This is a genomic window from Rhizobium sp. AQ_MP, assembly GCF_014237835.1.
Classification (GTDB): Bacteria; Pseudomonadota; Alphaproteobacteria; order Rhizobiales; family Rhizobiaceae; genus Allorhizobium.
Genome location: NZ_JACJVI010000007.1, coordinates 56293 through 110603, shown reverse-complemented (window position 1 = coordinate 110603; position 54311 = coordinate 56293). Strand labels below are relative to the sequence as shown.

The window sequence follows — 54311 nt, the reverse complement described above, 5'->3', positions numbered from 1 at the left end:
TTCAGGAAGACAACGATCGCGGGAACGCCAACCTGACGGGCGAGCAGGATGTGCTCGCGGGTCTGCGGCATCGGGCCGTCAGCAGCCGAGCAAACCAGGATCGCGCCGTCCATCTGGGCAGCACCGGTGATCATGTTCTTGACGTAGTCGGCGTGGCCGGGGCAGTCAACGTGCGCGTAGTGGCGGTTGGCGGTCTCGTACTCGACGTGTGCCGTCGAGATGGTGATGCCGCGGGCCTTTTCTTCCGGAGCTGCGTCGATCTGGTCGTAGGCCTTGAACTCACCGAAGTACTTGGTGATCGCTGCCGTCAGAGACGTCTTGCCGTGGTCGACGTGGCCGATCGTGCCGATGTTGACGTGCGGCTTGTTGCGCTCAAACTTACTCTTTGCCATTTGAATGCTTCCTGTGAACGAAACGGGGTTGCCCCGGCGAACCGGTTTGGTCCCGCCGTTTAAGGCTTTCGTGCGCAATGCGCAAGCCTTAATTGATTGGCCTTCCGGCGGCCGAAAAGCACGATTTACCGCACCCAAACCTCACGCAGGGGAAAGATCCTGCCGCCACGCGAGCTGAAGCTGGAAAATCGTTCGCATTCTTGGGCTTAGTGATTGTCTGGTCTGGAGCGGGTAACGGGAATCGAACCCGTGTATTCAGCTTGGAAGGCTGCTGCTCTACCATTGAGCTATACCCGCATTTTCAGATCCGAGGACGAATGGTGGAGAGAGTTGGATTTGAACCAACGTAGGCTGAGCCAACGGATTTACAGTCCGTCCCCTTTAACCACTCGGGCATCTCTCCATTCTTTCGTCTGGATCTGGCGACCAAGCTTCGTAGTCCCGACCAGAGTGCGTCGCCCCCTGATCTGCGGCGGGTATATGACGGCCCAACCGGCTCCTGTCAACACGAAGTTTGACGAAAAATTCCGAAAAGTTTCATGGGGTCGACACGAAGCCGAAATTGCAGGCGGGTCTATGCCCGCCCCCTGCCCCTCGCTATAAGGGCGCATGGCAAAAGATCCGAAAACCGACAAAACCGCCCGCGACACCCATTATGCGACGCTGCGCCGACAGGTGCGGGACGCCAAGCGGGAACGCGGCGAAATCCCCACACCTGGGCCCCAGAAGCCGCGCAAGAGCAATGCCGACTGGACGCCGCCAAAGCTCGCACCCGAGCAGGTCCTGCTCTACGGGCTGCACACCGTTCGTGCCGCGCTGGAGAACCCTGAGCGCAAACTGATCAAGCTTTCGGCGACGCAGAATGCGCTGGCGAGGCTCGAAATCGGATCTGTGGAAAACCTCGGCATCCCCTTCGAGACGGTCACCCCTCAGGATCTCGACAAGATCCTTGGCCCCGAAGCGATCCACCAGGGCGTGATGCTCGAAACCCGCCCCCTGCCCGTTCGTCGGCTGGAGGCGCTGAAGGACAGCCCGCTGATCCTGGTGCTCGACCAAGTCACCGATCCGCATAATGTCGGCGCCATCATGCGCTCGGCGGTCGCCTTCGATGCCGGTGCCGTCATCACGACGCAGCGGCACAGCCCGACGGAATCGGGCGTGCTGGCGAAATCCGCCTCCGGCGCGCTCGAACTCATCCCCTATATCCAAGTGACCAATCTCGCCGATGCGCTGGGCGAGCTGCACAAGCTCGGCTTCTTCTCTGTCGGACTCGATTCGGAAGGGCCGGCACCGATGGAAGAGACGCTCACCGGCGACCGCATCGCGCTGGTGCTCGGATCCGAGGGCAAGGGGCTCAGGCAGAAGACGCGCGAGACCGTGTCGTCGCTCGCCCGTCTCGACATGCCGGGCGCGATCAAGTCGCTCAACGTCTCCAACGCCGCAGCGATTGCCCTTTACGCCTCGCGGCAGCATCTGGCGGCCCAGGGCTGATGAAGCTCGTCTTCACCGATCTCGACGGGACGCTGCTCGATCACGACAGCTATTCCTACGAGGCGGCGCGCCCAGCGCTTGATCTGCTCGCAGCACGCGGCATTCCCGTGATCCTGGCGAGCAGCAAGACGGAAGCCGAGATGCGACCGATCGCAGAAGGGATCGGGATATCGCATCCGATGATCGTCGAAAACGGTGCCGGTTTGGTCGGGCTGAACGCCGAAAGTTCCCCTGTTGATCGGGATTTGCCGAGTCCTTACAGCCGCTTGCGAAGCTTTCTTAGGGAAATACCTAAGGACCTCAGGGCCTGTTTCGAAGGCTTTGGCGACTGGGATGCCAGGCGCGTTGCAAGCGAGACCGGCCTGCCCCTGGCTTCAGCCGAGCTTGCCCGTCAGCGGCAGTTTTCGGAGCCGGGGCATTTCACCGGGACCGAGGCGCAGAAGGCGGCCTTCCTCGGCCTGCTGCACACGCAGGGTTTCACCGCCGTTCAGGGCGGGCGCTTCTTCACGCTGATGCCGAAGACTTCAAAAGCCGAGCGGATGGCCGAGGTCGTCGCGCATTACCGGCGCCTGACGGGAGAACCGATCCGGACGGTTGCGCTCGGTGATGCGCCGAACGATCTGGCCATGCTGGAAGCGGCCGACTGCGGTATCATCATCGCCAATCCCGCGCATCATCCGCTGCCCGTCACAAAACGCGAGCAGGAGGGTGCGATCCTGCGCTCTGAACAAGCTGGCCCCTGGGGCTGGAACACAATGATCCAACAACTCGTTGCCACGGGGTTTCTCTGAGCCGGCCGCAACCGGCTTCATCACGAAAGGAATAGACATGGCGGATTTTCACCAGAACGGCGTGGTTGCGACCCTGCACAATCTCAGGGAGCGCTCGCTGGAGCGGATGGAGAAGGAGCTCTCGGTCTTTTCCGCTTCGCGGCCGATCACGCTGATCCTGCCATCGCTTTATTCCGAGCTCGAAGCACCGGCGCTTGAGCATATCGTTTCGGAACTCTCGCAGGCTCCCTATATCGCCGAAATCGTCATTGGACTCGACCAGGCCGACGAGGCGCAATTTCGCCATGCAAAGCAGTATTTCTCCCGGCTGCCGCAGAAGCATACGATCCTCTGGCATGACGGCCCCCGTCTGCGGGCGGTCGACGAGAAGCTGAAGGCAGAGGATCTTTCGCCCGACCAGCCGGGCAAGGGTCGCAATGTCTGGTTCTGCATGGGCTATGTCCTTGCCGCACGCCAGGCCGGTGTCGTTGCCCTGCACGACTGCGATATCACCACCTATTCGCGCGACATGCTGGCACGGCTCGTCTATCCTGTGGCCAATCCGCGCTTCCCGTACGTCTTTTCCAAGGGCTATTACCCGCGCATCGCCGACCGCTCCCTCAACGGTCGCGTGACCCGCCTACTGGTGACGCCGCTGCTGCTCAGCCTCGAAAAGGTCATCGGACACCACCCCTATATCGATTATCTCAAGGCCTTCCGCTATCCGCTGGCCGGCGAATTCGCGATGCAGACGCAGATCCTCTCGGACATCCGCATCCCCTCCGACTGGGGCCTGGAAATCGGCGTGCTCTCGGAGCTCTGGCGCAACTACTCCAACCACGCGATCTGCCAGGTGGATATCGCCGACGCCTATGATCACAAGCATCAGCCGCTCTCGCCGGAAGACGCTGCCAAGGGCCTGTCGCGCATGTCGATCGACATTACCAAGGCCCTTTACCGCAAGCTTGCGACCGACGGTGTCGTCTTCGGGCAGGATGCCTTCCGGACGCTGAAGGCCACCTATTATCGGACAGCACTCGATCTGGTCGAAACCTATTATCACGACGCACGGATGAACGGGCTGACGACCGACCGGCATCGCGAGGAGCAGGCGGTGGAGCTGTTCGCAGCGAACCTGATCGAGGCGGGCCAGGTCTATCTCGACAATCCGAACGCGACGCCGTTCATGCCGAGCTGGAACCGTGTGCAAAGCGCCCTGCCCGACCTCTTGCGCGACATCCAGGAGGCCGTCCGGCTCGACGCCGAGGACTGATGTCGGCCTGTTTCTGCCGCCAGGTCACATCGCCGGGCGGCAGGTGAGATCGCCATCGGCAGCCACGAAGCTGGTTCCGGATGCGGAAAGCTTGCGCTCGACGGGATAGTCGATGACGCTTGGCCATGCCTCGATATCCCTGGCGGCATTCGGATCCGCGTCGATGGCCGGCTGATAGGCGGGGCGGCAGTCCGGCAGGGGGCGATCGGCGGCGAGGCCAAGTTCCTTGCGGATGGTTGCCGCACAGGCGTCCGGGGCGGCAAGCAGCGAGCAGGACGCAGCGAAGGTACGGCGGTAACGCAGGGTGAGTTCCTCGCCGGCGAGAGACAGGCCGGTAAACTCCCCGGCGATCACGTCATCCATGAGGCGCGTGCCGGTTCGGGCGTCATAGACAACGAATGGCATGCCGCCATTCCAGCCATCGGCGCCGCGGAAAAAAGCATAAGGACCGACGGCACCCCAAAGATAACCGGCGGTATCGTCCTTGATCTTGCGGTCGAGCGTCGAATTGAGCTGACAGGGTCCTGCCGACGAAGCGATAAAGAGACCTGCGGCGCCCTTCTCGCCAAGATCGAGTTCCTTCAGGGCGAAATTGGGGTAGCGCAGGCAGGTCAGCTTACCCTTCATGTCGAAGCCCGTGTCCTTTTCCGCGAGCTGGACTTCGGCACGGGTGGCGCGGTCGAACTGGCCGGTGACTTCTCCGGCATTGCGGCAGATGACGGGCGCCATGCGGCCGATCGCAAACTGCAACTCCTCGCCCTTGCCGCGAATCTCATAACGACCATCGGAGTACCAGAACCCGCTGGCCGCCTGCTGCTGCGGCAACGAGACCTTAGAGCCATCGGGGATGGTGATCTCGGCGGTGGCCTCACTGAACGAGACTGTCAGAGCCGTGCCGTTCTCGCAGGCATATTTGATGTCGGCAGCCCGGCTTTCGGCTGGAAGCAGAAAAAGAGCAGTCGCGGCCACAGCAAGGCCGGCATAAAACGTCTCGCGCATCAGGTCTCCCTCGGCTGTCGGCGCAGACCATGCCAAAGAAGTACCCGCGAGGACAATGGCAAAAACGATCATGTGATGAGAAGTGGTGCCCCCGGCAGGGTTCGAACCCGCGACCCCCTGATTACAAATCATGGATCACACCCTGCAAATCAAGGCCTATAGCATTCTTGTCGCGATCATGTCGCGCGACCTAAGACCATATCTGCGGCGTTCGCCAGCTCTGAACCGTCGTCATCCTTCGGGAACAAGTGCGAATAGAGGTCCATGGTGAGGGCAATGGTAGAATGCCCTAGCCGCTCCTGAACGATCTTCGGCGGGAGGCCCAAGCCGCCATCTTCGCGCCGGTTGATCATGAAGGAAGCGGCCCAATGCCGGAGGCAGTGAAGGCCGGAATATTTCGAGACCAGCACCGGCCGGCCTTTCTCGTCAGTCTCTCCGCTCTCGACCGTCACGCCGGCCTTAACCCATAGCGGATGCAGGCCGCGCTTCAGCATGTTGTTCAGGTTATCGACTTTGCCTGTCCCCGTAGGGAAAACCAGATCGAGCACCATCACCGGCTTTCCGTCCGCGTCCAGCTTGCCGCTGTCGCGCCGTGGGCAGGCCAGTTTCCATTCTCGGAGGGTGTTGATCACGATCGGCGGCACCGGCACAGTCCGTTCGCCTGATATGGATTTCGGATTGCCGATATCGTTGAACCTGTCGGCGCGCTGATGCACCCGGATTTCGCGCCGGTCAAAATCGATGTCCTGCCAGCGCAGGCCGCGAAGCTCGCTCGCCCGGAGCCCCGCAAAGGCAGCCGTGAGGATCAACGGACGCCACCGGCCTTCGGCAGCGGAGATCAGCGCCCTCACCTCTTCGCTTGTGGGAATGTCGATCCCGACTTTCAGCTTGCCCTTCTGGCGCTTCTGCTGGCGATCTGCCTTGCTGCCGCGCCGCGACTGCATTTCCCGCGCGGCGTTGCGGACGACAAGCCCCCGCTCCTGCGCATCGGCGAGCATCGTGCCGAGCGATGTCATCACGCGCTTGATCATCGAGGCCGAGCGCCCGGCTTCTCTCAGTTCGTCCTCATAGGCCCGGAGCCGAACCGTCGTCAGGGCGTTCAGGCGAAGGTTGCCAAGGAACGGGACGATATGGAGCCGCAACGTCCGTTCGTAGTCTTCGATCGACGATCGCTCCAGACCGGCGGCGCGCGTCGAGGCGATCCATAGTCTGCCCGCCGCTTCGACTGTGACCGTCTCACGGTCGGCAACATGGACCCCTTGCTTTACCTCGACCGAGGCCGTTGCCGCGAAGGCGTCCGCGTCCTTCTTCAGTTTGAAGCTCTTCAGTCTCCGCTTTCCGGCCGCATCGGTGTAGCGGACGACCCACGTTGATTTCGTCTCGCCCGTTGGCGAGGTCCAGTTTCGTTTGCGTACTGACATCAGCCCCCTCCGTTGCCGTTGTCTTCAGCGGCCGGGCGTTCGTACCACGCCAGCGGCGTAAGGATCTGTTGCGCCTTCTCGGCATCGCCGCGCGCCAGCGCGTTCAGCGCGTCTTTGAAGCAGTCTTTCATCCGGGCTTCGTTGTCGAGCAGCACCCTGATGCGCCGCTCATAGTCCCGGCGCTCGGCATCTTCCAGTTCAGCGTTCGCAAGGCTGGCCTCCAGGCGGCTGACGATCTCCACATTCATGGATCTGCCGCTGATGTCGGCAGCGGCCTTGATCGCGTCTCTCATGCCATCAGGCAGTCGCAGCGGGAATTGATCGGAGCCCCGGCCCGCTTTTTTGGTCTGCTTCATTTGCACTTGTCCCACATTATTGAAATCACCGTAATGTATTTGATCTTGACCGGCAATGAAATCACCGTAATTTATGCAACTGTAAACCATTCGAAGTCAGCAAAGGAAATCACATGACCGAAGCGAAGGAACTGGACCTGATTTGGGGTGTCGGCGCGATCGGCAAGGAGATCGGGCGTAGCTATCAAGCCACCTACCACATGATCCAGGCCGGGCATCTGCCCCCGGTGCGTCAGGTCGGGCAGCGCTATGTCGCCAGCCGGAAAGCCCTTATCGAGTTTTTCCACGGGCAGGAAACCGCAGCCTGATCGATCCGGCGCTATGGCGAGAATGCCAAAGCCGCCAATGACCTGCAGCCAAAAAACCGGATAAATGTCTTACATTTCAACATCTTGCTCGGCTTTTCGGAAGTAAATTCCGGTTGCGTAACTGCACAAGCCGCGCCATAGTATCCGACGACCAAGCCAACACCGGGAGAATGACCGAATGGGAACGGACTATCGTTAATGCAGGCCGTGGTGCCTGCGATTGAAAGGCATTACCATGCAGACGAAACCGCCCAATGACGTCAAGGCCTACGAAATCCCTTGGCAGGATCGCCCCTTCCTTCACATCAAGACAGCCGCTCAGTTGCTCGGGGTGTCTCGCACCTCGATTTACCGGATGAAAGAGGCCGGCCACCTTCGCCTTGCTGGCGTGGGGAGCCGAACCGTTGTCCGCACCGAAAGCCTGCTTGAATACATCAGGAGTGTCGAAGACCGGACGCCGGAGGCTCGGTCATGAAGCCCGCCGATACCGTATTCAAGCGCGCCTTGGACAAGCTCAACACCCGAACGCCAGACGAAGAAGCCTTTTGGGCCGAAGAGGAGGCCAAGGTTCTCCGCACCGTTGCGGCCAATCTCATGCAGGAAAATGGCGTCGTTCTGGTCGGCCACCCGTCGCTTGTCGAGTACGCGATTGACCGGGCCTGTGACGAGATCGCGCCCTACTGGACGCCGATGTTCCAAGGCGAGCCGCAGCGCAAGCGCGGGCGCCCGCCCGTCGATTACAACACACGCAGCATCTATGCGGCGGCGCTCGTGATGTTCGCGGGCAACGGTGTGTCGAACTCGGCAGCAGCAAAGCAGGCCGCTCAGTTTCTCGGCGAGCCGGCGACCAAGGATCGCTGCGAGAAGAATTTCAACGCCTGGAGGCGCATCACATCCCAGATCGTTAAGGCACGAGGCGGCTGCCAGAAGCTTCGGGATGCCTTCGCGTATTCGCTGTTCACGATCGCGGATGATTTGAAGTCGATCGCCGCGGAATTGGAGGCCGAACGGGCTGCCGAAGCGTTGCGCCGGAAGTCTGGTCGCCACGTGACCTTTATCGGCGCGACCCCCAACGCCAGTCTCCCGAAGTCCAAATGAAGGAGACACGAAGATGACCAAGACAGCCCAAACCTATGTGCCCTGGCGCGATAGAGCCTTTGTGAGTGTGGCCGAGACCGCTCAGATCATGGCGCGAAGCCCCGATTGGGTGCGCAACAGGATCGGCGAAGGCCGTCTAGTCGGCCGGCAGATCCAGGCCGGCGGCCCCGTCGTCGTCACTGTGGCGAGCCTTGTGAAGTTCATCGACGGGGTGGAGGCAACCGCTTCGCCCGTCCGCGTGAAGACGAGCACGATCTACCTCGCCGTCAACAACGATCCCTGAAACCTACGAAAAAGGCCCGTCCAGCGCGAACTGGAACGGGCCTCAATGCAGATGGATGACAGACATGACATTACCCCAAAATGCCGCCGCAGGCAATTCTTCGAACGATAGCGCATGGGCTAAGGCGAAGAGGAACGCAGCGGCAGCGGACGCCACCAATGCGCCCGGCCCGCGTCAGTCGGCCAAGGTGATCGAGCTAAAGCCAGCCGAGAAGAGCGCTTCGCAAACAGCGCTCGCGCAGGAAGTTATCCAGCGAGAGAAGGAGGCCTTTATCGCGGCCGGTCTCACCGCCGATGCTGCCAACGCCAAGATCCTATGGGCTCTTGAGGCGGGGCACTCGGAGGCAAGCGCAGTGCTCGCCGGCAAAGCCGCCGCCACTGGCAAGTTGGCTGACTTCCTCGCTGGACTGCCGTTCTTCGACACTCTTCCTGAGCCACCGGAAGGCGGGGAGGCAGAGATTGCTTTCACCTACGGGACGAGCGAGACGGACACCGAGTTTCCACCGGCAGTGCGGATGACATGGGCCGAGCTGTGCCGGGTAATGACGCGGCATGAAGTGGGCGCCAAGAAAGGGCGTTGCATCGTCCCTGCGTCTCTCAAGGGAAACAAGCGGGGGAACGACGAAGCCACCGAAATCCATGCCCTGGTGCTGGACTACGATCACGGCGCCGACCTGGACACGCTGGTGAGCGCAGTAGCGGCGAAGAAATGGACCGCAGCAATTGCGTCCACTCACTCCCACCTGACCACCGAAACGGCAGTGCGCAAGACCGTCTGGCAGAAGTACCTCAAGCAGAACCCGGAACTAGACCTGAGTGCCGCTGCGGCTGCCTATCTTGCCAAGGAAAAGCATTATCTTGCTGCTATCTATGAAGGCGCGAAGGTCGATCGCGAAAGCGAGGAATATGTTTTCCTGCGACACGCTCCTTGCCCGAAATTCCGCGTGGCGCTTCGGCTCGCTCGCCCTTGGCGCGCTTCGGATTATCCCTCGCAGAAAGAGGCCATCGCCGGATGGGCGGAAGCCTATAAGGCTGTTGCGACTTCGCTAGGCGCGCCGTTCGATACTTCTTGCACCGATACCAGCCGGCTCTTCTATCTGCCGCGCCACCCGGCGAACGTGCGGCCGGTTTCTCGCGTGCTGCACGGCGAGGCATGCGACGCCTTCGCTATGATCAGCACATCCGCTGCCGTCGAGACTGCACCGCCAGCCGCCAAGGCGCTTCGGCCGCGCGCAAAGAAGGTCGAGTATCTTGACGCCAGCACGGGCGAAGTCTTCGACCTGACGGCCTGGCTGAAGGGTTTTGGCCGGCGGTTCCTGATTGTCGATGCTTTGCGCAAACGCCGGCCGGATGTCTTCACGAACAAGGTTTCGGAGAACCGGCATCACATTCTTTGCCCTTACGAGGCCGAACACACCACTCCGGGCATGGACGGTGCGACGTTCATCACGAATGCCGGAGAAGGCAAATCCGAGGGCTTTGTGATCCATTGCAGGCACGCGCACTGCCACGAGCGCGACCGGGCGGATTACGTGCGGCAGATGCTGGAAGATGGCTGGCTTGAAATCGAGGATCTTACGAACCCGGCATATCTGCTGCCTGAGCCCGATCTCATTGAGGCCGCGATTGACCAGCTCAACACCCGTGAAGCCGTTGTGGTCATCAACGGTAGGACCCGTATCCTGGTCGAACCACCGGAAGGTGACAGCCGCAGCGAACCAGAGTTTGCCCAGGTGCAGGAACGTCGCTACTGGCACGCGCCAAAACGTGTGATGGTCGAAGGGAAGATGGTTCAGGCCTTCGATCTGTGGCTGAACTCGCCGAACCGGCGGGAGTATAAGGGCGTTGTCTTCGAACCGCAGGGCGCGCACCCCGACTACTATAACTACTGGCAGGGCTTCGCCGTCGAGCCGAACCCAAATGCAAGCTGCGCACGGTTCCTTGACCATCTGCGGCACAACATCTGCCGAGGCGAAGAAGGGCTGTTCAAGTGGTTCGTCGCTTGGCTGGCTCAGATGGTTCAGCAGCCGAGCGAGAAGCCGGGTGTTGCTGTCGTACTCCGAGGCGGCCGCGGCACCGGCAAGACGATCGTCGGCGAGTACATTGGCGCGATGCTGCACCGTCGAAACTATGTGCAGATCGCGCAGTCCAAGCAGTTGGTCGGAAACTTCAACGCCCACCTGGAGCAAGCACTACTCATCCAGGTCGAGGAAGGCTTTTTCGCGGGCAACCCTGCGATTGAGGGACCGTTGAAGAACCTGGTCACGAGTGAAATCAGGATGGTCGAGCGGAAGGGCTTTGACGCATTCCAGGTCCGCGACTGCGCTCGCCTGCTCATCACATCGAACGAAGCTTTGGTAGTGCCGGCCGGGAATGACGAACGGAGATGGGCGGTCTTTGACGTGGGGCCGGCCCGGCAACAGGATCACGCATACTTCGGCGCGATTGCCGCAGAGCGGGCGAACGGGGGCGCTGGAGCATTGCTGGCCTATCTCCAGGCTTTCGACCTGAGCAAGATCGATGTGCGCGCCGCGCCTGAGACGGCCGCCCTTCTAGATCAGAAACTGAACTCGCTGCCGTCAATGCAGAAATGGCTTCACGCCTGCCTCACGGAAGGAACGCTTGATGCGTCCGGTGAATGGCCTGAGCGCGTCGAGACGAAACGGCTCTACGACCACTACCGCAGCGCCGTCGCGAGGGAGCGTTACGCCCGCGAGATCGGTCAAGAGCAGTTCGGGAAGCTCCTGCGTGAGATCATTCCCGCTTGCGATATCGTCAGACCGCGCTGCGAAGGCCCGCGTTCGCGCTTCTATGTGTTGCCGAGCCTAGAGGCTTGCCGCGCCAGCTTCAGCAACTGGATCGGACAAAACGTCCATTGGGACGGGTGAGACCGGCGTGGAGCTTGGACCACTTGGACCAGTTCAGGACCGAAAAAGCCTTATTTCTCAGGGGCGGTCCAGGTGGTCCAAGTGGTCCAAGTAGAAAAAGAGTTATAGAGGCAGAGACAAAAATGCAGAGCAGAGCATGCCGATCGAGAGACCTGATCTCTCCCCCATACGCCCGTACTATAAGGATTTGGGTCGATTTTGCTTGGACCGCTTGGACCACGCGAAATTACGCAATTAAGTCAATCGGTTACGGCGGTCCAAGTGCCAAAATCCTGCTTGGACCAGCTTGGACCACCTGGCCCGACATAATGTCCGTCGCTTTGGCCGTGCGATCTCTCGCAACTCCCGCCGGCCGCGACACCCCATCAGGCCTTGTCGGAGGTGCGCTGTGAAGAGCAACCGATTGAACACCTGGCGCCAGTCCACGCAATGGCGAATGATCAGCCGCGAGGCCATCAAGCGATGGAACGCGAAGCGCGAGACGCTGCCAAAGTGCGGCGCCCGCAGGAAGAGAGATGGGCTCCCATGTTCGCAGCTCGCGAAGGAGAATGGCAGGTGCCACTACCATGGCGGGACTACACCAAAGGGCGACCAGTGGGGGCTAGTGCAATGGCCCAATGGGAAAGCCCCGGATGCAGAAGCCAAGCTGCAAGCGAAGTTGAAAAGGATCGAACGGATTCGCAAGGCGAAGGCGAAGAGGCTGGCAGCCATGAGCCCGGAAGAACGGCAGCGGTACGATCAGAGGGCCAAGACCCATGCACCAGGACCGGCAGCGGAGCGCGCGAGGCGTCGGGACGATCGCAAGCGAGCCGCAGAGATCCGCGCCAGCCTGGAGACACCTGACGAAAAGCCAGTCTCCGCCGAGCTTGCCGAACTGCAACGGCAGGCGGCGGCACTGGAGGAAGCGCGGGACCATTACCGCCGGCTCGCAGAACAAGAGCAGGCCAAACAAGATCGAGGAGTATTCGGGTGAGCGCAGCAAGCGAACGCAGAGAAGCCATGGAGCGGGCAAAGCACATGCTCCAGACCGAGGGCGTGATTGCGGCCGTTGAGGCCCTGGTGAGCGTCTGTAGAGATCCAAAGGCGCCGGCACCGGCCCGGAGCACGGCAGGAACAAGTATCCTTAGAGCGGGCGGCTTCTTCGATCAGAAGAACACCGAGCCTGAGAAGGATCTAAGCCAAATGTCGATGCAGGAACTCCGCGACTTCACCAATCGGCTCGAAACCGAAAAGCAGGCGGTTCTCCGAGCGGTCGAAGCGGGCACGCTGGAGCAGGAAGACGAGAAACCCGACGTTTTCGGCTGATTTCGTCGCTTCTGCCTTGTTCTGCAGAGGACACGCGAGACTAAAAAGACAAATAAAATCATTGACTTAGAGAGAATATCGGCTAGTCTTGGGCTATCGAGATCGAGCCCAAGGAAGGACCAAGCCAATGACACAAGCTACTGAAAACGAGATCCGCATGTTTCACCGCTCTGCGGATGTCCTGCGCGCCGCTATGGAAGCCGGCGACGTCGCGACCGTCCGGGAAATGATTGATGAGATCGAAGTGATCTCGCTGCACACAGACAGCGCCGAAGTTCGCCAGATGTGCCAGCCCTACATGCTGCCGAACTAATCCGACCGCTGCCGCCTATCAAAAGCCCCGGTGATGAGCCGGGGCTTTGTCGTTTATGCATCCCGCTCTTCACCTGATCGCACCATGCAGCCGCGCAAACAGTTCGCCCCGGTCACGAGCCGAGGCGTTGTCGTTTCGGACTATTTGGCTTTCAGGCGTCAGGCGGCGCGCTCGGCTACCCGCTTGACCTGAACCGCGCTCCACTCGCCGCCGCGAGGCGTCGGGATACCGCGAGCATTCAATTCCGCCGCCACGGTGCGCAGAGAAGCGCCGGAGGCCTGTAGCTCTTGAATGATCGGCGCAACCAGTGCCGCGCGGTCATCGGCCTTCTTGCTGCGGGCTGCAACACTTACGGCAGGACCGAGCGCCCGAACGTCGGCGAAGTTACCACGATCACCCCCTAGACGCTTGCCACGCGCCTTTGCGGCCTGAAGAGCCGCCTTCGTGCGCTGCGAGATCATTTCGCGCTCGTGCTCGGCCACAGCGGCGAGAATGTGGACTGTCAGGCGGTTCGCCTTCGGAAAGTCAACGGCGGTAAAGTCCACGCCGCTTTCCATCAGGTTCGAGATGAACGCGACGTTGCGGGCGAGACGGTCGAGCTTGGCAATGATCAGGGTCGCGCCATGCAGCTTGCAGAGCCGGAGCGCTTCGGCGAGCTTCGGGCGATCGTTGCGCTTGCCGCTCTCGACTTCTGTCACTTCAGCGACCAGCGACCAGTTGCCGCCATTGAGGTACGCGCGGACTGCTTCTTGCTGCGCTTCAAGGCCGAGGCCGCTGGCACCCTGGCGAGCGGTCGAGACCCTGTAATATGCGACGAACCTACCGTTTGCCATTGCCGTTCCTGCCCTTGTCTAAGTGTGTTACGTTTTCGTCTACGTTCGTTGCCATTAATGTAACACCATCTGCGGCCCTGTCAACGGCCGTTCTTTCAGGCGGCGCGTTCATCGAGCGCGGCGGGTCGAAGCGTCCGCGCCGTCGTCGCCCCGGCCCGGAGGGTGCCACCCGGCCACCCCCGACCACCCCTCCGGTATACCCCGAAACGCCGCCGGGAATAGGAACGCCCGGCCCGAAGAAATTTTCGCCCGGCCCGAACTTTTCACCCCGCCACCCGCTGCCGTCGCGCTGGTCTCCCAAGCCTCACCGTGCTATTCTCTCCGGGCTGGTAAATTCTTGCGAAGCGAGCGCGCAGGGTCCGAGCCCAAAACGGGCGAATGTCAATCAATCCGTCCCATCGGCGAGCCTTTCGCCGCTATCGGCCTTGATCCAGTGACCCTATGACCATCTGCCCGCTCCTCTCCAAATTCCTCGCCGAAAAGCGAGCTTTCCAGCCCTATATATCGGCTCGGCGATCCGGCCCACATTCAGACCATAACGACAACATCGTGATGGATACTGACGTGAACCCCATCGAAGCGAACCGAATAGCACGGCAAGCAGCAAAGCATCTCAGGGATGCCGTGGACATCTTCGGCAACCCGTCACATGAACTGCGGCAGGGTCTCGGCAGCCTCCTTTTGCTGGCGTCGAAGCATGAACACTATCAGCCCGACACAGGCCCGACGCATGACCTCCTAGCCGCAGTTTACGAAGGGCTTGGCGGGGCGATCTCTTCTCTCAGAGATGACGTGAGCATAGCGGACCTGGAAGCGGGCATGTTCGCAGCGGCGAGGCTCGCGCGGGACATCGACGCGGGAGACCTAGACGGCGATCGGCAAGCCGACGACAGGTGCAAGGTCCGTATCCTGACCCTTCAGCTTCGCGCCGCCGAATATCGAGGCGAAATCGAAACCCGGCGCATGAGGGCGCAATGGTCGGCCAAGGAGAAGCCGGCAGCCACTCAACCGGCCTTCTACGGGTGATCGCGCTATGACCGATGGAAACGCTCACCTCTCCGAGACAATCAAGCACCTCGACGCGGCAATGACCGGATCGGGGCTTATCCCTTGCGCCCATGCGCTGCATCACCTGGTCCACGCCGTGGGTAATGGCGCACTCGACGCCGGCTTGATTGCTGAAGCTTCGCAGCGGCTCTTTGCCGTGGCGGCGCGCGTGACCGAGTTGACGGCCGGCCGCCTGACGCCGCAAGAGGTGTATTTCTGTCTCGGCTGCGCAAACGCTGCCTTGACGACGGCCGACGCGCAGCGCCTCCCCTGGCTTCTCGCCGCCGTCGCGATGCTGGAGGCCGATCTGCGAGGCGTTTATCTGCGCAACGCGATTGCCACCGGCCCGCAAGCCGATCTCGCCTTCGTCATCGCCAAAACCACCCTGTCAGCGGTCTATGACGATCGCCCGGCCCTTCATTGAGGATTTCGCCATGATCAAGTCGAACCGCTATTTCAACAACGAGGCGTTCGGAGCTGCGGCCGCAAACCTCGCTGGCCTTTTCCAGCCACCGGAAGCCGCCGACGTGGCGAACTATGCTCTGGCAGATGAACGGCGCGCGAAGATGAACCAGCTCGCGTGGCTCTTCGACAATCCCGACGATCCGACCGCTTCCAAGCGCTCTTCTCTGACGGGCGTTCAGGGGTATGGCCAGACGCCGGAGGGCTTCACCTACAACGTCGATCGCGGCTATCAGGCCGCCACGGAAAACAACGTTCGCGATAATGCTAGGGTACTCTCTGAGCGTGAGATGATCGAGGCCGCAGCAACACAGCGGCTCGGCATTCCCGACGTAAACGCCCGCTATAAGGTGGACAGCGAAGCCGCAGTAAGCGGCGGCAACAATCTCCGCGACAATCAGACGAAGGCGATCACAACGCTACTCGGCCCGCTCGATCCTGGTCAGATCCGCCCGGAGGTCGCTGAAGACGTGATGGGGCTTCTGGAGATGCCCGGCATCGGTCCCGCCGCTGGTGCTCCAAAGTTGATGAGCGAGACTGAGCAAGCAGCAGCGGAGCGGCAGCGGCTGATTGAGGCCGGCGTGTTGACGGATGACATGTTGCTGGACGATTTCCTTGGTCAGCGCGCACCGGTTCAGGGCGTTGGCCCGGATGGCAAGACCGGCGCGTTTCTCTCGCCTGGTGCGGCTATCCGCACCGGAGCGCAGCCATTGCCGAAAGATAGCGGGCCGTCGATGTCGGTCACTCTGCCAGATGGCACCGTGGTTCAGCAGGGCGGCAAGGCGCTCACCGAAGGGCAGTCGAAGGACAGCGTTTATTTCACGCGCGCATCCGGTGCCATCCCGAAGCTCGACCAGTACGGCGAAGCCCTGACACAGATCACCGGCCGGATCGGCAGCGCGACGGAACAGGCCGGCGGCAACTTCATCAAGTCGAAAGAGTACCAGCTTGCCGAACAAGCCGGGCTAGAATTCCTCCAGGCCGTGCTCAGGAAGGATACGGGTGCCGCGATTACACGCGAGGAGCAATCCGAATATGGCCGCGTCTATCTCCCGCAACCGGGCGACAGCGCCGAATTGCTCGACCAGAAGAAAGCATCTCGCGCCCGCGCCCTGGCGGCTATCCGCCTTGGCCTGCCGCCTGACGCAATCATCAATGCCGAGCGCGCTGGCGTGGATCTGAGCGTATCGGCCATGCCGACCGAGCAGACCGCTCCGGCCGCATCCGCCGAGCCCACCGCGCCTGTTTATGCCACGAACCCGCAGACCGGCGAACGCCTGGTTCTGCGCAACGGAAATTGGGAACCCGCACAATGAGCAATCTGCCGCCTCTCCCCGCCGGCTTTCAGCTCGAAACGAAGCCGCCGCAGCAGCAACAGCCCCGGCAGCTCCCGCCGTTGCCGGAGGGCTTCACGCTGGAGACCGCGCCGCAGCCGCGAAGCGCTGAGAACGTGCAAGCCGAGTTCGATGCAATGCCCTGGTATCAGAAAGCGGCCGTTGCCGCCGATGATGTGGCGCGCTCGATCGCCAACGGCGCCACCTTCGGCTATGCGGACAAGCTCGCCGCCTATCTGAACGGCACCAGTACCGAGGAAGAGCGGCAGAGGACCGCAGAAGCTGAAATGCGCGGCGGCTCCGCAACGACCGTTGCCGAGATCGGCGGGGCGATTGCAACTCCGGTCATGGCCGCGAGTGCTGGCGCATCCCTACCCCGCATCGCTGCATCTGTTCCGGGCGTAACCGGCACCGTTGCCCGCTCCGGGCTCGCAGCCGTCGAGGGTGCTGGCTACGGCGCTCTGACTGCTTCCGGCTATGATCAGGACATTGGCGAAGGCGCTTTGATGGGTGCGATCTTCGGCGGCGCTGGCAACGCAGCCGGCGAAGCGGTCGCGACGGGCGCTCGCAAGGTCGCCGGGGCGTTCAACGCAAAGCCAAAAATCCCGACTATGGACGAGCTATCGACGGCAGCCCGGCAGGCTTACGACGCCGCCGACAATGCCGGCGTGATCTTCACGCCCCAAGCGACGGGAAGACTTCAGACCGAGATCATTCAGACGCTCACAGACAGCGGCTATGACCCGGCATTGCAGCCCGGCGCCGCTGCCGTCCTTCGCCGGCTCCAGGATCTACAAGGCCAGAACGTCACACTGAAGGGGCTCGATACTTTGCGCAAGGTCGCCAGTGGCGGTTTCATCCCCGGCAACAAGAGCAACAACGCGGCCGTCTCGGCAATCGTGAACCGCATCGATGACCTTGTGGGCAACACGCAGGCCGGTGAAGTCTTGAGCGGTGACGCGACGGCCGGAGCCGAAGCCCTGAAGACAGCACGCGATCTCTGGTCGCGCATGTCGAAAGCGAATGTCGTCACCGAGGCCGCAGCCCGCGGCGAATTGAACGCGGCCGCTGCCGGATCGGGCGCCAATCGCGAGAACGCTTCGCATCAGGCAATGAAGGCGCTCCGCAACAACAAGTCAGCCACGCGCGGCTTTACGCCTGATGAGCAAGCGGCGCTGATGCAGGCGATCACCGGAACGCCCGACCAGAACGCGCTCCGGCTTGTCGGCAAACTCTCCCCAACCGGGATCGTCAGCGGGGCGCTATCGAGCGGCGTCGGATACCAAGTCGGCGGGCCTGTCGGTGCGGTCGCTGCCCCGGCGGTTGGCTACGTCGCCCGCAAGGGAGCCGAGCGCATGCAGGAAGGCTTCGTTCAGGAATTGGTGGACATCATAATGGCGGGCGGAAGCAAAGCCGCCACGCAGGCCCGGCCGAATGCTGTTCAGGCTGCCATCGATGCGAACCGCAACGCCTTCGTCAAATCGGCTGCTGCTGGCTCTCAGTACGTCGGGAGCCGGTGACGCGAGCAGCGCAGCACTCACAACCTGTTGTCGATCGTCAGCGCTCAAGGCATCATGGCGAAATCGAAGGAAATCGCAGGGGCGGAGATGGCTACGACAACAGGCGAGAAGATCCAGAAGGTTTCGACCGTTTTTGCATTGAGCATGATTGCCGCAATCGCGCTACTGTTCGTATACGCGGCGGTCAGGGGCTATCTCGATAGCCGGGCCGAGAAAGAAGCCGCCGCGAAGACCCTGACCGATTTGGAGCGCATCGAAGCGTCAGATGCACCCCCATCGGTGAAGAGCAGGGAATGGCTCGAATTGGCCTATTCCAGCCCAGGCGCGATGAAAGCCTCCTTAAGCAGATACTCGGAGGGGCATTTGCTGGCGCTGGTGAACCTCCACCTCTCCCAAGGGTACAATCAGTCCGACCCGTTGCCGGCGGCCATCATCGAGAAAGTGGCCGAGGCGAAATGCTTGGTCTTCGTCCGTCAGGTTGATATGAAGAGCCCGACATTCAACACCGACAACTATTCTGCCTACCTGCAAGCGACAGCGGAAATCGGCAAGCTTCAGCCGCATCTTATGAATTATGAAGCCTCTCTGGCTTCTTGCACCCATCGCTTTCAGGTCATGCAGCAGCGGCACGAGAAGCGAATTGCCGAGGAAAGCGCTCGCAGCACCGCAGTCCGAGACGTGGGGGCAGCGTTGGGCAACGCAACGAAAGAAGCGGGCGAATGGTGGAGCAGCACGACAAAGCCCATCGCTAACGCTGTTGACGAGTTCAAAGCCGGATACGAAAGCGGAAAGTGACAGCGCCACAGGGGAGCCCGCTGCCGACATGGCCGACAGCGGGAACCAATTCAGGCTTGATCAGCAATCCAAGTTTCGACGGCCTCTAGCGTCATTTCATACTCGCGTGACAAGCAGCCATCCACGACGGTATTGCCCTTAAGGATCTGATAGCCGGGGCCGAAATGCTCCCGAAGCCACGACCGCGCCGGGGTCTTCTCAAGACGAAAGCCAAGGTGTGAGAGTTGGCGTCGAGCCGAGCGCTCGCGGCTCCGTACGGTTACGGTGGTCGACGAAATTCCGGTGCTAAGCTTGTTCGAATGCATCGCAATGCTCCAGTTTAGGAAGCGACCCGTTGCGATGCGCAGCGTTGAGCTGACAGAGTTGGCGGCAAGTTCGCGAGTTAGGTCGGTGGTGGCTCGCGGGTGTAAGCGCCTGATGATCTGAAGATGGCTTGTCGTGACCGATCCGTCAAGCCCAGGCTGCGGCGCAGCAAATAGACCAGTTGCGATTGCGCCCCTTATTGTGAGACGATCCCGTGTGGATGCTGAGGAAAGCACGCAAAGGCTGAGGGGTTTATCATGGCTATGATCATTGGCGGAGCATTTGGGGTCGCGTTGCTCGGAGCCCTGTTCGCATACCTGCTAAGACGGGCGCTTAAGATCGCGCTCCTCCACTCCTACGCGGCTGGCGTATTGATCGCCATGCCGATCGCTGCGGTGCTCTACAGCCATAATTCTGGCGTCCCTTTCCTTAACGCCATGGTGATCTACGGCGCGGCGGCTCCAATCGCCTTCGTCCTGCTCTGGATGACCCGGCGGCGGAAAGCGTCCTAAACAGGCGGTCTAGTCCTGCCGGCGACCCTATTCGAGCGGTCGCGCGTAGTGCATCCGACATCTGATGCCGTTGGGCGTCGGCGCGTCATTTAAGGTGCAGCCATTGCCCCTTGCGATCCGGTTGAGCAAATCCGGCATCACCACATCCCTGCCGACACGCGCAATCATCGCGTCACCGTCGTAACGGCGCCGGATCTCGCATTTCAGACATTGAACGTGGATCTTGCGGCCGGCGAACTCGGCTAGGGTCCGAGCTCCCTTGTAAGCATGCATGGGCGGTCACTCATGGGCCACCGCATATGGCCCGGTTATTCGTTGATATCGCCGCCGGGCTCTGTATCGCTCGAATGGCCGAGGCGCGCAAGCCTGGCAGTCGAGCGGCGACCTTCTGACGCTTCCCTTCTCTCTAGAAACTTTTTCGGCTGGCGAGGGCGCTTGTCGCGCTCATGTCGCGTCGATTCGCCGAGCATCAGTGAAAACCATTGGAAACCAACGATTCTCATTTGCAACATGGCGCGACATGGATTTGAGCGATTTCAGAGCTAAGTGCTTGAAAATTATGGTGCCCCCGGCAGGGTTCGAACCCGCGACCCCCTGATTACAAATCAGGTGCTCTACCAACTGAGCTACAAGGGCAGTGGCCGCTGTTTAGGCGGAAATCGGTTTGCGGTAAAGCAAAAAATCGGCGGACGGTTAGCGCAGATGGTGAATAAGTGTTCCGGCCGACACCGGCCTCAGGGGCCGCAAGCCGAACCGATTCCGGGGCGAAACCTCTTGTGGTTACAGGTAGATGTCATGTACCACTTGGCGACATTTCATCAGGGCTCGCCATGTCTCGCACGTTCCGGTCGCTCGCCTTCATCGCCTCCAACACGGACGAAGCCCAGGCTTCGCGTGCCGAGCTGATTCGTCTTTACGGCCATACCGAGCCTGCAGATGCCGATGTCATCGTGGCTCTGGGCGGCGATGGCTTCATGCTGCAGACGCTGCATGACACGATGAATACCGGCAAGCTGATCTATGGCATGAACCGTGGCTCTGTCGGCTTCCTGATGAACGACTATTCGACAGACAAGCTTCCCGAGCGGATTTCGGCGGCTGTCGAAAACGATTTTCACCCGTTGAAAATGACGACGAGCAATGCTGACGGGTCAATCTCCTTCGCGCTTGCCATCAATGAAGTGTCGGTGCTGCGCCAGTCCTATCAGGCGGCCAAACTGCGCGTGCTCGTGGACGGCCAGGTTCGCCTGGAGGAACTGATCTGCGACGGACTGATGGTGGCAACTCCCGTCGGATCGACCGCCTACAATCTCTCGGCCCATGGTCCGATCCTGCCGCTCGAGGCCCCGCTTCTGGCGCTGACGCCGGTGAGCCCCTTCCGTCCGAGGCGCTGGCGCGGAGCCCTGCTGCCGGACAAGGTGACCGTGGTCCTGGAAGTGCTCGAGCCGGAGAAGCGGCCGGTCAATGCCGTTGCCGACCATACCGAGGTCAAATCGGTGCTGAGGGTGGAGATTGCACAGTCAGAAGATACCACAGCACGGATCCTCTCAGACCCAGACCGCTCGTGGTCCGACCGGATCATTGCCGAACAGTTTTCCGATTGAGGTTCCCATGAAGGTTGTCACCTCGGCTGCCATGCTTGTTGCTCTGACCCTTTCGTCTCCCATGCGTGCAGACGAAATCGGCCAGTTGCCGGTCACGGCAACCTTCGTCATCAGCGGCGGCTATTGGGAATCGAGTGCCGAAGCGGTGACCGGAGCCGAGGCGACGGTGCAAGCCGGCGAGCGCGGCTATTACAAGCTCATCGCCATCCGCCAGCCTGACCGGACGGCGCGCATCTACCTGCAGATGGTCGCCTCCGGCGCAGACGGCCTCAGGCTGGTCGAGAGCGTCGAGCTTGAGGAATTCTCCGCGATCAAGCCCTATGTCACCGGCATCCGCCCGGAAAGCATGACGGGCGTTGCCGCGACACCCGGCTTCTTTGCCACGGTTTATCTGAAGACGTCACCTACCACCGATCGCGTCGAAGAATGGACGGTGCTGATCGACGAACTCGGTGACATCAGGGTCGAGCGGGCGAGCAACTGAGGCGTCCGCTCCTATCATCCAATCCATATCTGGCATCCACCGGTTTTCGATAGACTCACGCTTGGTTGTTGAAAAAACCGACAGCGTGTGCGGCGACCTCATCATGAAGATGCCTTCGATCGATACCAGGCGGATCGACACAGATCTCGGGCTCCAGGGACTGACCCAGCGCGGTACATTGATCAAGGAAAACATAGTGACCGACCTGCTCTCCAATCAGCTTCAGTTCCGAATTGGGGAGCCTCTTGGCAAGCCATGCGGCACATTCTTCTACCGGTGCCTCCCTATCTGCTTGACCGACCGTGATGGCAACAGACCGCTGAATCACTTGGAGGCTTTCCTCCTCAAACGCACGAACCGTGGGCGCTGGAGCGCAGAGAAAACCAGCGCGAATACGGTCGTCACGGAACGACGCTGATTGTCTCTCATAGGACAGCCGGAAAGCCCGGTTCCGCTCGAGAAGCGCGGCAATATGATTGACTAGGTCAGGGAATTCGCGCGGGCCCTTGCCAAACGGCATGTCTCTTGCCCAGTTATGGAAACGACTTAACTCGGTAATCGCGCCCAAACTGCAGACGACCGTGTATCCGCCCAAGGAGAAGCCGGCAGCATAGATCCTATCACCGTCCGCAATCCGGCTGAACGGTCCCTTTGAAAGGTGGAAATCCAGCGCGACCGAAAGATCACGCGATCTTTCCCACCAGCACAGAAAGCCCTCCGCGCAATATGGCTCCCTGGCAGTATTACCATGGTGATCGATCCCAATGGTGAGATACCCCGCCCTCGCCAAGCGATGCGCCAACCATGACATGCTTGCGACCGCTCCGCCTGTTCCGTGGGAGAAGACGACCACCGGCAGTCGGCGCGCCCCAGTCTCGGCGCTGACGTTGCAGACCGGTTCACTCACAAAGATCCCGGCAGGTGGCGAAATGCCGGCCCCAAGGCCTGCGGATTGCCTGGGCACTGGATACCAGGCACTCCACCAGATCGGGCGCGCATCCGTTTCATCCCAGTTCGAGCGCAAGGGATCGGAGATCAGGCCCGACGAAAACCCAACAGCCAACATGCCCCCGCTCCGATCCCGTGTGTCGATGACAGACTGAGAAAATTCTGCCTAAAAATCAAACGGAAAAGGCCGCCCGGAAACCGGACGGCCTTAGTGTTCATTTCGCCGAAAGCCCGGCCCTATCAATCGATATCCGAGACTTCCGAGGCCTTGCCGCTGATGCGGTGGGCGAGAGCCGCTTCCATGAACTCGTTCAGTTCGCCGTTCAAGACGCTATCCGGATCGGTGCTTTCGACGCCGGTGCGCAGGTCCTTGACCAGCTGGTAGGGCTGCAGCACGTAGGAGCGGATCTGGTGGCCCCAGCCGATATCCGTCTTCGAGGCGGCTTCGGCGTTGGCGGCTTCTTCCCGCTTCTTCAATTCGGCTTCGTAGAGACGCGCGCGCAGCATGTCCCAGGCCTTGGCGCGGTTCTTGTGCTGCGAGCGTTCCTGCTGGCAGGCAACCACGATGCCGGTCGGGATGTGGGTGATGCGAACGGCCGAGTCGGTCGTGTTGACGTGCTGCCCGCCCGCGCCCGAGGAGCGGTAGGTGTCGATGCGGCAGTCGCTTTCGTTGATCTCGATGTTGATCGAGTCGTCGACCACCGGATAGACCCATATCGACGAGAAGGAGGTGTGGCGACGGGCGTTCGAATCGTAGGGCGAGATGCGCACCAGGCGATGCACGCCCGATTCGGTCTTCATCCAGCCATAGGCATTGTGACCCTTGACCAGGATGGTCGCGGACTTGATGCCTGCTTCTTCGCCGTCATGGACTTCCAGCACCTCGACCTTGAAGCCGGAACGTTCGGCCCAGCGGGTGTACATGCGCAGAAGCATGTTGGCCCAGTCCTGGCTCTCGGTGCCACCGGCACCGGAATGGACTTCGACATAGGTGTCGTTGCCATCGGCTTCGCCCGACAGCATCGCCTCGACCTGGCGGCGGGCCGCTTCGGTCTTCAGGGCCTTCAGCTGGTCCTCGGCGTCCTTGACGACGGATTCGTCGCCCTCTTCCTCGCCCATCTCGATCAGCTCGATGTTGTCGTTCATCTGCTGTTCGAGGCGCTTCACGCCATTGATGCTGTCATCCAGCTGCTGGCGCTCGCGCATCAGCTTCTGGGCTTCCTGGGCATCGTTCCAGAGGTTCGGATCCTCTGCCTTGTTGTTCAACCAGTCCAGTCGTCTTATCGCCTGGTCCCAGTCAAAGATGCCTCCTCAGCAGGCTTATGGCCTGCTTGATTTCGTCGACGACATTCTCGATTTCATTGCGCATGCGTTGCGTTCTCAACCTCTGAAACTGGTGAAAATCTGGCCTCTCGCATAGTTGCGCCCGGCTCTGATGTAAAGAGCCGGGTGCCAGGAAGCGCGGGATGGATCAGAACAGGCCGCCGGAACCGGAGGTGACCGCCTGATTGGCCTGCGGCGAGTCGCGCAGGATTTCCTCCGGTGCGGCATAGCCGTCCATGCCGATAATCGACAATGAATCGGCCGGGCCGGTACCGGGCTTGAAGGCCTCGATGATCGTGTCGGGTTCGCCTTCCAGGGCAAACATGCCCGTCGTGCGGTTGACAGCGATGAAGCTCATGCCGGCCGGCACGAAGAACTGGCCGGGCGGGGTGTTGGCGGTCGCCGCCTGCATGAAGTCATTGAAGACAGGGGCGGCGAGCGAACCACCGGTCGAACCGCGGCCCATGGGTGCCGGTTGGTCGAAGCCGATATAGACGCCGGCGACGAGGTCGGGCGTATAGCCGACGAACCAGGCATCCCGTTCATCGTTGGAGGTCCCGGTCTTGCCAGCCACCGGGCGATCGAGCTTGATCTTGCCGGCAGCGGTCCCGCGGGTAACCACGCCTTCCATCATCGAGGTGATCTGGTAGGCGGTCATCGGATCGAGGACCTGTTGGCGATTGTCGACGACGACCGGCTCTTCCTGGCCATTGAAGCGCTCTGCGTTGCAGGCTTCACAGATGCGGTCCTCGTGGCGGAAAATCGTCTTGCCGTGGCGGTCCTGGATACGGTCGATCAGGGTCGGCTTGATCTGCTTGCCGCCGTTGGCAAAGACGGCATAGGCGGACACCATGCGCATGACCGTGGTTTCACCCGAACCGAGCGACATAGCCAGCACTGGGTTCATCTTGTCGTAGACGCCGAAACGTTCGGCATATTCGGCAACCAGGTTCATGCCCATGTCGTTGGCGAGGCGAACCGTCATCAGGTTACGCGACTTCTCGATACCGAGACGCAGGGTCTGGGGTCCGGCCGAGCCGCCGCCATAGTTCTGCGGACGCCAGACCTGGCCACCGGAGACGAATTCGACCGGCGCATCCATGATGACCGAGGCCGGTGTATAGCCGGTATCGAGGGCCGCAGCGTAGACAAAGGGCTTGAAGGACGAACCCGGCTGGCGCATGGCCTGGGTCGCACGGTTGAATTCGGACTGGGCGTAGGAGAAACCGCCGGCCAGCGCCAGAACACGGCCGGTATGCGGGTCCATGGCGACGAGACCGCCCTGTACCTTCGGCAACTGCCGCAGACGATAGGCGCTCGCCCCTTCGTCCAGGGCCTCGACATAGACGACGTCGCCGGGATTGAGGACGCCGACCGGCGACTTGGTCGACTTGCGATCGCCGGTGGCAGAGCGGAAGGCCCATTCCATCTTGTCGGGCGCGATGCGCCCGCGCACGCGCTCGGCGACGACCTTGCCGCCAGCCTCCTTCGCGGGCTGCAGGCCGATATCGACACCATCGGAAGCAACGTCGAGGACAACGGCAATCTTCCATTCCGGCACGTCACTCAAAGCCGGGATTTCGGCAAGCGGCACACCCCAGTCGCCCTCTACCGAGATCTGCTTGATCGGGCCGCGGAAGCCGCGACGCTGATCGTAGGTCAGGAGAGCCGACTGCAGCGCCTTGCGGGCCGCGATCTGCATCTGCGGATCCAGCGAGGTCCGCACCGAAAGACCGCCTTCATAAAGTGCCTTGTCGCCATACTTCTCGATGATCTGGCGACGGACTTCCTCGGCGAAATAGTCGGAGGCAAACAGCGAGGAACCGGAGCGGCGCAGATTGACGCCGAGCGGCTGCTGCTTGGCCTCTTCCCCTTCTTCCTTGGCCACGAAGCCGTTCTCGACCATGCGGTCGATGACCCAGTTGCGGCGCTCGAGCGCTGCTTCGGTCCGGCGGAACGGATGATAGTTGTTCGGCCCCTTGGGAAGCGCTGCCAGATAGGCGGTTTCGGCAATTGTGAGTTCAGTGACCGACTTGTCGAAATAGGTCAAAGCAGCACCGGCAATGCCATAGGCGTTCAAGCCGAAGAAGATCTCGTTGAGATAGAGTTCGAGGATCTTGTCCTTCGAATAGGCCTGCTCGATGCGGAACGACAGGATCGCTTCCTTGATCTTGCGGTCGATCGTCTGGTCGGACGAAAGAAGGAAGTTCTTGGCCACCTGCTGGGTGATCGTCGACGCGCCGACCGGACGCCGTCCGGAGCCGAAATTCTGCAGGTTGACCAGGATCGCGCGGCCAAGGCCGTAAATGTCCACGCCGGGATGATTGTAAAAGTTCTTGTCTTCAGCCGACAGGAAGGCGGCCTTTACCCGGTCCGGGATGGCCTGAATGGGGAGGAAAAGGCGTCGCTCGCGCGCATATTCGGCGACCAGTGCGCCGTTGCCGGCATGGATGCGAGTCGTCACCGGTGGCGAATAGCTCGCCAGAACCTCATAGTCCGGAAGGTCCTTGGTTACCCCGTTCAGATAGATGGCGACAGCCGCAGCGACGCCGAGCGCCAGCACGGATGCCAATCCGAAGAGATATCCAATCAGTCTGATCATGTTTCCGCTACCGGCTCTGCTTCGGGTTCCGCGCGCTGTACTCAAGCTTCGCATACCCCGTGGCGTTTTGCACGTCATGCGGTGGATGGCAAGACATGCGGACTTCACGTGTCAGGCAGCGCGATTCGACTTCGCGCTTCCTATCGTAATCTACACCGGAGTAACGGAGACAATGTGAGGAAAATAGGGCCGTTAGCGGCAGAATCTCAGCCGACCACAGGTTCCCTTGCCCGGCTCGGCCTAACCGCCATTGGCCATAAGCGGCTCGCGGTAACGCTTGATCGCCTCGACCAGAAGATCAGCCACCCTCCCCCGCCAGGCGGGATCGAGCAACAGCTTCTCGTCTTCCTTGTTCGACAGGAAACCCAGTTCGAGCAGGATCGAGGGAACATCGGGGGCCTGCAGCACCCGGAAGCCGGCGTGACGGTGGGGATTGTTGATGAGCGAGATCTGCCCCTCGAAGGAACCGACAACAGCCTCGGCCATGGCAATCGAGAAGGCCTGCGTCTCCCGACGGGTGAGATCGAGCAGGATGTCGCCGACTTCCGGTTCCGTCTCCTTGGGCAGCTCGACGCCGCCGATCGTGTCGGAAAAGTTCTCGCGCTCGGCAAGCTGGGCCGCCATGTGGTCGGACGCCTTGTCTGAAATCGTGTAGACGGTTGCGCCCCGGATATCGGCCTGCCGCAGAGTGTCGGCATGGAGCGAGATCAACAGATCGGCTCCCTTCTGCCGGGCTATCAGCACACGTTCGGACAGCGACAGGAACTTGTCTGCATCGCGTGTCATGACCGCCCGTATCCCGGTCTGGCCTTTCAACTTTTCATAAAGTGCCTTGGAGAAAGCGAGCGTTATGTCTTTTTCTGGCGTCTTCGTTGCAACACCGGTCGCACCGGCATCGATGCCGCCATGGCCTGCATCGATCGCAATGACGAATTCCTCGGTCGTGGCCGCTGCCACAGGACTGGTGCCTGCGGACGCTTGTTGCGGCTCACTCCAGGCTTGCCGCGAAACCAGGGCGGCAAAATCCTGCTCCGGCACGAGTTCGGCATCCAGCACCAATCGGTAGCCGCCATCGGCCTCGTTGGGCATGACTTTCGCGATGGCAAGCCGGGCGGGGCGAGCCGCCGTCAGCACAAGGCGCGCAGAGGTCGCATCCATCGAGCCGTAACGGATGTCGCTGAAGAGCCCCATCGCCTTCAGATCGTCCTCTGCGAACGCGAACGCGGTTGCCGGAAGATCGACGATGATGCGGTCCGGATTGGCGATGTAGCGGGTCTCGATCGTCGGAGGGCGGTCGAAGTCCAGAACGATCCGGGTACGGGCGTCGTCACCGGCAATGCGCGCGGAATAGGCAACCAGCCGGTCAACCGGTGCCTCGGCAGAGACCGCAAGGGCCCCGTTCGCAAAAATCGTCCCCAGAAACACAACGAGCGCTGCGAATGCGATTCGGGTCCAGAACGCAGGTTTTCGGCCCGCCGCCAGCGCCAAAACTCTTGTCAAATCCTGCCCCCGTCATGGCGGCGGACATATCTGTGACACAAATCACAGGTCGCACATCGCGCCATTTTGTTCGTCTATCCGCCGCATGCCACATCACCGGGAGCCGTTGAGCGTCAAAATTGCGGTTCCCAACCGCTTTGACCATCGGAATCACACGGAATGAAGCATCTCCCCTAATTGACTGCCATTATGGCATAAATCCGTTTGCTCTTGCTATTGTGACGTAGAAAACATACAAGGCAGGCGAGGGATAAAAGTGCAAACGGGATAGAATTTCCGCCATGGCTGCCAACCTCAGACATTGGAATTGGCGCCTGTTCAATCGGACATTCATCTGCCGTCTACCGCAGTTTTTTCCTGAAACTGGTTCAACACGCCGACACGGTCGGCACATCATCGGTGGCTCTCCACCAACGGCTCTGTAACGAGCATTCATCGGATCCCGAGGGGTCCATATCATTGTCGTTGACGTACGGTTTTTGATGTATTTGCAACAGGTTGACATGACCAGGAACGGACCGGGATCAGAAAGCTCCCCGCAGTCCGTCCGTATGTTGCAAACCCGGTCCCCCGTGCGTCCACATCTATATCCGGCGCACAGTCCGCTTGGTTCCAGCCGCTTTGAAGTTCAGCGCGCGGGTGGACCACCGACCGAGGGCGCCGAGGAGCACAGCTTAAATGGCAGACAAAATGCTTATCGACGCGTCTCACGAAGAAGAGACGCGCGTTGTCGTCGTTCGCGGTAACCGTATTGAAGAATTCGACTTCGAATCCCAACACAAGAAGCAGATCCGAGGGAATATCTATCTGGCGAAGGTAACGAGGGTCGAGCCCTCGCTGCAGGCCGCTTTCGTCGATTACGGCGGCAACCGCCACGGCTTCCTGGCCTTTGCCGAAATTCACCCCGACTACTACCAGATCCCGCTTGCCGACCGTCAGGCGCTGCTTCGTGCGGAAGCCGAAGAGCACCGCAAGGAAAACGACGTCGAGGGCGACGAGATCCTGAGCAACGATCCGGCTCAGCAGGACCAGCCCGACATCGGCATCAACACCACCTCCTCCGTTGCGTCGGCCATCGTCGATGAGGTTGCTGCGGAACTCGCAGCCGAAGCCGATGCCGATGTGGCAGCTGCCGCAGCCGTCGAGGCCGAGAGCGAAGCCGTTGCCGAAGAGCCCGCCGCCAAGGCCAAGCCGAAGCGGGTTCGCAAGCCGCGCGCCAAGAAGGCCGCCGCCGAGGAGGCCCCTGCCGAAGAGGGCAGCGAAGGCTCCGACGATGCCGAAGGCGGCACGATTGCCGCCATGGTCGACATGGACGAGATTTCCGAGGAAGCCGGCGGTCGCCGCGGTCGTCGCGACGATGACGACAACGATGATGATGACGACGACGATCACATCGAGGAAAAGGAAGAGATCGAATCCGTCGGCGCTGAAGACGCCATGGAAGAGGTTCCGGATCGGGTTGTGCGCAAGCCGCGCAAACAATATCGCATCCAGGAAGTGATCAAGCGCCGGCAAATCCTGCTGGTCCAGGTCGCCAAGGAGGAGCGCGGCAACAAGGGTGCGGCCCTGACCACCTATCTCTCGCTCGCCGGTCGCTATTCGGTCCTGATGCCGAACACGGCGCGTGGCGGCGGCATTTCCCGCAAAATCACCAATCCGGCCGACCGCAAGCGGCTGAAGGAAATCGCCCGCGGTCTCGAAGTGCCGCAGGGCATGGGCGTGATCCTGCGTACCGCCGGTGCCAACCGCACCAAGGTCGAGATCAAGCGCGACTTCGAATATCTGATGCGTCTGTGGGAGAACGTTCGCACGCTGACGCTCGCCTCGACTGCACCGTGCCTGGTCTATGAAGAGGGATCGCTGATCAAGCGTTCGATCCGCGACCTCTACAACAAGGACATTTCCGAGATCATCGTCTCCGGCGAAGAAGGCTATCGTGAAGCGAAAGACTTCATGAAGATGCTGATGCCGAGCCATGCCAAGGTGGTTCAGCCCTATCGCGACCTGCATCCGATCTTTGCGCGCTCGGGCATCGAAGCCCAGCTCGACAAGATGCTGCAGCCGCAGGTGACGCTGAAGTCGGGTGGCTACATCATCATCAACCAGACCGAAGCGCTGGTTTCGATCGACGTCAACTCCGGTCGCTCGACCCGCGAATACTCGATCGAGGACACGGCGCTCCAGACAAACCTGGAAGCGGCCGAAGAAGTGGCTCGCCAGCTTCGCCTGCGCGACCTGGCCGGCCTGATCGTCATCGACTTCATCGACATGGAAGAAAAGCGCAACAACCGCGCTGTCGAGAAGAAGCTCAAGGATTGCCTGAAGAACGACCGCGCCCGCATCCAGGTCGGCCGCATCTCGCATTTCGGCCTTCTGGAAATGTCGCGCCAGCGTATCCGCGCCTCGGTGCTGGAATCGACCACGCAGGTCTGCCCGCATTGCGCTGGCACCGGCCTCATCCGCTCGCAGTCTTCCGTTGCCCTGCACGTCCTGCGCGGCATTGAGGAATTCCTGCTGAAGAGCACCACGCATGACATCGTCGTGCACACGACGCCCGAAACGGCGCTCTACCTGCTCAACCAGAAGCGTGACACGATCGTCGACTACGAAGGCCGCTTCGGGGTTTCGATCGTCATCGACGGGGGCATGCCGGCGCAGCATGGTGGCTCGCAGCACTTCACCATCGAGCGCGGCGAAGCCGTTGCCAATCCGGTGAAGATCGAGAGCCTGATGTCGCTCCTGCCGGAAATCGAGGAAGAGGACGATTACGTTCCGGAGCCGGAAGAGGAGGACGAGGAAGAAACCGTCGTCGTCGCCGCCAAGGCCGAGAGCGCGCCGCAGCAGGCGCGCGCCGAAGGCGACGAGCAGGGCAACCGCAAGCGCAAGCGTCGCCGTCGCCGCCGTGGCAAGAACGGCCAGAACGGCAATGGCCCGCAGGCGGATATGCAGTCCGGCGACAACGGCATGGATGCCGATGACGAGGATGGCGACGAGGGCGAGGACGATACTGCCGAAGGCGCAGATGAAAGCCGTGCCAGCGAGAATGGCACCGATGCCAATGGTGACGAAGGCCAGAAGCGCAAGCGTCGCCGCCGTGGCAAGCGTGGCGGCCGTCGCAACCGTCCGGGCGAAGAAGGCTCGGTCGAGTCTTCCGGCGAAGCGACCGGTGACGATGACGGCGATGAGGCCGAGGATGCAGCGGATGACGCCGTAGCCGTCGAAGCTGTCGCACCGGTGGCCGAGGACGTGGCCGAAGAGGCTGTCGTCGCCGACAAGCCGAAGCCGCGCCGCACCCGCAAGGCCAAGGCGAGCGCCGAGCCTGATGTCGCAGCAGACGCAGCACCGGCAGCCGCCGCTCCGGTCGAGACGGTTGCGGAAACGGTCAAGGAAGAGCCTGCCGCTGAATCGGCTGCTCGTGCTCCTGATCCGGCCCCTGCCCCGGTCGTCGAAGAAGCCAAGCCCGTTCGGGCCAACCGCGAATCCAATGTCGCGTCGTCCGAGCCGGTCGTGACCTCGGTCAAGACGTCCGAGGATGGCGCCGATGCAGCCAAGCCCAAGAAGGGCGGCTGGTGGCAGAAGCGTGGCTTCTTCTGAGATCGAATGATCAGCAATGAAAAGCAGAAGGGCCCTCGACGGGGCCCTTTTTCTTGGCAGGTCAGATCGTGTTACATCTTCCGTGCTACCGGACGCCGCATGACGGCCGTTGTCTCGCCGTTCAGGGTCGTTTCGTAATCAAAGAGATATCCGCATTTGTCGGCGACGCGTCGCGAGGCGTGATGCATGGGGTCGAGAATGCAGGTCGTGCGTCCGTGGGGATTGCGCTCGTCCATCCAGGCATGGGCGGCTGTCATGACTTCCGTGGCAAGACCGCGTCCATGGGCGGGCGAAACGATCGCCCAACCGGCCTCCGGCGCCGGCCCCAGTGGCGGAGCCATGTCGCGATGGAAATCGGCAAATCCCGCTTCACCCAGATACAGCCCGGTCTCGCGGTCCTCGATCACCCAATAGCCGAAGCCCAGACCATGCCAGTGGCCGATGTAGCGCAGGAGGCGGGACCAGGTCTCGTTGCATGTGGAAGGGCGCCCGGTGATGTGACGGAAGATCGCTTCGTCCTGCCACATCGCCATCATCGGCTCGAAATCATCGAGGCGATGCGCCCTCAGCCGCGTGCGTTCGGTGTCAATGTCTGGGGCCGCCATCAGGGAGCTGATCCGTTCGGTTGGCATCTGACGCTTCCCCTTGGTTTCCGGCAGATTTGACGTTCGCAGATTGAATCATGTCACTGACATACTGATTCAGCTAGCCCGCCCAAGCCATTGATCAAGAATCCATTTCGCTCAATGCCTAAGCAATCTTCGGCAGCCAGTTCTCCAGCCGATCGGTTGCCTCGATCATCTCCGCCATGGTGCCGGCATAGGACAGGCGCAGCGCCAGATGCCCGTCGATCGGGTCGAAATCCCGGCCGGGGGTGACGGCGACATCGGTCTCCGCGAGTACGCGCCTTGCGAAACTCATGCTGTCATTGGTGAAGCTGTCAGCATCGACATAGGCGTAGAAAGCGCCGTCCATGGGCGAGAGCAGCGGCAGGCCGAGCGCCGGGAGGCGGGCCATCAGGAAATCTCTGTTGGCCTGACAGGCGGCCTTGTAGTGTTCCAGCTCGTCGGTGGCGCTCAAGGCGGCGAGTGCTGCGATCTGCGACAGTTCCGGGGCGGAGATGTAAAGGCTCTGGGCGACGCATTCGACCGGGCGGACCAGCTCTTGCGGCAAGACCATCCAGCCGATGCGCCAGCCGGTCATGCAATAGTATTTGGAGAAGGAATTGATGATGACGGCCTCGTCGCCGATCTCGAGCGCCGTCGTCTCCTCCGCGCCATAGGTGAGACCATGGTAGATCTCGTCGGAGATCAGCGTGATCCCCTGCCCCTGGCAATAATCGTAGACGGCTTTCAGCTGCGCCCTTGACGTCACCGTCCCGGTCGGGTTGGCGGGGCTGGCGAGCAGCACGCCCTTGAGGCGCACGCCCGCTTCGGACTGGGCGCGCTCCAGGCTTTCCGGCGTCAGGGTAAAGCCGGTTTCGGGGCCGACGGCGACTTCGATCACCTTGAGGCCAAGGGCGGCCAGAATGCTGCGATAGGCGGGATAGCCGGGGCGCGCGATGGCGACGGCATCTCCCACATCAAAGAGCGAGAGGAAGGCGAGATTGAAGCCGGCAGAAGAGCCGGTGGTGACGACGATGCGGTTCCAGTCCACCGAGACATTGTGCCGGCGGCGATATTCCTCCGCGAGCGCCTGGCGCAGAGCGGTCATGCCCAGCGCGTCGGTGTAGCCGATGCGGCCACCGTCGAGTGCCTTGCGGGCGGCTTCAAGCGCTGCCTGCGGTGCGGGATGGCCCGGCTGGCCGACGGCCATGGAAATGACCGGGCGACCTTCCTGCCGCCGGCGGGTGGCCTCCGCCAGGATGTCCATGGCGTGGAAGGGTTCGACGGCACTGCGCTTGGAAATCGAAATCAACGTATGCTCCTCGGCCAGACGCCCGACATTTGCCGCAAAGCGCGCGTCATCACAATGCACAGGCTGGACAAGGCGGCACAAAAAAGCCATTCCGCTTGTCGCGCTGAGCCTTTAGGCTCGACGTCGGCCGGCAGCATGAAACGAATATCGCCGGCGATGAATTCTGCAGACGGCAAGGATGAGGAAAACATGGCCCTGAATTTCAAGAGAATCGCCAGCGCCGGAGTTGCGCTCCTCCCTGCCCTGATGCCGCTCCCCGTGGCCGCTCTCGACGAGACGCAGAAGAAGGAATTTGGCGAATTCATCCGCGAATACCTGATCGCCAATCCCGAGATCATGCTGGAAGTGCAGGACGCGCTGCAGAAGAAGCAGGACGAGATCCGCCAGAAGCGTTCGGCGGAAGCGCTCTCGACCAATCAGGACGCGATCTTCAATTCTGCCTATGACCTCGCCATCGGCAATCCCAAGGGGGATGTGACCGTTGTCGAGTTCTTCGACTACAATTGCGGCTATTGCCGGCGTGCGCATGCCGATATGGAGGCCGTGCTGGAAGAGGACAAGAATGTCCGCTACGTGCTGAAGGAGTTCCCGATCCTCGGTCCCGACAGTGAAGCCGCTCACAAGGTTTCGGATGCCGTGCGCAAGCTGTCGCCGGAGAAATACGGCGACTTCTTCCGGGCGATGATGACCCAGGACGGCCGCGCCTCGGAAGACAGCGCGATCGCGATTGCCGGCGAGCTCGGTCTTTCGGAAGACAAGGTTCGTGCCAAGATGGCGGAAAGCCCGAACACCGAGCAGGTGCAGGAAGCCTATCAGCTGGCAACCAGCCTCGGGATCACCGGCACTCCCTCCTACGTGATTGGCAACGAGACCGTTCCCGGCGCTGTCGGCAAGGAAGCGCTCGTTGCGAAAGTCGGCAATGTGCGCGCCTGCGGCAAGGCGACCTGCTGAGACCAAATCCGGCTCACCCCCGCCCCGCTCCTCCCCGTTTCCCTGATTTTCGGGGACGGTTTGGCGCGATCACGGCAAAGGGCTTTCCCTACAGGGCCTCTCGGTCTATAGGAGGCGGTTGAAAGTCGACGGAAGCGTAGATGAGCAAAACCATTTTCGTGCTGAACGGCCCCAATCTCAATATGCTGGGAAAGCGGGAGCCCGGGATCTATGGCGGCAAGACGCTCGCCGATATCGAGGCGGACTGCGAGGCTTACGCTGCCGAACTCGGCCTGACCATCGACTTTCGCCAGTCCAACCACGAGGGCGACCTCGTGAGCTGGCTGCATGAGGCCGACGAAAAGGCGGTCGGCGTGGCGATCAATGCCGGAGCCTATACGCATACGTCGATAGCCCTGCATGACGCGATCAAGGCCGTTTCGCCACTTCCGGTGATCGAGGTGCATATCTCGAACGTGCATGCGCGAGAAGAATTCCGCCACAAATCGATGATAGCGCCCGCGTGCAAGGGCGTGATCTGCGGGTTTGGGCCGCATAGCTACATCCTGGCGCTGCAGGCGCTGAAAACCATCACGCAATAACAAGAACACAGGACCACCATCCATGGCTGACAAGAAATCGGGTATCGATCAGGCGCTGATCCGTGATCTCGCAAACATCCTCAACGACACGGATCTCACCGAGATCGAAGTGGAGCAGGACGACCTGCGCATCCGCGTTTCGCGCAACGGCACACCGGTTGCCATGCCGATGCCCGCCTATAACTACCAGGCGGCGCCCGCTCCGGCTCCGGCCGCAGCCCCCGTTGCTGCTGCCGCCGCTCCGGCAGCGCCGGCCGGTCGTGACCTGTCGAAGGCCGTGACCGCGCCGATGGTCGGCACCGTCTATCTGGCGCCGGCCCCGGGCGCGCGCCCCTTCATCGAAGTCGGCTCGACCGTCAAGGAAGGCCAGACGCTGCTCATCATCGAAGCCATGAAGACCATGAACCAGATCCCCTCGCCCAAGTCCGGCAAGGTCGTCGAGATCGTCATCGATGATGCGAGCCCGGTCGAATACGGCGAGCCTCTTGTGATCATCGAGTAAGCCGATGAGCGGTATCTCGAAGATCCTCATCGCCAACCGAGGCGAAATCGCGCTGCGCGTGCTGCGCGCCTGCAAGGAACTCGGCATCCAGACCGTGGCGGTTCACTCCACCGCGGATGCCGACGCCATGCATGTGCGTCTTGCCGATGAGAGCGTGTGCATCGGCCCGCCGCCGTCGCGCGACAGCTATCTCAACATTCACCAGATCGTCGCAGCCTGCGAGATCACCGGCGCTGACGCCGTGCATCCGGGCTACGGCTTCCTGTCGGAGAATGCCAAGTTCGCCGACATCCTCGACGCCCATGGCATCACCTTCATCGGGCCGACGGCGGAGCATATCCGCCTGATGGGCGACAAGATCACGGCGAAGAAGACTGCCGTTGAACTCGGCATCCCCGTTGTTCCGGGCTCGGACGGCGAAGTGAAGCCGGAAAACGCTCTGGAAATTGCCCGTCAGATCGGCTTCCCGGTGCTCATCAAGGCGACCGCCGGTGGCGGTGGCCGCGGCATGAAGGTGGCCAAGACCGAGGCCGAACTCGAAGAGGCCGTGTCGACCGCCCGCTCCGAAGCGCTCGCCGCCTTCGGCAACGACGCCGTCTACATGGAAAAATATCTCGGCAAGCCGCGCCATATCGAGGTGCAGGTTGTCGGCGACGGTGCGGGCAACGCCATCCATCTCGGCGAGCGCGACTGCTCGTTGCAGCGCCGCCACCAGAAGGTCTGGGAAGAGGCGAACTCCCCGGCCCTTAACGTCGAGCAGCGCATGAAGATCGGTTCGATCTGCGCCGAAGCCATGAAGAAGATGAAGTACCGGGGCGCCGGCACGATCGAATTCCTCTACGAAAACGGCGAGTTCTATTTCATCGAAATGAACACCCGCCTGCAGGTGGAGCATCCGATCACCGAGGCCATCACCGGCATCGACCTCGTGCATGAGCAGATCCGTGTCGCCTCCGGCGCCGGCCTCTCGGTCACGCAGGACGAGATCGTCTTTTCCGGCCACGCCATCGAATGCCGCATCAACGCCGAGGATCCGCGCACCTTCGTGCCGTCGCCCGGCACGATCACGCATTTCCATGCACCGGGCGGTCTGGGCGTTCGCGTCGATTCCGGCGCCTATGCCGGCTACAAGATCCCGCCTTACTATGACAGCCTGATCGGCAAGCTGATCGTGCATGGACGCACCCGCGTCGAATGCATGATGAGGCTCCGCCGCGTGCTCGACGAATTCGTCGTCGACGGCATCAAGACGACGCTGCCGCTCTTCCAGGATCTCGTGGCCAACCAGGACATCGCCAACGGCGACTACGACATCCACTGGCTGGAAAAATACCTGGCCGAAACCTCGGCCAAGTAAAGACCATGGCTGGGCGACGCAGCAGGGACCGAAGCATTACGCCGGAACTCCTGCTGCGCGCCTATTCCATCGGGATGTTCCCGATGTCGGAATCGGCCGATGATCCCGAGCTCTTCTGGGTAGAACCCGATATTCGCGGGATCATCCCGCTCAATGGCTTCCACGTCTCGAAAAGCCTGCAGAAGGCCATCCGCAAAGCCCCCTTCGACATCCGCTTCGACACCGCCTTCGACCAGGTGGTGGAAAAATGCGCGGAAGCGGCCGAAGACCGGCCGAGCACCTGGATCAATCAACAGATCAAGGACCTCTACGGCGCGCTGCACCGGCTCGGCCATGCCCACAGCGTCGAAGCCTTCGAGGGCGACGAACTCGTCGGCGGCCTCTACGGCGTCACCCTCGGCTCCGCCTATTTCGGCGAGAGCATGTTCTCCCGCCGCACGAATGCGTCGAAGATCTGTCTCGTGCATCTCGTGGAGCGGTTACGGGAGCGTGGCTTTACGCTGCTCGACACGCAGTTCACGACCGAGCATCTGAAGACGTTTGGGGCGGTGGATATTCCGAAGGCGGAGTATGGGGTGTTGCTGGACAAGGCGATGGAGAGCGAGACGCTTGGGTTTTGAGGGGGTGGTGACGGTGGTGGAAGGTAGGGAGCGAGGAGTTCAACCATGATGCCAAGAGCCGTCCATTCTTAAGGCAGAATGACACGCCCGCACGCATCATGGTTTCATTCGCAGCTTGAAGGATCGGATATAGCCTCCGTCCACCAGATAGCGCCGCCATTAGCCACATCTGCAAGGCAGCGTAATTCCGTACCAGCCGGATCACGAATAAACAGATTGTATCCTGGAGCAACCTCCGGCGGCATAGACATAACTGATGCAAACGCCGACACTATTGAATTGCATGCATTCACGGTGCCGAATACGAGATGAGCAACCCAAGGCAGCAATGATGTCAGTGATTCATTGTAGTGATGCTCAGGCATCCATTCAAAATCTCTAAATGTCTTCGAGCGACAATCAACACAAAACCCTTTCTCCGTAACGTAAATGCTCTTCACGCTCCCGCCACCATGTATGATGCTATCACGGGATCTCAAAAGAGACATATAAAATGGCGAAAAATTCAGATATTGCTCCGCCAAAACTGGCGGTATTGCGTACTTACTTACCATATCTTCGAATGACTTTAATTTTGTGCGACCATCTAAAGCCATCTTAGTAAAGCTGTCTGGCAGCTTATGCTGTTTTTTTACAGCCTCTTGCTCCGGATCAATTAATTTAATCCGATTATTCCATATTGCAGCAAGAGCCTCCTGCAACAAATCAAAAACCGACCTCGAAACTGTTATCATATACTCCAATTCCGAACTCACAAATGAGCCAAGAATTGCATTATCGATTTCATTGCGACTGTGAAAAAAATGGCGAAGCTTTGCCGCACTGGTAGCTAATAGGTGGAAGTCGTCTTCTATAGAATTCATTATTTGACTGACTTCGGGCCAATTGGCTCGCTGCCAGATGAATTCGATAAAACCTACCCAAATATCCGAGCTTTGAGCAGCTACTTTGGCCACGTACTTTGAATGCACAGCATCTAGAGGCTGCATCTTGATAAGCGAACCGGGGGGCGCTTCCAGCCACAAATGCCACGCGCTGCCGTCCCAATATGGAACTAGGGTTAAGACACGATCACCTAAAGAACGCGCATCAAGATATGTTACTTTGGTTAGCTCCTCAGCCGAAATTGCCATTAAATTTCAACCCATTATCGATGAGATAGTAATTCTCTTTGCGACAATAGAACTAGTTCCCTTTTTTGCAGATGCAAAGGCACGCGTTCAATTTCTTAAGTCGCCCCCTCCATCCCCGCCTCGCATCATCTATCCTCCCCACATCAATCTTCCGCATCGTCATTATCGCCTCAAGCGCCCGCTTCGCCTCAGCGTAACCGACTGCCAGCGCCTCCGCCCGCGTGCACGGTGTGATCTGAATGAGATACTCGCCCCACCCAACACGCCCGCCGAATCCCCACACAACCCTGCACGCATCCCGTAACTGCGCTACACTACACCAAACCTGATGATCTTCGGCATTTCGGCGATCACCGAGTCATGACTTGCTTCGTGAGTCTTCGGGCCCTGAGGGACATTCAATGTCAAAGGCAACGATCGTGCATATCGAAGCGGCGAGCACGCTTGCCGTTGTGGTGTCTTCCAACGAAACGCTTGCAGCCCTTGCCCATCGGCGACCGGGCGGGGAAGTCGATGGTGTCCGCCCCACCATTCCAGGCGAACCACGCCAGCAATTGCAAACTATCGCTCCACGCACTATAGTTTATTGAATTAGGGTTGCGGCATGCGGATCCTCATAACGAAATGGATGGTGCGATTTGCCCGCAAGCAGCGGATTGCGGATTCCAGTCTGCGGGAAGCGATCGTGCGCGCCGAGCGCGGCTTGGTGGATGCCGACCTTGGAGGCGGCCTTATCAAGCAGCGCGTGGCACGCAGCGGTCAGGGACGATCTGGTGGCTACCGCACGATTGTCGCCTACCGAGAGGGCAATCGGGCTGTGTTTCTCTACAGTTTCGCCAAGAGCGAGCAAGAGAATATCGAACCGGACGAGTTGCTGACCTTGCGAGAAATCGGGGCTGCATGGCTTGCTGCAGATGATGCGATGTTGGCGAGAGCCCTGAGTGATGGAACTGTTCAGGAGGTCGGTGAATGACAGGACGTAAGCAGGTGAGCCGTCTAACCGAGGCTTTGCTCGAAACGGCTGCGGACATGAACAAAAGTGGGATTTTGAGTTCCGAAGCGCACGAAAAGATCACCATCCGGCACCTTGGGCGGGGTATTGAGCCTTTGCATGAGGAGATTTCTGCGGAAGACATCCGCAAGCTCCGTGAAGAGGCCCATCTCAGTCAGGCGGTATTTGCCCGCTATCTCAACCTCACTCCAGGCTATGTTTCCCAGCTTGAGCGTGGAGCAAAACGGCCAAGCGGGCCGGCGCTTGCGCTTCTAAACATCATTCGCCGCAAGGGAATCGAGGCGATTACATAATCGCCTGATAGGGCCGGACGACAGACGAATTGGGCAGCGAAGCGCCGAAAATCATCTTCCGGCGAGTACCCTGACCAGCCCTCAACTCCCGTCCCTGAGATCCGCGATCTCACCTTCCACCAGCCGGAGCTGCGTAAACCGCGCCTCGCAGCCCTGGCCTGTCGGCGACTGGGCGATGAGGTCGATGGTGGCGGTGTGGCCGTTCAGGCGGAAGAGGCGCAGCAGGTCCCAGGTCTGGCCGTCTTCGGAGATGTGGAAGGCGGTCAGGTTTTGCCAGCGGTAGATGCGGAGGAACAGGCCGTCGCGGGAGAAGGTCGGGCCGTTGGCATCATCGGAACAGTCGTTTGTCACGACACTGACCGCCGTCCTGCGGCCCTGGGGTGACAGTTCGAAGGCGAGCTTCGCCCAGGCGCCGGCATCGGTGCGCAGCATCAGGGCGCCAGCATCGTAGGTGGCGGTGAGGACGGGCTCGACATGGACCGACAGGGCACAGGGCCCATCCGGGAGCGCCAGCCGCGCGCCCGGCAGCCTGTCGATCGCGGTCTGTCCGTCGGGCGAGACGAAGGCGTCCGTGCCGCCGATCGCGGCGACATGCACCTGATCGGGTTCGATCGTGACATGGCCGAATTCCGAGCCGATCACCGTCATCATTCGCGTCATTTCCGGCATGTCCAACCTCCACCCGATGGACATCCTTGCCTGAAGACTGCGGTTTATCAATGGGGCACGACCATAGGCGTCGGGGAGCGCTTCGGAGATGGGCGGCAGGCCGGGTGCGTCTTCTGTCGCGAGGGACCTGTCGGACGTGCCGCAAGCCCGCCGCGCAAGCCGCTGCGACGTCTCTCTCGTCGACAGCCTGCTCGGCGCCCGAGTCTTTCCGGTCAAACGGCGTCACCTGCCATGCTCAGTCTTGCCGGCATGCTCTAGCCACCCCTCTTGCGCCTCCGCGGCCGCTTCAACCTCCCCCGGAACAACCCCCTCTTCTCGATCGGCTCGAAGACCGCTTCCGAGCCCTCGGGGTCGAGGATCTCGTGGTCGGCAAGCCAGCGGTCGAGGTCGGTGATCTCGGGTGTGTCGTAGGGTTTCAGCGTGGCCTTGCCCGCCCTGCCGCTCTCGGCGCGCAGGCGATCGATCGCGGCAATCAGCGAGCCGGCCTGGCGCAGGGTCTCGTCGATCGTGTCCGGCGTCGTGCCCAGATGTTCGGCCAGAAGGTCGTTCCTGAGGCTCGTGATCCGCTGCGCCATCTGATCCGACCCTCCCGCCTCGAGCGCGACGTCGCATTCCTGGTCGAAGCGCATGGAACGGTTGTTGAAGTTGGAAGAGCCGATGCGGAGATAGAGGTCGTCGACGATCATCAGCTTGGCGTGGACGTAGATCGATTGCCCCCCGGCGGTGATGGGGTGGTAAATCCGGAAGCGTCCGCGGTCGTCATGCCGGCGCAGGGATTCGGCGAGCCGGGCGCGTGCCGTGTCCATGGCGACCTGGCCCAGCCAGTTGTCGGAGGCGATGGGGTTGATCAGCACGAATTCGGGCCCGTCCGGCTCGGCGAGGCGCCGGGCGATCGCCTGCGCCACCACGCGCGAGGCGAAATACTGGCTTTCGGCATAGACCACGCGCCGGGCGGCACTGATCATGTCGACATAGAGTTGCTCGATCTCCGTGACCGCCTGCTCCTCTCGGTAGGCCGGACTGGTTCGGGCGATCGCCAGGTCGACGGGACCGAAAGAGAAGCTCGGAGCGATGTCCTCCGGCGGCGGCGGGGCCTCGACGCGCTCCACCTTGCGGCCGCCGGCGCGGGTCCAGCGGTGACGGCAGAGTTCGCCGAGCGCCTGCGCTGCCGGCCCCGTGAAGCGGCTGGAGATATCGTGCCAGGGACCATAGGGCTTGCCGTTGGGGCGGCGGCGGTCGGGATTGTCGTCCAGGTGCTCGCGCGTGTCCCAGCGGTCGAGCGTCACGTCGATGCCGCCGCAATAGGCGACGGTATCGTCGATCACCAGCATCTTCTGGTGGTGCGAACTGCCCAGCGGATGTTTGCCGTCGAGGTGGACGGAGATCTGCCGGTTCCACTTCCAGCGCAGAAGATGGGGCAGGTTCGACACTCTTGCCCAGCTGGCCAGCGGCGCCGGGCTCCACAAGAGGATCTTGATCTGGAGCTCCGGGTTGCGACGGGCAAGCCAGAGCAGGAAGTCGCCGACCCCACGGGGGGCGCCGTCATCGACATTGGGGTTTCCAAGCGTGATCGACGCGTCGAAGTCCCAGCCGACAAAGAAGATCAGCCGCTTTGCCGCCATCATCGAGGCACGGATCGAGGTGAAATAATCATTTGCATCGATGAGGATCGAGAATTCGTCGGCTTTCTCGATCCGCCAGCAGTTTTTCGAAGGTGAGAAGATCGTCGAAGGCGCCATCATTTGCTCCAGGCTCCCGGTCGCCATGCTCGGCTGTCGCTGCGACGGCTTGAGGTCGACTCTGCAGAATAGGCGCCGCCCCCCGGTCGGCAATGGTGGCGGCGAACAAATTCTCGCGGAGACGACGGCAGGCACACGCGCATCTGTCGTCGTCGGCACTCTCGCGGCACCCCTCCGAGGGTCTGTGGACCGTGTCGGCGCTCGCGCGTCCGGCGGGGAACGATGCTGCGGCTGAGACCCTTCCAGGCACGCATGCGCGACTGCGGGGACCGGTGGAACAATCGAGATGGAACAATATGCCGCCGTGGGTGTTGCACCCACGAGCGGCAGGCCGCCGAGGTGGACCTGTGCGGGGCAAAGACCGTGTCTGCGGCGTTTCGGGACCGAGATCATGAACCTTGACATCTATTGCGGCCCGGCGCCGACACCGGAGATGCTCTGGCGCGACTGGAATTTCGACCCGCCGCTGCTGGCGGCCATCGGTGCCGTCTTCGTGCTGCTGATGACGACCGCCGGCAATCGGCGGCAACGCATGGCGGCCGGTGCGGCGCTTCTCGTCATGCTGATCGCCTTCGTCTCTCCCCTCTGCGCGCTGGCATCCGCGCTTTTTTCGGCCCGCGTGCTGCATCACATCCTGCTCGTCACGTTTCTCGCGCCGCTTATCGTGCTTGCGATACCGCCCAAGGCACGCGAGCGTCAGCGGCTGCCTGCGCAGCTGTCTTTCCTCGTGCACACGATCGTGATGTGGGCGTGGCATGCACCGGGGCCCTATCTCTTCGCCCTCTCATCGCCTGCCGCCTATTGGTTGATGGAACTGACGCTTGTCGGATCGGCGGTCTGGCTGTGGTACGACATCCTGTCGCCGCGGCGTACGGTTGGCCCATCTCTCGCACTTCTGCTGGGTACAACAATCCAGATGGGCATGCTCGGCGCGCTCCTGACCTTCTCCCGCGAGCCGCTGTTTGCAGCGCATCTCGACACGACGACTGCGTTCGGCCTCTCGCCGCTGGCGGACCAGCAGCTTTCAGGGCTGCTGATGTGGGTGCCAGCGGCCCTGCCCTATCTGTTTGCTGCCCTCCTCAAGCTGGGCAGCCTGTTTGCGGGGCGCAGCTTCGACAGCGAGGCGCCGCGCTGATGATCGCCTTGCTCAAGTTCGTGCATATCGCCGCCATCGCCATCTGGACCGCCGGGCTGATCAGCCTGCCAAGCCTCTATGTGCAGCGGGCGCATGTCAAAAGCGACGATGCGCTTTACCGCATGCAGCGCATGACGCGGTTCGCCTTCGTCGTGCTGATTTCGCCGGCGGCCTTCATCGCCGTTGCCAGCGGGATTGCGCTCAGTTTTCTGCGGGAAGTCTTCGCCCCCTGGTTTTCCTGGAAGCTCGCCTTTGTCGGGCTGCTTGCAATCTTCCACGTCTTTTCAGGCCTTGTGGTCATCCGGCTCTTCAAGAAGGGGGAGGTCTATCCAGCCTGGCGTTTCGTGGTTGCGACCGTGAGCTGCTGCGCCGTGGTGCTGGCCATCCTCGGTCTCGTGCTGGCCAAGGAGGCGCCCGAGTTCACGCTGCCGGCTGTGATGTCCGAGCCGGGCGGGCTGGGGCGCCTGCTTGAACCCTTCAATCCTTGGGCGACACCATGAGGCCGATACCGTGATCGAAGATCAGCTTGCCACCGTGCCAGCCCGCAACACCGGTCAGGACGGCCGCCAGAACCGAAAGCAGCATGCCATGCGGCAGGACGACATTGGGATCGATGAGCCGCAGACCCCAGTTGGCACCGGCAACGGAGATCAAGGTGATGGCCGCAATCGCGTGGGCCCAGCTCGCCGCGCGGGCGCGAATGCCCGGGACAAGCAGCAGTTCGGCGGTGCCGACAATGCCGGCCGCGACACCTGCGAGGAAGGCCGTGCCCGAGGTCCAGAGACCGACACGCAGCCAGAACGGATCGGCGCTGAACCAGTAGAAGACATCGACGGCGAGCGTGCCGAAGACCAGCGCGATCGGGAAATGAACGCTCATGGCATGCAAAGGATGGCCGGCCACCGCAATGGCGGAGGTCGTGTCCTTTTCTTCCAGCTTCTCGATGACGGGGTTCGGTTCGTCGGTCTCAGACATATTGGCCATGGGAGCCCTCCTTGTTGCGGGAAAAAGCCGATCTGGGGACGAATGTTCCAACGCATCGCATCCGCAGGTGCGCTCGGCCTCACACTCACCGCCTGTTCGGGCGACCTTTCGACGCTGGATCCGGCCGGCCCCTATGCCGGGGCTATTGCCAATCTGTGGTGGATCATGCTCGTCGGCGCCGGTCTCATCCTGGCGCTTGTGCTCATCCTCATGGGCCTCGTCTTCTTCCGGCCCGGATTCGGACGCCGCCTCTCGGCCAAGGGTTGGATGATCGCCGGCGGGCTGTTTCTCCCGGTCCCCGTGCTGATCGCGCTGATGACCTACGGCATGGCGCAAGGGGAGTATCTGATCGGCGCGTGGCAAAACGAGCCCGTGGTCGCCCGCGTCGAGGCGCGCGGCGCGATGTGGCGCTGGGATTTTCGCTATCCGGATCTCGGGCCTGACCTGGCGACCGAGGGGACGCTGCATATCCCGGCAGGCGGCGTGGTGGAGGTGCATGTGACGAGCGCCGATGTCGTGCACAGCTTCTGGATCCCGAGACTTGCCGGCAAGATCGATGCCGTGCCCGGGCATGAGACGGTCGTGCGCATCAAGGCCGATGTGCCGGGCCGCTATGGCGGCATCTGTGCCGAATATTGCGGCACCGGCCATGCCGGCATGCGCTTCACCGTCGAGGCGCATGCGCCCGAAACCTATCGCCAACGTCTCACAGCGCTTTCCGCAGGAGTGTCCGCACCATGAGTGATGCCAGACCAGAGACGGGCTATCAGACACCGGAAACGGCCATCCGGCTGCACCATCAGCTCGATGCCGTCTGGGGCTCGGGCCGCGGCCTGGAGCGGCTGTCGGCGGTTAACCACACTGTCGTGGGCAAGCGTTTCATGGTGACGGCGCTGGTGTTCTTCGCGATCGGCGGCGTTCTCGCCATGCTGATCCGGGCGCAACTCGCATCCACCAACAGTGCCTTTCTCGATGCCGCCCAGTATGCCCAGGTCTTCACCATGCATGGCGTCATCATGATGTTCCTGTTCGCCATCCCTTTCTTCGAGGGGCTGGCGATCTATCTCCTGCCGAAGATGCTGGGCGCCCGCGACCTCGCCTTTCCGCGCATGTCCGCCTATGGCTACTGGTGTTATCTCTTTGGCGGTTCCTTCCTGGTGGCGGCGCTCGTCTTCGGCATTGCGCCCGATGGCGGCTGGTTCATGTATACGCCGCTCTCCTCGCGTCCCTATTCGCCCGGCATCAATGCCGATGTCTGGCTGCTCGGCATCACTTTCGTCGAGATCTCGGCGCTGTCGGCGGCGATCGAAATCATGGTGACCATCCTCAAGCTCCGGTCGCCGGGCATGTCGCTCATGCGCATGCCGATCTTCGCCTGGTACATGCTGGTGGTGGCGGCGATGATGCTGATCGGCTTTCCGCCGCTGATCCTCGGATCCATTCTGCTGGAGGTGGAAAGGGCCTTCGACCTGCCCTTCTTCGATCCGACCCGAGGCGGCGACCCGCTGCTGTGGCAGCACCTCTTCTGGCTGTTCGGCCATCCGGAGGTCTACATCATATTCCTGCCCGCCGCCGGCGCGCTGTCGACCATCATCCCGGTGCTGTGTCGCACGCGGCTTGAGGGCTACGGGCTGATCGTCGCAGCGATCGTTGCCATGGCGTTTCTCTCCTTCGGACTCTGGGTGCATCACATGTATACGGTGGGCATACCGCATGTGGCGCTTTCGTTCTTCTCGGCGGCAAGCGCGCTGGTCGCAATCCCGACCGGCATCCAGATCTTCGCCTGGCTCGCCACCATGGCGCACGGGCAACCGCGTTTCTCGATCCCCATGCTGCATGTCTTCGGCTTTTTCTTCGTCTTCGTGGCGGGCGGGCTGACCGGTGTGATGCTCGCCATGGTCCCCTTTGACTGGCAGGCGCATGACACGCATTTCGTCGTGGCGCATCTGCACTACGTGCTGGTGGGCGGATTCGTCTTTCCAATGATGGCGGCGGCTTACTACTGGCTGCCGCACATCACCGGGCGCCAGCCCGTGCAGCACCTCTCGAAGCCTGCCTTCTGGCTTGTTTTCATCGGCTTCAACGTCACCTTCTTCATCATGCACCTGACGGGACTTCGCGGCATGCCGCGCCGGGTCTTCGAGTATCCGCAGGAAGCGGGTTGGGAGGTCTTGAACTTCATCTCGTCGGTCGGTGGTTTCGTCATGACGATCGGCTTCGCGCTGGTCGCCCTCGATCTGATCATGCTCATTCGCCACGGCAAACCGTTTCGTCGCGACCCATGGGAAGCCGGGACGCTGGAATGGGCGACGCCAACCCCGCCGCCCTCCTATAATTTCGGCTCGCTGCCGCATATCGAAGGGCGTGCCGATGGGCTTCAGCCGCGCCGGCTGGGCCCGGACCTTGCAGCGGGTCGCGGCTATCTCGGCTTCATGCGCAATGGCTGGATGGAGACGCTGACCGTGGACATGGTGAGCGGTCGCCTCGACCACGTGGTCGTTCTTCCAAGGCCCACCTATCTGCCGCTCTGGACGGCGATCACGACGGCGGCCTTCTTCGCCAGCCTGCTCGCCAAACTCTACTGGCTGACACCGGTTGCCTTTATCGCGGTGATCATCCTCTTCTTCCTGTGGACGCCGGCGACGGGTCTGAAACGGGATCTTGGCCCACTGCAGATCGGCCGCGGCGAACAGGCGCTGCACCATCAGGAAGTGGTGCAGCCGCCCTCCTGGTGGGCCATGGTCTTTGCGCTCGCCGCCAATGCCACACTCTATACCTCTCTGGTCTTCGGTGCCTTCTTTCTCTGGCTATCCGCCCCCAACTGGCCGCCGCCGGATCTCGACTTCACCTTCCTGGCTCCGTCGCTGGTCGCGGTGATCGGGCTCGCCACGGCGGCACTTGCCGGCCGCTTCGCCGACGGACAGGCGGGCCGGACGGTCCTGAGCCTGAGCGTGGCGCTTGCTGCGCACATCGTCAGCGTCGGCGCGGTTGCGATACTGCTGATGTCGATCCCGGCGCCGACGGGGCATGCGGCCTCTGCGGCAGCCTTTGCGGTCGCCGTTTACGTCGGTCTGCATGCAGGGATCGGCGCGGTGCTGGCGATCTATGGATTATGGCGTTGGAACAGCGGCTATATCGGACCGGCGCGCGTGCTCGATCTGCAGATCGGACAACTGTGGCACGATTACACGGCCGTCGCAGGAATGATCGGGCTCGCCTTCCCCTTCGTGCTGCAGAGCCTGACCGGGATCGGAGGGCGATGAGATGAAAGTGTCGCCCTTCGTCCTGCTGCTGACAGGGTTCGTGATCTGGTCAGGGGCCTTCCTGCTTCTCTACGGGGTGCAGGCGACCGGATGCCATCTTGGCTGGCACCGGCTCGATGTCGGTCCGATTTCGGCGCTGCGCCTGCTGCTGGCGGTGATGCTGGCAGCCACCGTGGGGCTGATCGGTGGCCTCCACTGGTATGCGACCCGAGAACTCACAGAGCCGGAAACCGATGAGGCGCGGCTGCTGCGCACGATCGCCGGCATGCTGCAAGTGGCGGCGATGGTGGCAACGGTCATCACCTTTTTCGGGGTGATGTGGCTGACGCTCTGCTAGAGGGGCGCCTCAACCACGCCTCGCGGCATCGATCTTCGCCACCTCGATCTTGCCCATCTCCATCATCGCCTCGAAGGCGCGCTTCGCTTCGTCACCGCCTGCGGCCAAGGCTTCGGTCAGGGTCCTCGGCGTGATCTGCCAGTTGATGCCCCATCTGTCCTTGCACCAGCCGCAGGCACTCTCCTGGCCGCCATTTCCGACAATGGCGTTCCAGTAACGGTCGGTCTCTTCCTGATCATCCGTTGCGATCTGGAACGAGAAGGCTTCCGAGTGCTTGAAGGCCGGACCGCCATTGAGGCCCAGACAGGGGATGCCGGCGACGGTGAAGTCGACGGTGAGCACATCGCCAGCCTTTCCGGAGGGATAGTCTGACGGCGCGCGGTGGACGGCCCTGACTTCGGAGTCCGGGAAGACCGAGGCGTAGAAGCGGGCTGCTTCTTCGGCATCACGGTCGTACCAGAGGCATATGGTGTTCTTCGGCGTCGCCACAGTCTTTCCTCCTCACGTTCAGAGCTTTCGAACTTCGCGCTTCAGGAGAGGTTCCGCGAAGGACAGGAATCTCCCCTACTGGTGTCCTTGTCCACCAGCCATGCCGGTATCGCCGCGGCCAGGCAGAGACAAGAGCGCGGCTCATGCCGCAGTCAAGTCCGCCGTCTCGCCAAAGCCGACGATCAGCTTCGGGCTCGACATATCGCCACTTTCCTCGTCCACCTGAACGGAATAGGCGGCGACGCCGATATGGCGAGCGGCCATGGCGGTGGCGATCTTTTCTGCTGCGGCAGCGCTCGAGGCCTGGCGCATCTCGCCGGGCACGATGCTACCCCGATTCATCTTGAAGGGAAGGACGATGTATTTTTCAGCCAGGGACATGGAGGAACTCCAATTTGTTCCCTTCTTGTTCTCTTTTCGAAGGGATGTCAATGGATAGCCACCAGCCTGCGCCATGTCTTTGAGGACAGCGGCGCTTGCCGCACTCCGCTCTTCCGATGTGGGGAGACGTCATCCCGTCATGGGCGGGGAGCATTCACGCGCGTTTCAAATGCCTGAAGCACATACTCTAGCGATCTGCGACAGGCGCGGCACTCGGGGTGTGTCTACACTGAGCGAGCTTACGTAACGGACCGTCAGAACAGACCGACGCCGCCCGGCGGGGCGACCGGTGCCGGCGGCGGGGCCGGATTGCCCTGCAGCAGCGGATCGCCGGACGGCGGGAGAACCGTCTGCGGCGTCGTGCCGTTGATAATTTCGCTCGGAACCTCCACGGGCGCCTCGAGTGGCGGAACGGCGACCTGGTTGGGGTCGGCACCGGGCGCTGCCGGCTGGGTCGGATCGGTCACCAGAGCACCCGGCTGAACGGAGGCGGCAGTGGGCGCGGGTGTCGCGGCGTCGGCGGGTTTGGCCGGTTCCGGCGCGGGCTTGGCGACCGCCTCGACGCCGGGTGGCGGCGGAACCTCGGACTTCACCTTGCAGCCGGTCAGCCAGACGTCATAGATCGGGTGTTCAACGGCGTTCAGCGCCGGACTGTCGGCAAACATCCAGCCGGAAAAGATGCGGCGAATCTTGCGGTCGAGCGTGATTTCGTCCACCTCTATAAAGGCATCGATCTTCTGCGCTTCGGATTCATCGCGCGAATAGCAGACCTTGGGCGTCACCTGGAGGGCGCCGAACTGCACTGTTTCGTTGACATAGACGTCGAAGGTCGTGATGCGGCCGGTGATCTTGTCGATGCCGGCGAATTCGGCAACGGGATTTTCGAGGCGGGCGGCGTCGGCCTTGCCGGCAAGACCAAGCGAAGCGGCAGCGGCAAAGCCGACTACCGGAATGGCCCATGCCCATGCACTCAACTTCATCATCCCGCTCGCTTTCATCGATCTTCTTGCCCATCTCGACCGGATGCCAGATACAAGAAGGGCCTCACGATAGAGGCCCTAATGCCGGATTATGGCCAAATGGGGTATCAGCTGCCCGGGGTCCAGGCATCGTAGTCGCCGGTCACGCGCGGACGCTCGCCGGTGGCGGCAATCGAACCCTGTGGGCGATAGGCGGCCGCGGTGCCGGTCTGGTTCGGGCGGTGCGCCTTTTCCCATTCGCGCGGCTTGTAGTCTTCCTTCGACGGAGGGGTGTCGGTGCGATAATGCATCCAGCCGTGCCAGCCGGCGGAAATCTTGGACGCTTCGGCATAGCCGTTATAGATGACCCAGCGCTTGGGTTGTCCCCAGCTCGTCATCGGACCTTCATAATAGACATTGCCGAATTCGTCTTCGCCGACGCGCTTGCCATGACGCCAGGTGAAGAAACGGGTCCCCATAGTCTGGCCGTTCCACCAGGTGAAGATCTGCAAGAGGAGCTGCTTCATGTCTAATCCTTGGACTTTGCCGCAGGCCGTACGACGGCCTTGGCGATCACGTTCGCTTATGCCGCCTCACCATCGGCTTGTCCAGTGATTCCCCGTCGCACCCCCGTCATTTCAGCCTGATCTTGAAGCCGATGTGGGAGGGTTTGAAACCGAGGCGCTCATAGAAACGGTGGGCATCCTTGCGCAGGGCATTCGAGGTCAGTTGGACGAGGCGCATGCCGTCCGCCCTCGCCTTTTCAACCGCAAACTCGATCATCGCGGCCCCGATGCCCCTGCCCCGCATGTCGGCACGGGTCTGGACGGCTTCGATGATCATGTTGCTGCTGCCGCGCGCCGTCAGCGTGGTCGTGATCATGATCTGGAAGGTGCCGACAACCTCGCCTTCCAGCTCGGCCACATAAAGCATCTCGTTCGGCGCGGTGGCGATCCGGGAAAAGGCGGCGCGATAATCGGGCAAGGCGGCCGGATCGGTCGTGTCGCCATGGCCGCCCAGCGGATCGTCGGCGAAGAGCGCCACGATCGCTCCCAGATCATTCTCGGTCGCTTCTCTTATCTGCACCGAATGGACTTGCATGCAGGCCCCGCTCTTGCGTTAGTCTGATCCTCGCATAACCATCCCGGGGGACTTTCTGATGACAGGCATAGGACGACTGCTGACAATTCTGTGTGTAACTCTCACTGCCATGGCCGTTCACGCCCAGGAGGGAGGCCGCAAAGCGATCGCCTTCGTCCAGGCACCGGAGATGGGGGCTGGGGTCTGTGTCGAGAAGGATCCGGCGAGCGCCATCGACTGCGCCATGAAACAATGCATGGAGAGCGGCGCAACGGCCGAGGACTGCCAGGTGAATGCCACCTGCTATCCCGCCAACTGGAGTGTCGACGTCTTCATGATGGCGGATGGTGGACCGCATTGGCACCAGTATTCCTGCGGCTGGCAGACGAAGGAACTCGCGCTGAAGGCCGCAGAACTCGCCTGCAGCAATGCCAAGCAGGACGGACTGGTCGAATGCAGTGCAGTTCAGCTGGTCGACGAGGAAGGAACGATCCTCGCCCCGCCCTTCGAGTGATCATTCTTTAAAACAGACAGAATAGCCGCTCACTTGAGCGGCTTTTCCATGTTCAACGCCTCGATCCCGCTATCGGGGCCACCACAGTTCTTCGTCCGGTCGACCTCGACAAAGTCATGCGCCTCGTAGAAGGCGATGGCACCGGCATTCTGCGGCTCGACTTCCAGCCTGAGGATCTCGGCATCCGGGAAGCAGGTCTCGATCTCGGCGAAGAGATCGCGGCCGATGCCCTGACGCTGGTGATCCGGGTGAACATAGAGCTGGTGCAGGACCGCGGTCTTGGTCAGTTTCTCCGACATGGCCGCAAAGGCCATGCCGCCAATCCGCCTACCGTCATCGGCGACGAGATATTCGCCGCCTTTGACGTGAATGCGCCGCTTGATCTCGGCCGGCGAATGCCAGGCCGCGATCAGTTCGGCGACCTTGGCCGGTCCGTAGAACCGGTCATAGGTCGCGTGGAAACTCTGCGTCAGCAGGGCGCGGAGCGGTTCGACATCCCGGTCGTTTGCCGTGCGGACGAAGAACAAGCGCTTACTCCTCCGGGAGACCGAGCTTGGCCTTGACCAGCGCCTGGACGGCCTGCGGGTTGGCCTTGCCACCGGTTGCCTTCATTACCTGGCCGACGAACCAGCCGGCCAGTGTCGGCTTTGCCAGCACCTTGGCCACCTGATCCGGGTTGGCGGCGATGATCTCGTCGACGGCCTTTTCGATCGCGCCGGTGTCGGTCACCTGCTTCATGCCGCGCGCTTCGACGATTTCAGCCGGGTCGCCGCCTTCGTTCCAGACGATCTCGAAGAGGTCCTTGGCGATCTTGCCGGAGATGGTCTCGGCCTTGATCAGGTCGATGATGCCGCCGAGCTGGGCGGGCGAAACCGGAGTCTCTTCAATGCCTTTGCCGGCTTTGTTCAAGGCGCCCAGCAAGTCGTTGATGACCCAGTTGGCGGCCGTCTTGCCGTCGCGCCCTGCGGCCACGGCTTCGAAATAGTCGGCAATTGCCTTTTCCGAAACGAGGACCGAAGCGTCGTAGACGGAGAGGCCGAGTTCGGCGACGAAGCGGGCCTTCTTGTCGTCGGGCAGTTCGGGCAGCGACTTCTTCAGCTCTTCGACGAAGGCATCGTCGAATTCGAGCGGCAGCAGGTCCGGATCGGGGAAATAGCGATAGTCATGCGCATCTTCCTTCGAACGCATAGAGCGCGTCTCGCCCTTGTTCGGGTCGAAGAGACGGGTTTCCTGGTCGATGACGCCGCCATCCTCGAGGATGGCGATCTGGCGACGGGCTTCGTATTCGATGGCCTGGCCGATGAAGCGGATCGAGTTGACGTTCTTGATCTCGCAGCGCGTGCCGAATTCGCCGCCCGGCTTGCGCACGGAGACATTGACGTCGGCGCGCATCGAGCCTTCGTCCATGTTGCCGTCGCAGGTGCCGAGGTAACGCACGATCGAACGCAGCTTGGTCATGTAGGCCTTGGCTTCGTCGGAGGAGCGCATGTCGGGCTTCGATACGATTTCCATCAGAGCGACGCCGGAGCGGTTCAAATCCACGTAGGACATGGTCGGATGCTGGTCGTGCATCGACTTGCCGGCATCCTGTTCCAGGTGCAGGCGTTCGATGCCGATCTCGATATCCTCGAAATTGCCCTGGCGATCCGGGCCGAGCGAGATGATGATCTTGCCCTCGCCGACGATCGGATCCTTGAACTGCGAGATCTGATAGCCCTGCGGCAGATCGGGGTAGAAGTAGTTCTTGCGGTCGAAGATCGAGCGCTTGTTGATCTGGGCCTTGAGGCCAAGACCGGTGCGCACCGCCTGCTTGACGCATTCTTCGTTGATGACGGGCAGCATGCCGGGCATGGCCGCATCGACGAGCGAAACGTTGGAATTCGGCGCATTGCCGAAGACCGTCGAGGCGCCGGAGAACAGCTTGGAATTCGACAGGACCTGTGCGTGAACCTCCATGCCGATGATGACCTCCCAGTCACCGGTGGCACCGGGAATGAGGCGTTTCGGATCAGGCGTGCGGGTGTCGACAATGGTCATCGGATGCTCGTGTCATGCGTGGACGGGTTGCCTCGTGAGGTAGAGCAATTGGGCCGAAGGTGCAAGGCTTCTGGGTTCGCCGAGCCGGTGAAGGCTGACCACTGGAATGGGAAGGAACACTTAAGCATTGCCTGGCAATCTCGGCGCCATGCCAATTGACACAATCCTTATCTCCTTCGCGCTATTTGCCGTCTGGAATGCCGTCGTCTTCTACGTTTACGCCTACGACAAGATGGCGGCACGCGGCGGCGCACGGCGTGTTCGGGAGGACAAGCTCATTCTCCTGGCCATCGCGGGCGGAGGCATCGGTGCTTTTGCCTGCCAGAGGCTGATGCGGCACAAGACCAGGAAGCCTCCGTTCTCCGTCCTGCTGCCCCTCATGGCGGGGGTGCATCTGGTGATCGTATTGTCGATCGCCCTATTCCCCGGCATCGCGCTTGATGCAATACACCGGCTGGTTCTGTTGCTGCGTGCGGCTGCCTAGAATTCCTGGCCGTAACCGGTCGCACTCGCGTCAGACAGGGATTTGGAGAGACCGACCGACTGGACATCCCGGTCTAGCTTCGGGTTGTAAGTGACTGTCAGCCAGTTCACCGAATAC

Annotated in this window: 57 protein-coding genes, 3 tRNA genes and 1 pseudogene (2 of these 61 only partly in view); 35 read left to right on the top strand and 26 right to left on the bottom strand. The window is 61.5% G+C overall.

What is annotated here, in order from left to right; translation table 11 throughout:
- The 3 genes from tuf to H6M51_RS12590 form a co-directional block, all read right to left on the bottom strand.
- Positions 1 to 392: the 5' end (the start) of an elongation factor Tu gene (gene tuf, locus H6M51_RS12600; RefSeq protein WP_185810194.1), read on the bottom strand. The gene continues 784 nt to the left of window position 1, outside the view; only the first 392 of its 1176 coding nucleotides appear in the window; the start codon lies at positions 390 to 392; the stop codon falls past the left edge of the window.
- A gap of 223 nt (positions 393 to 615) precedes the next feature.
- A tRNA-Gly gene (locus tag H6M51_RS12595) sits at positions 616 to 689 on the bottom strand.
- Positions 690 to 710: 21 nt separating this feature from the next.
- Positions 711 to 795, bottom strand: a tRNA-Tyr gene (locus H6M51_RS12590).
- A 206-nt stretch (positions 796 to 1001) separates the two neighbouring features.
- Here H6M51_RS12590 and rlmB point away from each other — a divergent pair.
- Genes rlmB through H6M51_RS12575 form a run of 3 tightly spaced genes read left to right on the top strand, consistent with a single transcriptional unit; the run spans position 1002 to position 3926 of the window.
- Positions 1002 to 1883 (top strand): 23S rRNA (guanosine(2251)-2'-O)-methyltransferase RlmB, encoded by an 882-nt coding sequence (gene rlmB, locus H6M51_RS12585; RefSeq protein ID WP_185810193.1) that lies wholly within the window; start codon positions 1002 to 1004, stop codon positions 1881 to 1883.
- Positions 1883 to 2674 (top strand): mannosyl-3-phosphoglycerate phosphatase, encoded by a 792-nt coding sequence (locus tag H6M51_RS12580; RefSeq protein ID WP_185810192.1) that lies wholly within the window; start codon positions 1883 to 1885, stop codon positions 2672 to 2674. The genes rlmB and H6M51_RS12580 overlap by 1 nt, the downstream gene beginning before the upstream one ends.
- Positions 2675 to 2711: 37 nt before the next feature.
- Positions 2712 to 3926, top strand: coding sequence for a glycosyl transferase (locus tag H6M51_RS12575; RefSeq protein ID WP_185810191.1), 1215 nt, complete (start codon positions 2712 to 2714; stop codon positions 3924 to 3926).
- Between the two features lie 24 nt (positions 3927 to 3950).
- Here the strand turns inward: H6M51_RS12575 and H6M51_RS12570 are convergent, their stop codons facing one another.
- From H6M51_RS12570 to H6M51_RS12560, 3 genes are all read right to left on the bottom strand, one after another.
- Positions 3951 to 4925, bottom strand: coding sequence for an MliC family protein (locus H6M51_RS12570; protein WP_185810190.1), 975 nt, complete (start codon positions 4923 to 4925; stop codon positions 3951 to 3953).
- 176 nt (positions 4926 to 5101) lie between these two features.
- Positions 5102 to 6346, bottom strand: a complete 1245-nt coding sequence (locus tag H6M51_RS12565) for a site-specific integrase (RefSeq protein ID WP_185810189.1) — start codon at positions 6344 to 6346, stop codon at positions 5102 to 5104.
- Positions 6346 to 6702, bottom strand: a complete 357-nt coding sequence (locus tag H6M51_RS12560; protein WP_185810188.1) for an Arc family DNA-binding protein — start codon at positions 6700 to 6702, stop codon at positions 6346 to 6348. Before H6M51_RS12560 ends, H6M51_RS12565 begins: the two co-directional genes overlap by 1 nt.
- 113 nt (positions 6703 to 6815) lie before the next feature.
- On the opposite strand from H6M51_RS12560, the gene H6M51_RS12555 reads away from it, so the two are divergent.
- From H6M51_RS12555 to H6M51_RS12520, 8 genes are all read left to right on the top strand, one after another.
- On the top strand, positions 6816 to 7010 hold the full coding sequence (locus tag H6M51_RS12555) for a hypothetical protein (RefSeq protein ID WP_185810187.1): 195 nt from the start codon (positions 6816 to 6818) through the stop codon (positions 7008 to 7010).
- A 235-nt stretch (positions 7011 to 7245) separates the two neighbouring features.
- Complete coding sequence (locus H6M51_RS12550; protein WP_185810186.1) at positions 7246 to 7485, top strand: helix-turn-helix domain-containing protein; 240 nt, start codon at positions 7246 to 7248, stop codon at positions 7483 to 7485.
- Positions 7482 to 8108: a hypothetical protein gene (locus H6M51_RS12545; protein WP_185810185.1), complete on the top strand. Its 627-nt coding sequence runs from the start codon at positions 7482 to 7484 to the stop codon at positions 8106 to 8108. Before H6M51_RS12550 ends, H6M51_RS12545 begins: the two co-directional genes overlap by 4 nt.
- 13 nt (positions 8109 to 8121) lie before the next feature.
- Positions 8122 to 8391, top strand: a complete 270-nt coding sequence (locus H6M51_RS12540) for a hypothetical protein (protein WP_185810184.1) — start codon at positions 8122 to 8124, stop codon at positions 8389 to 8391.
- 64 nt (positions 8392 to 8455) lie between these two features.
- Complete coding sequence (locus tag H6M51_RS12535) at positions 8456 to 11278, top strand: DUF5906 domain-containing protein (RefSeq protein ID WP_185810183.1); 2823 nt, start codon at positions 8456 to 8458, stop codon at positions 11276 to 11278.
- A gap of 403 nt (positions 11279 to 11681) precedes the next feature.
- Positions 11682 to 12251: a hypothetical protein gene (locus tag H6M51_RS12530; protein ID WP_185810182.1), complete on the top strand. Its 570-nt coding sequence runs from the start codon at positions 11682 to 11684 to the stop codon at positions 12249 to 12251.
- Entirely contained in the window at positions 12248 to 12583 is a 336-nt protein-coding gene (locus H6M51_RS12525; RefSeq protein WP_185810181.1) for a hypothetical protein, read from the top strand. The genes H6M51_RS12530 and H6M51_RS12525 overlap by 4 nt, the downstream gene beginning before the upstream one ends.
- A 127-nt stretch (positions 12584 to 12710) precedes the next feature.
- On the top strand, positions 12711 to 12896 hold the full coding sequence (locus H6M51_RS12520; protein ID WP_185810180.1) for a hypothetical protein: 186 nt from the start codon (positions 12711 to 12713) through the stop codon (positions 12894 to 12896).
- A 158-nt stretch (positions 12897 to 13054) separates the two neighbouring features.
- Here H6M51_RS12520 and H6M51_RS12515 read toward each other — a convergent pair whose 3' ends face one another.
- Positions 13055 to 13729, bottom strand: coding sequence for a recombinase family protein (locus H6M51_RS12515; protein ID WP_185810179.1), 675 nt, complete (start codon positions 13727 to 13729; stop codon positions 13055 to 13057).
- A gap of 564 nt (positions 13730 to 14293) precedes the next feature.
- Between H6M51_RS12515 and H6M51_RS12510 the strand changes: the two genes are divergently transcribed.
- From H6M51_RS12510 to H6M51_RS12485, 6 genes are all read left to right on the top strand, one after another.
- Positions 14294 to 14755, top strand: a complete 462-nt coding sequence (locus H6M51_RS12510) for a hypothetical protein (protein ID WP_185810178.1) — start codon at positions 14294 to 14296, stop codon at positions 14753 to 14755.
- Positions 14756 to 14762: 7 nt separating this feature from the next.
- Complete coding sequence (locus tag H6M51_RS12505; RefSeq protein WP_185810177.1) at positions 14763 to 15200, top strand: hypothetical protein; 438 nt, start codon at positions 14763 to 14765, stop codon at positions 15198 to 15200.
- Between the two features lie 10 nt (positions 15201 to 15210).
- Complete coding sequence (locus tag H6M51_RS12500) at positions 15211 to 16554, top strand: hypothetical protein (protein WP_185810176.1); 1344 nt, start codon at positions 15211 to 15213, stop codon at positions 16552 to 16554.
- The gene (locus H6M51_RS12495; RefSeq protein ID WP_185810175.1) at positions 16551 to 18092 is read left to right on the top strand and encodes a hypothetical protein; all 1542 of its coding nucleotides are present in this window, start codon (positions 16551 to 16553) and stop codon (positions 18090 to 18092) included. Before H6M51_RS12500 ends, H6M51_RS12495 begins: the two co-directional genes overlap by 4 nt.
- 27 nt (positions 18093 to 18119) lie before the next feature.
- Positions 18120 to 18887: a hypothetical protein gene (locus H6M51_RS12490; protein WP_185810174.1), complete on the top strand. Its 768-nt coding sequence runs from the start codon at positions 18120 to 18122 to the stop codon at positions 18885 to 18887.
- A 560-nt stretch (positions 18888 to 19447) separates the two neighbouring features.
- Complete coding sequence (locus tag H6M51_RS12485; protein WP_185810173.1) at positions 19448 to 19702, top strand: hypothetical protein; 255 nt, start codon at positions 19448 to 19450, stop codon at positions 19700 to 19702.
- Between the two features lie 560 nt (positions 19703 to 20262).
- Here the strand turns inward: H6M51_RS12485 and H6M51_RS12480 are convergent.
- Positions 20263 to 20338: transfer RNA gene (locus H6M51_RS12480), tRNA-Thr, on the bottom strand.
- A gap of 194 nt (positions 20339 to 20532) precedes the next feature.
- On the opposite strand from H6M51_RS12480, the gene H6M51_RS12475 reads away from it, so the two are divergent.
- Positions 20533 to 21306 (top strand): NAD kinase, encoded by a 774-nt coding sequence (locus H6M51_RS12475; RefSeq protein ID WP_185810172.1) that lies wholly within the window; start codon positions 20533 to 20535, stop codon positions 21304 to 21306.
- A 7-nt stretch (positions 21307 to 21313) separates the two neighbouring features.
- Positions 21314 to 21790, top strand: coding sequence for a hypothetical protein (locus tag H6M51_RS12470; RefSeq protein ID WP_185810171.1), 477 nt, complete (start codon positions 21314 to 21316; stop codon positions 21788 to 21790).
- A gap of 55 nt (positions 21791 to 21845) precedes the next feature.
- On the opposite strand, the gene H6M51_RS12465 is transcribed toward H6M51_RS12470, so the two are convergent.
- The 4 genes from H6M51_RS12465 to H6M51_RS12450 form a co-directional block, all read right to left on the bottom strand.
- The gene (locus H6M51_RS12465) at positions 21846 to 22856 is read right to left on the bottom strand and encodes an alpha/beta fold hydrolase (RefSeq protein ID WP_185810170.1); all 1011 of its coding nucleotides are present in this window, start codon (positions 22854 to 22856) and stop codon (positions 21846 to 21848) included.
- A 122-nt stretch (positions 22857 to 22978) separates the two neighbouring features.
- Positions 22979 to 24107 (bottom strand): peptide chain release factor 2 gene (gene prfB, locus H6M51_RS12460; protein WP_185810169.1). Its coding sequence is split into 2 segments (ribosomal slippage): positions 22979 to 24037 and positions 24039 to 24107, totalling 1128 coding nucleotides; the frame shifts between segments, so codons are not numbered across the junction.
- Between the two features lie 102 nt (positions 24108 to 24209).
- Complete coding sequence (locus H6M51_RS12455) at positions 24210 to 26663, bottom strand: penicillin-binding protein 1A (protein ID WP_185810168.1); 2454 nt, start codon at positions 26661 to 26663, stop codon at positions 24210 to 24212.
- Between the two features lie 240 nt (positions 26664 to 26903).
- The gene (locus H6M51_RS12450) at positions 26904 to 28163 is read right to left on the bottom strand and encodes an N-acetylmuramoyl-L-alanine amidase (RefSeq protein WP_407073579.1); all 1260 of its coding nucleotides are present in this window, start codon (positions 28161 to 28163) and stop codon (positions 26904 to 26906) included.
- Between the two features lie 678 nt (positions 28164 to 28841).
- Here H6M51_RS12450 and H6M51_RS12445 point away from each other — a divergent pair.
- A complete protein-coding gene (locus H6M51_RS12445; protein WP_185810167.1) occupies positions 28842 to 31757 on the top strand; it encodes a ribonuclease E/G in 2916 nt (971 codons plus the stop codon).
- Positions 31758 to 31828: 71 nt separating this feature from the next.
- Here the strand turns inward: H6M51_RS12445 and H6M51_RS12440 are convergent, their stop codons facing one another.
- Both H6M51_RS12440 and H6M51_RS12435 read right to left on the bottom strand, forming a co-directional pair.
- Positions 31829 to 32389 carry a GNAT family N-acetyltransferase gene (locus tag H6M51_RS12440; RefSeq protein WP_246780505.1) on the bottom strand — a complete coding sequence of 187 codons (561 nt, stop codon included), beginning with the start codon at positions 32387 to 32389 and terminating at the stop codon, positions 31829 to 31831.
- A 118-nt stretch (positions 32390 to 32507) separates the two neighbouring features.
- A complete protein-coding gene (locus tag H6M51_RS12435; protein ID WP_185810207.1) occupies positions 32508 to 33674 on the bottom strand; it encodes a pyridoxal phosphate-dependent aminotransferase in 1167 nt (388 codons plus the stop codon).
- A 189-nt stretch (positions 33675 to 33863) separates the two neighbouring features.
- On the opposite strand from H6M51_RS12435, the gene H6M51_RS12430 reads away from it, so the two are divergent.
- From H6M51_RS12430 to aat, 5 genes are all read left to right on the top strand, one after another.
- Positions 33864 to 34625 carry a DsbA family protein gene (locus H6M51_RS12430; protein WP_185810206.1) on the top strand — a complete coding sequence of 254 codons (762 nt, stop codon included), beginning with the start codon at positions 33864 to 33866 and terminating at the stop codon, positions 34623 to 34625.
- A gap of 140 nt (positions 34626 to 34765) precedes the next feature.
- A complete protein-coding gene (gene aroQ / locus H6M51_RS12425) occupies positions 34766 to 35206 on the top strand; it encodes a type II 3-dehydroquinate dehydratase (RefSeq protein WP_185810166.1) in 441 nt (146 codons plus the stop codon).
- A 22-nt stretch (positions 35207 to 35228) separates the two neighbouring features.
- On the top strand, positions 35229 to 35708 hold the full coding sequence (gene accB / locus H6M51_RS12420; RefSeq protein ID WP_185810165.1) for an acetyl-CoA carboxylase biotin carboxyl carrier protein: 480 nt from the start codon (positions 35229 to 35231) through the stop codon (positions 35706 to 35708).
- A 4-nt stretch (positions 35709 to 35712) separates the two neighbouring features.
- Positions 35713 to 37065, top strand: a complete 1353-nt coding sequence (gene accC, locus H6M51_RS12415) for an acetyl-CoA carboxylase biotin carboxylase subunit (RefSeq protein WP_185810164.1) — start codon at positions 35713 to 35715, stop codon at positions 37063 to 37065.
- A 5-nt stretch (positions 37066 to 37070) separates the two neighbouring features.
- Entirely contained in the window at positions 37071 to 37685 is a 615-nt protein-coding gene (gene aat / locus H6M51_RS12410; RefSeq protein WP_185810163.1) for a leucyl/phenylalanyl-tRNA--protein transferase, read from the top strand.
- A gap of 104 nt (positions 37686 to 37789) precedes the next feature.
- Here aat and H6M51_RS12405 read toward each other — a convergent pair whose 3' ends face one another.
- Positions 37790 to 38818: a hypothetical protein gene (locus H6M51_RS12405; protein WP_185810162.1), complete on the bottom strand. Its 1029-nt coding sequence runs from the start codon at positions 38816 to 38818 to the stop codon at positions 37790 to 37792.
- Between the two features lie 401 nt (positions 38819 to 39219).
- Here H6M51_RS12405 and H6M51_RS12400 point away from each other — a divergent pair, with 401 nt between their 5' ends.
- The 3 genes from H6M51_RS12400 to H6M51_RS12390 are packed head-to-tail and all read left to right on the top strand — an operon-like array spanning position 39220 to position 40123.
- A complete protein-coding gene (locus H6M51_RS12400; protein WP_185810161.1) occupies positions 39220 to 39408 on the top strand; it encodes a hypothetical protein in 189 nt (62 codons plus the stop codon).
- A 14-nt stretch (positions 39409 to 39422) separates the two neighbouring features.
- Positions 39423 to 39791, top strand: a complete 369-nt coding sequence (locus tag H6M51_RS12395; protein ID WP_185810160.1) for a type II toxin-antitoxin system RelE/ParE family toxin — start codon at positions 39423 to 39425, stop codon at positions 39789 to 39791.
- The gene (locus tag H6M51_RS12390; protein ID WP_185810159.1) at positions 39788 to 40123 is read left to right on the top strand and encodes a DNA-binding transcriptional regulator; all 336 of its coding nucleotides are present in this window, start codon (positions 39788 to 39790) and stop codon (positions 40121 to 40123) included. The genes H6M51_RS12395 and H6M51_RS12390 overlap by 4 nt, the downstream gene beginning before the upstream one ends.
- 81 nt (positions 40124 to 40204) lie before the next feature.
- On the opposite strand, the gene H6M51_RS12385 is transcribed toward H6M51_RS12390, so the two are convergent.
- Both H6M51_RS12385 and H6M51_RS12380 read right to left on the bottom strand, forming a co-directional pair.
- A complete protein-coding gene (locus tag H6M51_RS12385) occupies positions 40205 to 40792 on the bottom strand; it encodes a DUF1349 domain-containing protein (protein ID WP_185810158.1) in 588 nt (195 codons plus the stop codon).
- A gap of 254 nt (positions 40793 to 41046) precedes the next feature.
- Positions 41047 to 42531 (bottom strand): phospholipase D-like domain-containing protein, encoded by a 1485-nt coding sequence (locus H6M51_RS12380; RefSeq protein ID WP_185810157.1) that lies wholly within the window; start codon positions 42529 to 42531, stop codon positions 41047 to 41049.
- A gap of 391 nt (positions 42532 to 42922) precedes the next feature.
- On the opposite strand from H6M51_RS12380, the gene H6M51_RS12375 reads away from it, so the two are divergent.
- Positions 42923 to 43666 (top strand): cytochrome c oxidase assembly protein, encoded by a 744-nt coding sequence (locus H6M51_RS12375; RefSeq protein ID WP_185810156.1) that lies wholly within the window; start codon positions 42923 to 42925, stop codon positions 43664 to 43666.
- The gene (locus H6M51_RS12370; protein WP_185810155.1) at positions 43666 to 44166 is read left to right on the top strand and encodes a CopD family protein; all 501 of its coding nucleotides are present in this window, start codon (positions 43666 to 43668) and stop codon (positions 44164 to 44166) included. Before H6M51_RS12375 ends, H6M51_RS12370 begins: the two co-directional genes overlap by 1 nt.
- On the opposite strand, the gene H6M51_RS12365 is transcribed toward H6M51_RS12370, so the two are convergent.
- A complete protein-coding gene (locus tag H6M51_RS12365) occupies positions 44144 to 44650 on the bottom strand; it encodes a DUF2231 domain-containing protein (RefSeq protein ID WP_246780503.1) in 507 nt (168 codons plus the stop codon). The two genes, H6M51_RS12370 and H6M51_RS12365, sit on opposite strands and share 23 nt — an antisense overlap.
- Before the next feature lie 42 nt (positions 44651 to 44692).
- On the opposite strand from H6M51_RS12365, the gene coxB reads away from it, so the two are divergent.
- From coxB to H6M51_RS12350, 3 genes are read left to right on the top strand one after another with little or no spacing between them, the layout of a single operon-like run.
- Positions 44693 to 45391 (top strand): cytochrome c oxidase subunit II, encoded by a 699-nt coding sequence (gene coxB, locus H6M51_RS12360; protein WP_185810154.1) that lies wholly within the window; start codon positions 44693 to 44695, stop codon positions 45389 to 45391.
- Positions 45388 to 47913, top strand: a complete 2526-nt coding sequence (ctaD, locus tag H6M51_RS12355; protein WP_185810153.1) for a cytochrome c oxidase subunit I — start codon at positions 45388 to 45390, stop codon at positions 47911 to 47913. Before coxB ends, ctaD begins: the two co-directional genes overlap by 4 nt.
- A 1-nt stretch (position 47914) precedes the next feature.
- Positions 47915 to 48250 carry a hypothetical protein gene (locus H6M51_RS12350; RefSeq protein WP_185810152.1) on the top strand — a complete coding sequence of 112 codons (336 nt, stop codon included), beginning with the start codon at positions 47915 to 47917 and terminating at the stop codon, positions 48248 to 48250.
- Positions 48251 to 48259: 9 nt separating this feature from the next.
- Here H6M51_RS12350 and H6M51_RS12345 read toward each other — a convergent pair whose 3' ends face one another.
- The 5 genes and pseudogenes from H6M51_RS12345 to H6M51_RS12325 all read right to left on the bottom strand — a co-directional run bounded on the left by H6M51_RS12345 (position 48260) and on the right by H6M51_RS12325 (position 51180).
- Positions 48260 to 48739 (bottom strand): VOC family protein, encoded by a 480-nt coding sequence (locus H6M51_RS12345; protein WP_185810151.1) that lies wholly within the window; start codon positions 48737 to 48739, stop codon positions 48260 to 48262.
- Positions 48740 to 48880: 141 nt separating this feature from the next.
- Entirely contained in the window at positions 48881 to 49120 is a 240-nt protein-coding gene (locus tag H6M51_RS12340) for a hypothetical protein (RefSeq protein ID WP_185810150.1), read from the bottom strand.
- Positions 49121 to 49665: 545 nt separating this feature from the next.
- Positions 49666 to 50100, bottom strand: a pseudogene (locus H6M51_RS24655) (DUF2155 domain-containing protein); the annotation flags it as partial.
- 107 nt (positions 50101 to 50207) lie between these two features.
- Positions 50208 to 50606 carry an NADH:ubiquinone oxidoreductase subunit NDUFA12 gene (locus H6M51_RS12330; RefSeq protein WP_185810148.1) on the bottom strand — a complete coding sequence of 133 codons (399 nt, stop codon included), beginning with the start codon at positions 50604 to 50606 and terminating at the stop codon, positions 50208 to 50210.
- A gap of 106 nt (positions 50607 to 50712) precedes the next feature.
- A complete protein-coding gene (locus H6M51_RS12325; RefSeq protein WP_185810147.1) occupies positions 50713 to 51180 on the bottom strand; it encodes a GNAT family N-acetyltransferase in 468 nt (155 codons plus the stop codon).
- Between the two features lie 58 nt (positions 51181 to 51238).
- Between H6M51_RS12325 and H6M51_RS12320 the strand changes: the two genes are divergently transcribed.
- Positions 51239 to 51673: a hypothetical protein gene (locus H6M51_RS12320; RefSeq protein WP_185810146.1), complete on the top strand. Its 435-nt coding sequence runs from the start codon at positions 51239 to 51241 to the stop codon at positions 51671 to 51673.
- 29 nt (positions 51674 to 51702) lie between these two features.
- On the opposite strand, the gene H6M51_RS12315 is transcribed toward H6M51_RS12320, so the two are convergent.
- A complete protein-coding gene (locus H6M51_RS12315) occupies positions 51703 to 52200 on the bottom strand; it encodes a GNAT family N-acetyltransferase (protein WP_185810145.1) in 498 nt (165 codons plus the stop codon).
- Between the two features lie 4 nt (positions 52201 to 52204).
- Positions 52205 to 53710: an Asp-tRNA(Asn)/Glu-tRNA(Gln) amidotransferase subunit GatB gene (gene gatB, locus H6M51_RS12310; protein ID WP_185810144.1), complete on the bottom strand. Its 1506-nt coding sequence runs from the start codon at positions 53708 to 53710 to the stop codon at positions 52205 to 52207.
- Between the two features lie 148 nt (positions 53711 to 53858).
- Between gatB and H6M51_RS12305 the strand changes: the two genes are divergently transcribed.
- Entirely contained in the window at positions 53859 to 54194 is a 336-nt protein-coding gene (locus H6M51_RS12305; RefSeq protein WP_185810143.1) for a DUF1294 domain-containing protein, read from the top strand.
- Here H6M51_RS12305 and H6M51_RS12300 read toward each other — a convergent pair.
- On the bottom strand, positions 54191 to 54311 hold the end of the coding sequence (locus H6M51_RS12300; protein ID WP_185810142.1) for a GNAT family N-acetyltransferase. It continues 389 nt past the right edge of the window; 121 of the gene's 510 nt are visible here — the last part of the coding sequence; its start codon lies off the right edge, out of view; the stop codon is at positions 54191 to 54193. The genes H6M51_RS12305 and H6M51_RS12300 overlap by 4 nt on opposite strands.

What these genes read in the sequence shown, in the direction of transcription:
- rlmB (WP_185810193.1), top strand. Translation starts at nt 1,002, where the DNA reads ATGGCAAAAGATCCGAAAACCGACAAAACCGCCCGCGACACCCATTAT.
- H6M51_RS12580 (WP_185810192.1), top strand. Translation starts at nt 1,883, where the DNA reads ATGAAGCTCGTCTTCACCGATCTCGACGGGACGCTGCTCGATCACGAC.
- H6M51_RS12575 (WP_185810191.1), top strand. Translation starts at nt 2,712, where the DNA reads ATGGCGGATTTTCACCAGAACGGCGTGGTTGCGACCCTGCACAATCTC.
- H6M51_RS12570 (WP_185810190.1), bottom strand. Translation starts at nt 4,925, where the DNA reads ATGCGCGAGACGTTTTATGCCGGCCTTGCTGTGGCCGCGACTGCTCTT.
- H6M51_RS12565 (WP_185810189.1), bottom strand. Translation starts at nt 6,346, where the DNA reads ATGTCAGTACGCAAACGAAACTGGACCTCGCCAACGGGCGAGACGAAA.
- H6M51_RS12560 (WP_185810188.1), bottom strand. Translation starts at nt 6,702, where the DNA reads ATGAAGCAGACCAAAAAAGCGGGCCGGGGCTCCGATCAATTCCCGCTG.
- H6M51_RS12555 (WP_185810187.1), top strand. Translation starts at nt 6,816, where the DNA reads ATGACCGAAGCGAAGGAACTGGACCTGATTTGGGGTGTCGGCGCGATC.
- H6M51_RS12550 (WP_185810186.1), top strand. Translation starts at nt 7,246, where the DNA reads ATGCAGACGAAACCGCCCAATGACGTCAAGGCCTACGAAATCCCTTGG.
- H6M51_RS12545 (WP_185810185.1), top strand. Translation starts at nt 7,482, where the DNA reads ATGAAGCCCGCCGATACCGTATTCAAGCGCGCCTTGGACAAGCTCAAC.
- H6M51_RS12540 (WP_185810184.1), top strand. Translation starts at nt 8,122, where the DNA reads ATGACCAAGACAGCCCAAACCTATGTGCCCTGGCGCGATAGAGCCTTT.
- H6M51_RS12535 (WP_185810183.1), top strand. Translation starts at nt 8,456, where the DNA reads ATGACATTACCCCAAAATGCCGCCGCAGGCAATTCTTCGAACGATAGC.
- H6M51_RS12520 (WP_185810180.1), top strand. Translation starts at nt 12,711, where the DNA reads ATGACACAAGCTACTGAAAACGAGATCCGCATGTTTCACCGCTCTGCG.
- H6M51_RS12515 (WP_185810179.1), bottom strand. Translation starts at nt 13,729, where the DNA reads ATGGCAAACGGTAGGTTCGTCGCATATTACAGGGTCTCGACCGCTCGC.
- H6M51_RS12505 (WP_185810177.1), top strand. Translation starts at nt 14,763, where the DNA reads ATGACCGATGGAAACGCTCACCTCTCCGAGACAATCAAGCACCTCGAC.
- H6M51_RS12500 (WP_185810176.1), top strand. Translation starts at nt 15,211, where the DNA reads ATGATCAAGTCGAACCGCTATTTCAACAACGAGGCGTTCGGAGCTGCG.
- H6M51_RS12495 (WP_185810175.1), top strand. Translation starts at nt 16,551, where the DNA reads ATGAGCAATCTGCCGCCTCTCCCCGCCGGCTTTCAGCTCGAAACGAAG.
- H6M51_RS12485 (WP_185810173.1), top strand. Translation starts at nt 19,448, where the DNA reads ATGGCTATGATCATTGGCGGAGCATTTGGGGTCGCGTTGCTCGGAGCC.
- H6M51_RS12475 (WP_185810172.1), top strand. Translation starts at nt 20,533, where the DNA reads ATGTCTCGCACGTTCCGGTCGCTCGCCTTCATCGCCTCCAACACGGAC.
- H6M51_RS12470 (WP_185810171.1), top strand. Translation starts at nt 21,314, where the DNA reads ATGAAGGTTGTCACCTCGGCTGCCATGCTTGTTGCTCTGACCCTTTCG.
- H6M51_RS12465 (WP_185810170.1), bottom strand. Translation starts at nt 22,856, where the DNA reads ATGTTGGCTGTTGGGTTTTCGTCGGGCCTGATCTCCGATCCCTTGCGC.
- H6M51_RS12455 (WP_185810168.1), bottom strand. Translation starts at nt 26,663, where the DNA reads ATGATCAGACTGATTGGATATCTCTTCGGATTGGCATCCGTGCTGGCG.
- H6M51_RS12445 (WP_185810167.1), top strand. Translation starts at nt 28,842, where the DNA reads ATGGCAGACAAAATGCTTATCGACGCGTCTCACGAAGAAGAGACGCGC.
- H6M51_RS12440 (WP_246780505.1), bottom strand. Translation starts at nt 32,389, where the DNA reads ATGCCAACCGAACGGATCAGCTCCCTGATGGCGGCCCCAGACATTGAC.
- H6M51_RS12430 (WP_185810206.1), top strand. Translation starts at nt 33,864, where the DNA reads ATGGCCCTGAATTTCAAGAGAATCGCCAGCGCCGGAGTTGCGCTCCTC.
- aroQ (WP_185810166.1), top strand. Translation starts at nt 34,766, where the DNA reads ATGAGCAAAACCATTTTCGTGCTGAACGGCCCCAATCTCAATATGCTG.
- accB (WP_185810165.1), top strand. Translation starts at nt 35,229, where the DNA reads ATGGCTGACAAGAAATCGGGTATCGATCAGGCGCTGATCCGTGATCTC.
- accC (WP_185810164.1), top strand. Translation starts at nt 35,713, where the DNA reads ATGAGCGGTATCTCGAAGATCCTCATCGCCAACCGAGGCGAAATCGCG.
- aat (WP_185810163.1), top strand. Translation starts at nt 37,071, where the DNA reads ATGGCTGGGCGACGCAGCAGGGACCGAAGCATTACGCCGGAACTCCTG.
- H6M51_RS12405 (WP_185810162.1), bottom strand. Translation starts at nt 38,818, where the DNA reads ATGGCAATTTCGGCTGAGGAGCTAACCAAAGTAACATATCTTGATGCG.
- H6M51_RS12400 (WP_185810161.1), top strand. Translation starts at nt 39,220, where the DNA reads ATGTCAAAGGCAACGATCGTGCATATCGAAGCGGCGAGCACGCTTGCC.
- H6M51_RS12395 (WP_185810160.1), top strand. Translation starts at nt 39,423, where the DNA reads ATGCGGATCCTCATAACGAAATGGATGGTGCGATTTGCCCGCAAGCAG.
- H6M51_RS12390 (WP_185810159.1), top strand. Translation starts at nt 39,788, where the DNA reads ATGACAGGACGTAAGCAGGTGAGCCGTCTAACCGAGGCTTTGCTCGAA.
- H6M51_RS12385 (WP_185810158.1), bottom strand. Translation starts at nt 40,792, where the DNA reads ATGCCGGAAATGACGCGAATGATGACGGTGATCGGCTCGGAATTCGGC.
- H6M51_RS12380 (WP_185810157.1), bottom strand. Translation starts at nt 42,531, where the DNA reads ATGGCGCCTTCGACGATCTTCTCACCTTCGAAAAACTGCTGGCGGATC.
- H6M51_RS12375 (WP_185810156.1), top strand. Translation starts at nt 42,923, where the DNA reads ATGAACCTTGACATCTATTGCGGCCCGGCGCCGACACCGGAGATGCTC.
- H6M51_RS12370 (WP_185810155.1), top strand. Translation starts at nt 43,666, where the DNA reads ATGATCGCCTTGCTCAAGTTCGTGCATATCGCCGCCATCGCCATCTGG.
- H6M51_RS12365 (WP_246780503.1), bottom strand. Translation starts at nt 44,650, where the DNA reads ATGGCCAATATGTCTGAGACCGACGAACCGAACCCCGTCATCGAGAAG.
- coxB (WP_185810154.1), top strand. Translation starts at nt 44,693, where the DNA reads ATGTTCCAACGCATCGCATCCGCAGGTGCGCTCGGCCTCACACTCACC.
- ctaD (WP_185810153.1), top strand. Translation starts at nt 45,388, where the DNA reads ATGAGTGATGCCAGACCAGAGACGGGCTATCAGACACCGGAAACGGCC.
- H6M51_RS12350 (WP_185810152.1), top strand. Translation starts at nt 47,915, where the DNA reads ATGAAAGTGTCGCCCTTCGTCCTGCTGCTGACAGGGTTCGTGATCTGG.
- H6M51_RS12340 (WP_185810150.1), bottom strand. Translation starts at nt 49,120, where the DNA reads ATGTCCCTGGCTGAAAAATACATCGTCCTTCCCTTCAAGATGAATCGG.
- H6M51_RS12330 (WP_185810148.1), bottom strand. Translation starts at nt 50,606, where the DNA reads ATGAAGCAGCTCCTCTTGCAGATCTTCACCTGGTGGAACGGCCAGACT.
- H6M51_RS12325 (WP_185810147.1), bottom strand. Translation starts at nt 51,180, where the DNA reads ATGCAAGTCCATTCGGTGCAGATAAGAGAAGCGACCGAGAATGATCTG.
- H6M51_RS12320 (WP_185810146.1), top strand. Translation starts at nt 51,239, where the DNA reads ATGACAGGCATAGGACGACTGCTGACAATTCTGTGTGTAACTCTCACT.
- gatB (WP_185810144.1), bottom strand. Translation starts at nt 53,710, where the DNA reads ATGACCATTGTCGACACCCGCACGCCTGATCCGAAACGCCTCATTCCC.
- H6M51_RS12305 (WP_185810143.1), top strand. Translation starts at nt 53,859, where the DNA reads ATGCCAATTGACACAATCCTTATCTCCTTCGCGCTATTTGCCGTCTGG.